The sequence below is a fragment of the Streptomyces xingningensis genome, from assembly GCF_054957865.1.
On the sequence record NZ_JBDJPF010000016.1, the window covers coordinates 1 to 54298 of the forward strand.

Sequence of the window (54298 nt, forward strand, 5' to 3'; positions counted from 1 at the left end):
ACCATGCGGTGCTGTCGCATCTGCACGAGCACCGAGTGCCATGGGCCCCCTGACCATCCGGCGGTACCCCGCGAACCGCCGGACGGAGTCCGGCACGCCGCCGGAGGCGGCCATCAGACACAGCCCGGACGGGTGGGAGGCGCACCATGCGGTGCTGTCGCATCTGCACGAGCACCGAGTGCCATGGGCCCCCTGACCGCCCGGCGGCGACGGCGCACTTGCGCCTCGCGGGAGAATAGATGGCGGTGCAGACGATCCTGGAGGTAAGTACATGTGCGAGCCGAAGCAGGCTCCCGGCGCGCGCGCCGGTGAGACGCGCCGCCTGAAGCCCGCGCCGTTGCTCTTCGAGCCACCCGAGACCGTCGCGGAAGCCGAGCACTTCTTCGACCTCGAGTCGATCGAGGACCCGCGCGAGCTGCTGGCGCGCTCGACGGAGCTGGCGTTGGCGTTTCGCGCGGCGGCCGACCGGGCGACCGAGTTCCAGGCGGTGGCGGCGGCCCAGCTCGCCGACCCCCGGCGCTTCGACCGGCTGCCGGCATCCGTGATCGCGGAGCGCGCCGAGTGGAGCGAGGACTACACCAAGAAGATGGTCGAGTTCGGCCAGGAGCTGCTGCGCGGCAGCGGAAACGGACGGCTCGGCGCCGACTGAGCACCGCACCACCCGGCACGGCCCATGATCCCGATCATGGGCCGTTGGCATATGCGGCGCGTAACCTAGCGCACCCCGCACCCCCCTGTCCCAGATTCCGGAAACTACGGCGAACAGCCGGTGACCGGCCGTCGAACATGGGGGCATGGACTCCAGGCCACGCCACCCGCACCCCGCCCGCTTCGTCTCCGCCCAGGTCAGCGCCGCCGGCGCCGAGTGGCTCGCCGACGCCAGCCCGTTCCCCCGCAGCGTGCGCGCCCTGTGGGCCGACAACCCCGGCGCCCCGATGGTGCTGCCCTGCGGCACCGCGTTCGATGTGATCGGCACCCCGGCCCTGTTCGGGCGCCGGATGCTCGACCGCTTATGGTCGGACGGCCCCGGCTCCGGCCCGGTCGCCGCACAGCACGGCCGGTTGCTGCTGTTCGCCACCCCCGGCACCGCCCAGCGGCTGCCCGCACTGCTGCGCTGGGAGGAGTGGGGCGGCCGCGGACACCCGGTGCCACCGCTGCTCTGCCACGGCACCGGCGATGCCCTGACCGTCCCCCCGCTGTGCCCACCGGACGAGACCGAACCCACCCCGCCCGCGGCCCGCTGGCTGATCGCCCCCGAGGTGCGCCACCCCTGGCTGCCCGGCCCCGAGACACTGCTCTGGGCCTGTGTCCGCACCGCCCGCGGGGGGCGAACGGACCACCGCCCCACCCCCGTGACCAGCACACCCGCCCTTCCCCGGGGCTGAAACATACGGATTTTCTTTCCACCGGACCAGGGTGCTAAAGTCTTCCACGTCAGCAGGCGCCGCTAGCTCAGTTGGTTAGAGCAGCTGACTCTTAATCAGCGGGTCCGGGGTTCGAGTCCCTGGCGGCGCACAGACGACTTTGAGGCCCCTCACCATCGGTGAGGGGCCTCAAGGCATTCCCTGGGGCTCACCCCCGGCTCACCCGCACCTGCCACGCCCCGCCCGCGCTGCGCCCGGCCACGGTCACCCGCACCCGGTCCGGTCCGGTGGACAGGGATTCGCCCACCCCCAGCGGGGCGTCCGCCAGCGGCGGATAGACGGACTCTCCGGAACAGGCCAGGCTGCCCGGATGCCCGTCCAGCACCTGGATGGGCCCACCGCCGGAGGGAGTGTCGCTGTGCACCCGGTAGACCAGTACCCCCTCCGAACAGGTGGTGGCGTCATTGCCGGACGCGACACGGGCCTCGATGGCGATGGCGCTGGTCAGGCCGGTACGGACCACCACCAGACGGGTGCGGGTGTCATGGCCCGGCTGCATGGGGGCCTCGAGCGGCTGGATGGTGTGCAGGCTGCTGCCGCGGCCGCTCACGCAGTCGACCTGGCGCACGGTGATCCAGCCGAGCTTCCACTTGTGCCAGGCGAAGGGGTCCGAGGCCAGTCCGAACTGGCTGCCCATGAGATCCCAGTCGCCCACATGGGTGTCCCAGTCGCCCTTGCCCTCCGTGGGCCGGTGGTAGAGGTCGGGCAGGTCCAGGACGTGGCCCGTCTCATGGGCGAGGACATTGCGGTCGGGCGGATGGTGCTCGAAGACCGTGACCACCCGGCGCAGCTCGGTGCCGTCCACGCTCAGCGGCCGGTCCAGGTTGACGACCTTGGTGGCGTCGGAGTCCACGCCCGGGGCGTCGGGGTCGGCGACCAGGTAGACCAGGCCGTACCGGCTGAAGTCCACCGTGCCATGGGCGGCGGCGATGGCGTCCCGCAGATAGGCGGAGCGCAGCTCCCCGTCCCAGTCGCGCTGTATGTGGTACGCGGTGGAGGGCCGAGGCATCCGGAACCATTGGTTCACCGGATGGGGCCGCACCGAGAACCGACCGTAGGAGGCCCGTTCGAAGAAGCGGGAGGTGCCGGGGAAGTGGTCGGCGACCAGCTGGGCCGGGGTGGTGGCGGGGCGGGAGTCCGGGAACGAGAGGAAGACCAGCACGGCGTCCAGCCGGCCGATGCCCCGGGGGTAGGCGGGGTTCCAGGTGTCCAGACCCTCGGAGTGATGGGCCTGGCTGCGGGGCAGCGCACACGGGCCGCCGGGTCCGACGGCCCGGGCGGGGCCTGCCACGACCGTCGCGGCGATCGCACAGAGGGCGGTGAATACCGCTCCGAAGCGGCGCAATCGCGGCCGGTCCACTCCCATGGGTGTCTGCGGACGCACCACGTCGACCTCCGGGGACGGATTCGGGACACCTCACCCACCCTCTGGTGGTTTGTGGCGGTATGCCCTGTTCCAGTCCCCCAGTCGAGTGACTAGGCCGACTTCTGGGTACATCACACTCAGTCACGGACGGTCAATCAACAAGGTCCAGCAGGCGCAGTCATGCAGCCTCAGGCGTGAGTGTGCATGGACGCACAAAAACGGTCAGACCAAGGACGGCGGCTCCACTGATCGCGGCCAAGCCGCTGGAACGGTCCCCGCGCGAGCTCTATGATCGCCACATTTCCAGCATGGAATTCCCCCTACAGGCGGCCATATGCCGCCATTTCGACCACGCGTATGAAAACCGTGAAAGCCGCACGAACAGTGCGGGACGAATGCCACGCGGGAGCGAGCGGTGAGCGGAACCCTCGACGGCCAGGGCGGCGCGCCGGGTGCGGCGGCGCCAACCGTCACGGAACGTAACGTCAACTCGAATGATTTCCGCGCTGCCTTCCACACCGCGCACCTCGGCATGGCCGTCGTCGGCCGCGACGGCCTGGTGCGCATCGCCAACGACGCCCTCGGCGCGCTGCTGGGCACCGACGCCGCCCGGCTCCAGGACTGCCCGGCGGCCGAGTTCACCGGCCTGCGCGAGGACTCACGGACCTGGAACGCCTACCGGGAGGTGCTACTCGGCCGCCGTGAGCGGCTCAACTGCACCCGTCGGCTGCGGCGTCCGGGCGGGCAGGCGGTATGGGCGGAGATCACGGTCACCCCGCTGCCGGACAGCTGCGACGCGCTGCTGTCCGTGGCGGACATCACCGAACGGCGCGATCTACGGGCGCGGTTGCGGCACTTGCGGATGCACGATCCGGTCACCCGGCTGCCCAATCGCAGCCTGTTCTTCGAGCGGCTGGCCGCGGCGCTGGCCGCGGCCTCCGTGGCCCGGGACGGCAGCGGCCGGATCGGACTGTGCTATCTCGACCTGGACGGCTTCAAGGCCGTCAACGACACCTTGGGCCACCGGGCCGGCGACCGGCTGCTGGGCGCGGTGGCCCGGCGGCTGACGGAGTGTGCGGCTCCCGGCGGGCATCTGGTGGCCCGGCTCGGCGGCGATGAATTCGCCCTGCTGGTCGAGGAGTCCGCGGGCACCGAGCAACTGATCAAGCTCGCCGCGTCCGTACAGGCCACGCTGCAGCGGCCGTTCGAGGTGGCGGGCCAGCGGCTGGCGGTGTCGGCCAGCATCGGCGTGGTCGAGCGCCCGGCCGCCGGGACGCACGCCACCGAGCTGATGCAGGCCGCGGACACCACGCTGTACTGGGCGAAGGCGGACGGCAAGGCCCGCTGGACCCTCTTCGACCCCGAGCGCAACGCCCACCGGATGACCCGGCAGGCCCTTTCCAGCACCTTGCGCCCGGCGGTCGAGCGGGGCGAGTTCGTGCTGCAGTACCAGCCGCTGGTGGGGCTGGGCGACGGGGTGGTACGAGGCGTGGAGGCGCTGGTGCGCTGGCGGCACCCGCAGTTCGGCACCCTGGCGCCGAATCGGTTCATTGGGCTGGCGGAGGAGACGGGCGCCATTGTGCCGCTGGGCCGTTGGGTGCTGGAAACGGCCTGCCGCCAGGCGCGGCGCTGGCAGCTGGACCGCCCGGACGAGCCACTGGTCGTCAGCGTGAATGTGGCGGTGCGTCAGGTCTGGGACTCCGACCTGGTCGCGGACGTGGCCGCGATCCTCGCCGAGACCGGGCTGCCGCCGCGGCTGCTGCAGCTGGAACTCACCGAGTCCGCGGTGATGGGCTCGGCGGGCCGACCGCTCCAACAGCTGCGGCAGCTCAGCGACATGGGCGTGGCCATCGCCATCGACGACTTCGGCACCGGCTACTCCAACCTCGCCTACCTCAGCCGACTGCCCGTCTCCACGCTCAAGCTCGACGGGTCCTTCGTTCACGGCTTCCGCGCGGGCGAACACCCCAACCCCGCCGACGAGATGATCGTCGAGGCCCTGGTCCAGCTCGCCCACCGGCTCGGCCTCACGGTCACGGCGGAGTGCGTGGAGAGCGCGGAACAGGCGGAACGGCTGGGCCGGATCGGCTGCGACACCGGGCAGGGCTGGTTCTACTCCCGGGCGGTGCCGGCCGAGCGGATCTCGGCATTGCTGGTGGAGGGGGTGCGGGCGTAACGACCTGGTCGGCGGTAGGGGGTGGGTGCCGGTGGTCACTCCGCGTCCGGCAGTCCATAGGTGTCCGCGATCAGCTCATAGCTGCGCAGGCGCGCGTCCGCGCCGTGCACATTGGAGGTGAGCATCAGCTCGTCGGCCCCGGTCCGCTCGACCAGTGCACCGAGGCCGTCGCGCACCTCGTCCGGTGTTCCGAACACCACATTGGTCAGCCGGTCGGCGATGAACTCCCGTTCTGCCAAGTTGGCTTCGTAAGCCGCCGCCTCCTCGGGGGTCGGCACCAGTCCCGGGCGCCCCATGCGGAGCCGGAGCATCGCCAAGGTTCCGGTCAGGACCTGCCGACGCGCCTCCTCGGTGCTGTCCGCGGCCAGTGCCTGGACGCCGATCTTGGCGTACGGCCGGTCGAGGACCTCGGACGGCCGGAAGGACTCGCGGTAGAGCTCGAGCGCCGGAACCGTGTTGGCCGCGGAGAAGTGGTGTGCGAAGGAGAAGGGCAGCCCGAGCAGCCCGGCGAGCCGCGCGCTGAAGCCGGAGGAGCCCAGCAGCCAGATCGACGGCCGGTCGGCGCGCTGCACTCCGCCGGGCACCCGCCCCTGAACGGGCCCGGGGACGGCGTGAATGGCGGCGTAGGGGTGGCCGTCGGGGAAGTCGTCGTCCAGGAACCGGGTCAGCTCGGACAGCTGCTGCGGGAAGTCGTCCGCCCCCTGCGCGAGCTCATCCGCGCGGCGCAGGGCCGCGGCGGTCGCGCCGTCCGTACCGGGTGCACGCCCCAGGCCGAGGTCGATGCGCCCCGGCGCGAGCGCCTCCAGGGTGCCGAACTGCTCGGCGATCACCAGCGGTGCATGATTGGGCAGCATCACGCCCCCGGAGCCCAGCCGGATGCGGTCCGTATGGGCGGCCAGGTGGGCGAGGAGCACGGCCGGGGAGGAGCTGGCGATGCCCGGCATCGAATGGTGCTCGGCGACCCAGAACCGGTGGTAGCCGCGCCGCTCGGCGAGACGAGCCAGCTCGGCGGTGGCCTCCAGCGCCTGCCGCGCGGTCCGGCCGCTGCCCACGGTGGCCAGGTCCAGTACGGACAGCGGCACCGGCGCGCTGCCCCGGGGCGTCGCACGAATGGTCTCGTCCTGCACTTCGGTCACGGATGGACCCGCCTCTCTGCTCGACTGCGTCGTGCACAGGCAACCGGAGTCATTCTCCGGTTATTCCCGGTCCTCGTCATTGGCATATGCCCAGGTCAAGAGCGCCTGGACAGAGGTACGGACCAGCCCCGATTCTGGTCAACTCACCCCACGCAAGGCCCTCTTCGCCCCTATCGTGGAGGGCGGGACGCCCGCCCGAGGGGGCGCCCATCGCGACCGCCAGGAGGAACCGTGGCGCTCAGGCCCGAGCCGACCGCACCATACCGCTCGGTGCAGTACGCCCTGCGGGTGCTGGAGACGGTCGCCCGGCACACCGGCGGGGTGAGCGAATCACAGCTCGCCCGCGAAACCGGGCTGCCCGTCGGGCACCTCGCCCACCTGCTGCTGATGCTGGGCCGCGAAGAGTACGTCCGGCGCACCGGCGACGGCGGGTACGTCCTCGGGGACTCCCTGGTGCTGCTGGCCTCGGGCGGCGACCGCGAACAGGCCCTGCGGGCCAAGCTCCAGCGGTCGCTGTCCACGCTGCGCGACCGGATCGGCGCCGCCGTCTACCTCAGCGGCTACATAGACGGTGAGGTCCGGATCACCCAGTACGCGGACGGGCCGCGCACGCCCAAGGTCAACGAATGGGTGGACTTCCGTACCGCCGCCCATGCCAGCGCGGTCGGCAAGTGCCTGCTCACCCAGCTCGATCACGACGATCGGCGCGACCACCTCTCCCGCCACCGGATCGCCCGGTTCACCTCACGGACGATCACCAATGAGAAGGCGCTCTTCCGCACCCTGGACGCCCAGCCCGCCACCGTTCCCGTCCTGGATCTCCAGGAATACGCGGTGGGCACGGTCTGCGCCGCGGTCCCCATAACGGCCGGCGCCGCCGTCGGCTCGCTGGCCCTCTCGCTGCCGCTCGCCCATGCCCACCGGCTGCGCGAGGCCGCCCGAACCCTGAACCGGCATGCGGCACCGATGCTGCTCTCGCTCACCATCTAGCGGGTCCCCTGGGGAGGGTGGTGAGAAGCACCCTTTTGGAGCAGGTAATATTTTCTCCGTCAGCAGGCGCCGCTAGCTCAGTTGGTTAGAGCAGCTGACTCTTAATCAGCGGGTCCGGGGTTCGAGTCCCTGGCGGCGCACCGACAGCCTTGGGGCCCCTCACCACCGGTGAGGGGCCCCAAGGCGTTCCCATCGGCCCGTAGCATGGGGGCGGCCCCGCCACACATACCGGAAGGAGCAGCCCGTGCCCCCGCGCCGTCGTCCGACAACAGCCGCAGCGCTCGTACTGCTGTTCCTCACGGTGGCCTTCGGGCCCATCGCCTCCGGCACCGGCCCGTCCGCCTCCGGGCTCGCGTCGACGGCCTCCGAGGTGCGGGCCCACACCTCGGACGCCCGGTCGGCGGAGGAGGCCCGGCCCCGCACCGACGGCGGCAGCTGCCGTCCGCGGGACCTGCCGCTGAAGGGCACCGAAACCGTGGTGACCCAGGGCCACACCGACCCGCTCACCGGCCCCGGCCCCGCCCGGTCCCCGCTCCCCCAGGCGCCCCCGCCGTCCAACGACTCCTCCAGGGCCCCACCCTCACCGGTCGTCGGCTGCGCCGAACTGCTCCCCGTCCTGCGGCTCTAGACCCGCCCCGCACGGCCCGCGCCGGGCCGTGCTGCGGCATGTCCGGATTTCACATGACTCATGGAGCTCTACTCACTCATGTCCAGCAGTAAGACGAAGATCAGGAAAACTACCAAGGCGTCCCTGTCCTCCCGCCGCCTCGCGGGCATCGGCGCCGTCCTCGCCCTGCTCGTGGCAGTGATCGCCGGGGGCATCGCCATCGCCGGTGGTTCCGGTGACTCCGGCAAGCGCGAGCCGTCCGCCGCCGAGGAGCCTTCCGCCGACCCGCAGCAGTCGACCTACGACCAGCTGGACCGAGCCACCAGCCGCCGCCGGAACGGCGACCCGCTCGCCATCGGCAAGCCGGACGCCCCGGTGGTGCTCGTGGAGTACGCCGACTACCAGTGTTCGTTCTGCGGCCGCTTCACCCGGGAGAACCAGCCCGAACTGATCAAGAAGTATGTCGACACGGGCGTGCTGCGCATCGAGTTCCGTAACTTCCCGATCTTCGGCGATCCCTCCCTGCGGGCCGCCCGCGCCTCCTGGGCGGCCGGACAGCAGGGCAGGTTCTGGCAGTTCCACGACGAGCTGTACGCCAGGACCCGCAAGGGCGACGCGCTCGCCGAGGAGAAGCTCGTCGAGCTGGCGCGCACGGCGGGCATCCGGGACCTCGACCGGTTCCGGGCCGATCTGAAGGACTCCGCCTCCCAGGAGGCCGTCAAGAAGGACCAGGACGAGGGCTACCGCCTCGGCGTCTCGAGCACCCCGTCCTTCCTGGTGGGCGGCCGCCCCATCGCGGGGGCGCAGCCGATGAAGGAGTTCGAGGACGCGATCGTCAAGGCCAAGGCGGCGAAGAGCGGCCGGAAATGACCGACATCGGCTATCTGGCCGCCTTCCTCGGCGGCACCCTCGCCCTGGTCAGCCCGTGCAGCGCACTGCTGCTGCCCGCGTTCTTCGCCTACTCGCTGGCCAGCCCCGGCAAGCTGCTGGCCCGCACCGGCGTCTTCTACCTCGGCCTGGCGACCACGCTGGTGCCGCTCGGCGTCGCCTCCACCGGCGTCAGCAGGCTCTTCAACGGCCACCGCGAGGTGCTCGTCACGGTGGGCGGCTGGCTGGTCATCGTCCTGGGTGCCGCCCAGATCCTCGGCCTCGGCTTCGCCTCCGGAAAGGCCCAGGCCGCCGCCGGGCGCATCACCCCGCGCTCGGCGGCGTCGACCTTCCTGCTGGGCTGTGTCTACGGTCTGGCCGGTTTCTGCGCCGGGCCCATCCTGGGCTCGGTCCTGATGGTGACGGCCGTGCACGGCAGCGCGGTGTACGGCGCGTCGATGCTCGCCGTCTACGCCCTGGGCATGGCGCTGCCGCTGTTTGTGCTCGCCCTGTGCTGGGACCGCTTCAAGCTCGGCACCCGCGGCTGGCTGCGCGGCCGCGAACTGCGGCTGGGCCGGCTGCGGCTGCACACCACCTCCCTGGTCTCCGGACTGTTCTTCATCGGGATCGGGGTGCTCTTCCTCGTCTATGACGGGGCCACCGGCCTGCCCGGGACCCTGGATGCCGACCAGGAGTTCCGGCTGGAGGAGTTCGCCTCCCGGGTGGGCGACGCGGTGCCCGACTACGCCCTGCTGGCCGTGATCGCGCTGGCGGTGGCGGGCGCCCTGGCGCGTCATGCACTGCGGCGCCCGCCGGAGGAGAAGCTGCCCGGGGGTGACGAGCCTCAGAGCTGAACGTCCGAGCAGGCATAGAACGCATTGCCGGTGTCGGCAATGGTCCACACCGCCAGGATCAGCTGCTTGCCGCTCTTCCCGGCCGGTATGACGCCATCGTGGGTGACCGTGGCATCCGGCACCCGCCCGTCGTAGGGGACCGTCAGGAACGGCTCGGGCTCCAGCTCCGAGCGGGTGAGCGGCCGGTTGGGGTCGTAGCCGTCATTGGTGATGTAGTAGCGGAAGTCCGTGGTGGCGTGCCGTGCGGTGAGCCGCCAGCGGAAGGTGTAGCTCTGGCCCGCGGTGACGCCGGTGGTGGGCCACTGGCCGCCGCGCGGGTCGTCGAGCTCGGCGAAGCGGCTGTTGCCGCCCGCACAGAGGGTGCCGTCGGCGGGGCCGGCGTCCGGGAAGCCCTTGGGCCCCTCGACGCTCTGCGGCTCCCACTGGATCTCCCCGCAGTCCTGCACGGTGCCCTTGGCGCAGAACTCCTGGCGGCTGGTGGGGGCGTCGGTGTAGCCGTGGCCGCTCGCGCCGCCGGCCGTGGCCAGTACGGACGCACAGGTGATTCCCAGGCCGACGATCACCGCACTGATCTTTTTGCGCATGCTTCGCTCCTCGAACGTGGGGGGGTTCTGTGAGCTAGGTGGGGGGTGACGGCACACGGACACGACGCCATGCCGAAATGACGTGTGGCGAGAGGCCGCCCATGCGGTCTAGACCAAGTCGGAGGCTAGTACCGTGGAATGGTCATGTCCAGGCCAAAGTGGCCGAGGTTTCGACCGCCGCCCCACCACCGCCCAACCGCCGCCCCACCGGGCGCAGTCAGCAGTCGTCCCCGCCCGTACCGCGGTCGCACTCATCCAGCTCCGCACAGGACTCCGGGCACCGGGCAGGCTCGGGCGGACGAGCGACCCGGCCATAGAGATTCGGACTGTAGTCCGAAAATGTGGAGATGCGGACCTTTGTCCCGGGCCGGGCCGCCTCCAGATAGCGCCCGTCGCCCAGATAGATCGCGACATGGTGAACACCGGACGCCCGGCCATTGCCGGACCAGAAGACCAGGTCACCGCGGCGCAGCTCGCCACGCTTGATGCGGCGGGTGGCCCGGTACTGGTCCGCGGCGATACGGGGCAGGGTGACACCCGCCCGGCGATAGGCCTGCTGGATGAGGCCGGAGCAGTCCCAGCGGTGCGGGCCGTTGCCGCCCAGGGCATAGGGATCGCCGAGGTGGGCGAGGGCATAGCCGACGGCCTGTTCCAGCCCGCGGTCCACGCCGTCGCCCGCCTCGGCCTCGGGAAGCGCCTCGGGCGACGACTCGTCCTGGGACGTCTGCCTCGGTGGCGCATCGGGCGGCTCGGTGGCGGTGGAGACCGGGCTCGAGCCCGCTATGACGGCCGCACCCACGGCCGCCACGATCGCGCCCCGGACCGCACACCGCCGGGCGCCGCCGCCTCCCGCCCGGGATGCGGCACAGGGCCCACAGGGGCAGTCGCCGGGCGTCCCGGGTATCTCCGCGTGATCCGGTATCCGCATCGTTCTGCCGCCTTTCGGCACAGTCCGTATCAAAGCGGTCACCGGCGGGCGTGCCTACGCGACTCCGGCACCGCTCGGCACAGCCTCTCAACCGTCCGGCCGCCCCGCATGCCGCGGCCGCGGCCGTGCGCAGCCCCAGAGCCCCGCCCGGACAGGGCGGGCGGGGCTTTGGCAGGCGGGGCCGCCGAGTACTCCACCAGGGTGGTCAGGTGCACCCTCAGGAGTGAGGTAGAGTTTCTCCGTCAGCAGGCGCCGCTAGCTCAGTTGGTTAGAGCAGCTGACTCTTAATCAGCGGGTCCGGGGTTCGAGTCCCTGGCGGCGCACCGACAATCTTGAGGCCCTTCACCTATCGGTGAGGGGCCTCAAGGCGTTCTCCGGAGACTCGGTCCTGCCGATCAAGCGAATGATCAAACGAATGGCCGGATGAGCGCCGGAGGCGACCATTCACGACCACTTCAGCAACATTCGTACACATCTTCGCTTGGCGTACCACTTTGCCCGGTAAACAGCTTGTTTCACCCTTGCGATCATGATGCCCCGTCAGAGATCCTGAACAGACAGCTCCATCCCAACATCACGGTCATCCCAGTGAGTTGGGCAGTGCCGGAGGGAGCCGGCACTCCAGCGCCCGCGCCCGGCCGAGGGGGCCCGGCAGGGCCATTGCACTGGCACACCACGCAGTTCAGCCTGCGTGCGGGGGGAATGACTCATGACGTCCACGCCTGCCGACGCCCGGCAGCAGACATTCGACCCAGCGGTGACCGCGCGGGTGCGGGTCCCCGTCCCGCCCGGTCCCCCGGACCAACGGCGCGGCAGCACACCCCATCCGGCACGGCCGCCGCATCACCACAAGGCGCGCCCGCGCTATGACTACGAGCACTACAGCCGGCTGGCCGGTCCCCTGACACAGCCTCAGCCCGGCCCCTACCGGGTCCGCTACCGCAGCCTGCTCGCCGACGAACCACACCGGATCAAGGCCGCGCTGCTGCTCGGCGCGGCCCCCGTGGTCTCGCTCACCCTGCTCATCTGGCTGATGCAGCCCGCGCACTGGACCCAGCGGCAGAACGCCACCCCGCTGATGCAGGTACTGGACACCGTGATGCTGGTGTCCATCGGGCTCATCGAACTCTTCCGCACCATGAACGTCACCTCCAACGCCCATGCCACGCTGGTGGCCCGCGACCCGATACCCGTCGTGCCCGAGACCGGCACCAGGGTCGCCTTCCTCACCTCGTTCGTGCCGGGCAAGGAACCGATCGAGATGGTGACCCGCACCCTGGAGGCGGCGGTGCGGGTGCGGCACCGCGGGCCGGTGCACGTCTGGCTGCTCGACGAGGGCGACGACCCCGAGGTGAAGGAGGTCTGCAGAAGGCTCGGAGTGCGCCACTTCACCCGCAAGGGCATCGAGAAGTGGAACCAGCCGAAGGGCCCGCACCGCGCCCGGACCAAACACGGAAACTACAACGCCTGGCTGGCCGCACACGGCGACGACTACGACTACTTCGCCTCCGTCGACACCGACCACGTACCACTGCCCAACTTCCTCGAGCGGATGCTCGGTTACTTCCGTGACCCCGATGTCGCCTTTGTCGTTGGACCGCAGGTGTACGGGAACTACGACGCCGCCGTCACCAAGGCGGCCGAGAGCCAGCAGTTCCTCTTCCACGCCCTCATCCAGCGCGCCGGCAACCGCTATGGCGCGCCCATGTTCGTCGGCACCAACAATGTGGTGCGCATCAGAGCCCTCAAGGGCATCGGCGGCCTCTATGACTCGATCACCGAGGACATGGCCACCGGCTTTGAACTCCACCGGCACCGCAACCCGGCCACCGGCCACAAGTGGCGCTCCGTATACACCCCGGACGTCCTCGCCGTGGGAGAGGGCCCGAACGCCTGGACGGACTTCTTCACCCAGCAGCTGCGCTGGTCCCGGGGCACCTACGAGACGATCCTCAAGCAGTACTGGAAAGGGCCGTTCACCCTGTCGCCGGGCAAGTTCCTCAACTACTCGCTGATGGTCATCTATTACCCGATGACGGCGGTCAACTGGATGCTGGGCGCTATGAGTTGCGCGCTCTTCCTCGGCCTGGGCGCCTCCGGGATCCAGATCGACTCCCAGGTCTGGATGATGCTCTACAGCGACGCCGCCGCCCTGCAGATCGGCCTCTACGTCTGGAACCGCCGGCACAATGTCTCCCCGCACGAACCCGAGGGCTCCGGCGGGCTCGCGGGCATGGCGATGTCCGCCCTCTCCGCACCGATCTACGCACGCTCGCTGATGGACGCCGTGCTGCGCCGCAAGAGCCGCTTCGTGGTGACCCCCAAGGGCGACTCGGCCAGCCCGGACACCCTCTTCGGCACCTTCCGCATCCACCTCTTCTTCCTCGCGGTCTTCGGCGGTTCGCTGCTGGCCTCGCTCTTCCTGGGCCACACCCATGTGGCGATGCGCACCTGGGCGGTGCTCGCCGTGGCGGTCTCGGTCGCGCCGATCGTCGCCTGGTGGTGGACCACGCGTCACAGCAAGCAGCCCGAGGGGACAGCGCCATGAGATTCCGGCCGTATCAGATCAGCCGCCGCACCCGCCGCACCGCCATCGGTGCGGCGGCCGTCCTCGTTCTGGCGGGCATGAACGGGCCGGCGATCTGGGGATACGCCTCCGACCAGTACCACGAATACAAGATCAACCAGACCAAGTACAAGGCCAGGAACGGCCATTGGGCCGAGGTGGACGTCCCCGCGGAGTACCGGATCAACACCATCCACGCCGCACTGCTGCACACCGGCAAGGTGCTGCTCGTCGCGGGCTCCGGCAACAACGCCGCCAACTTCAAGGCCAAGTCCTTCCGTACGGTCCTCTGGGATCCGGCGAAGAACACCTACCAGGACATCCCCACCCCCAAGGACCTCTTCTGCGCCGGGCACACCCAACTGCCCGACGGCAACCTCCTGGTGGCGGGCGGCACCCAGCGCTACGAGAAGCTGGAGGGCGATGTCACCAAGGCCGGCGGCCTGATGATCGTCCACAATGAGAACCCCGACAAGCCGATGACCTTCCCCGCCGGCACCCGCTTCACCGGCAAGCAGACGGGCAAGACCTTCGAGTCCAAGGACGCCCTGCTGGTGCCGCGCGCCAAGAAGGCCCAGGACGGCACCACGGGCAAGGTCACCGTGACCGCTAGCACCGCACGCGTCTATGTCGAGGCGCTCAAAAAGGGCCACGCCCATGAGACCGGGCTCACCGACAACTACCGCATCGAGGGCCTGACGGGCGACGACGCCCGGAACTCCTATGGCATCGCCAACAAGCTGTCCTTCGACAAGAAGGACTTCCAAGGCATCAAGGATTCCTTTGAGTTCGACCCGGTCGCCGAGCGCTACATCACGGTCGACCCGATGAACGAGGCCCGCTGGTATCCGACGCTGACCACCCTCCCCGACGGCAAGGTCCTCTCCGTCTCCGGCCTGGACGAGATCGGCCAGGTCGTCCCCGGCAAGAACGAGGTCTTCGACCCCAAGACCAAGAAGTGGACCTACCTCCCCCAGCAGCGGTTCTTCCCCACCTACCCGGCCCTCTTCCTCGCCGACCGGGGCAGGATCTTCTACACCGGCTCCAACGCCGGTTACGGCCCGGCCGACAAGGGCCGCGACCCGGGGCTCTGGGACCTGCAGAGCAACCGGTTCACCGGGGTGCCCGGCATCAGCGACCCGGACATCCTGGAGACCTCGATGTCCGTGCTGCTGCCACCCGCCCAGAAGCAGCGCTATATGGTGCTCGGCGGTGGCGGCGTGGGCGAGGACAAGAAGTCCACCGCCAGGACCCGCATCGTCGATCTGCACGCCGACCGGCCACGCTTCCGCAATGGGCCCGACCTCTACGCCAAGGCCCGTTACCCCAGCAGCGTCATCCTCCCCGATGACACCGTGCTGACCACCAATGGCTCCGGTGACTACCGCGGCCGCAGCGCCTCCAACGTCCTCAAGGCCGAGCTGTACGACCCCTCCTCGAACAGCTCCCGCCCGGTGGCCGATCCGCTGGTGGGCCGCAACTACCACTCCGGCGCACTGCTGTTGCCCGACGGGCGGGTGATGACCTTCGGCTCCGACTCGCTCTACGGCGACAAGGACAACACCACCGCAGGCACCTTCCAGCAGGAGATCGACCTCTACACCCCGCCCTATGGCTACCGGTCAACCCGCCCCAGGCTCAAGGGCGGCGAGCCACGGACGGTGAAACTGGGCGACAAGACCGGCTACCGGGTGGAGTCCGCGCACCCCGTGGCGAAGGCGCGGCTGATCCGCCCCGGCTCCTTCACCCATGTCACCAACATCGAACAGCGGTCCATCGCCCTGGACTTCACCAAGGCGGCCGACCAGGTGACCGTCACCCTGCCCAAGGACCCGTCCCTGGTGCCGCCCGGCTGGTACATGCTGACCCTGGTCGACGACCAGGGCACCCCGTCGGAGGCGGCGTGGGTCAAGGTGCCGGTGGCCGAAGGGGGCTGATCAGAACCGCGCGTTACGGGCCAGCTCCAGCGCATAGGACTCCCACCACTGCCCGGCGTCCGGCCCCCCCTTGCAGGCCCCGTCCGACTCCCCGGGCCGCTTGATCCAGAGATAGGCGTCCACCAGCTTGTCGCCGGTCCTGGTGGTCGGCGGCTCGCCGAGCGCCCGCCCGGAGGGGTTGCACCAGGCCTTCTCGTGATCCTCGTCGGACAGCGGGCCATTGCCGTTGCGGCTGGTGTCGATGACAAAGTGCTTGTCCCCCAGCAGGGCCGAGAGTGTGCGCCCGTACTCCTTGCTGGCCTTTGTCGTCTGGAAGTTGGAGACATTGAGCGCAAAGCCATCGGCCTGCTCGACGCCGGCCCGCTTCAGCGGCTCGGCCATCCGGTCGGCCGGCGTGACCCAACTGGGGTTGCCCGCATCCAGATACACCTTGGTCCTGGGCAGCGCCTTGAGCTTGGCGACGGCCTCCTTGAGCAGCGCGTACCGCTCCTCGTGGTACCGCTGGGGGGTGCAGCCGTCCTCCATGTGCGGCAGGGCGTCGGGCTCCAGCACCACCGTGGCCCTGCGGTCGCCGATGCCCTTGGCCGCGCTGTCCAGCCAGGCCCGGTAGGAGTCGCCGTCGGAGGCACCGCCCTGGGAGTACTGGCCGCAGTCGCGGTGCGGGATGTTGTAGAGCACCAACACCGCGTCCCGGTCGGCCTTGGCGGCGGCCTCGGTGAAGCCCCGGGTCTGGTGCTCCGGCTCGTCGACACCGATCCACTCGGCGATCGGCTGGTCGGCGATCTTCGCGATCAACGAGGCGTCCTGGCCCTTGCCCGCCTGGCGGAGCTTGACGACCTCCTTGGCCGCGGTACCGTCCGGGTTCACCCAGAAGGGCGACTGCGCCTTGGGCAGTTGGGAAGGGAGCGGTGCGGCCGCGGACTTCTCGGGCGCGGGCTGGGAGGAGGAGTTGTCGAAGGAACAGGCACCGAGGAGGAGCAATGTCCCGGCCGCCGTGCCCGCTCGCGCCAGCGTCGCGCGGATCCGGCGGGTGCGGCCGGTGTGACTGCCGTACATCCACTCCCCCTTGGGTGTACTTCCGGGAGACGCCTTCAGCCCCCTCGGGACATGACCGGTCCCTCCCATGCTGACACAGCCACACCCGCCACCGTGGGCGGTCTTCTCATGACACGGCGTCAAATCGCCCTGTCGGAGCACCGTGCGCGCGCCGTTCGCCTCGGGTTCTCATTGCCTTCCGGCGCCCGTCAGATAGGCCGAGACCACCACGTTCGCGCTGTACGAGCGCCGGGCGTGGTCATAGTCGCCGCCGCAGGTGATCAGGCGCAGTTCGGCCCGGTCCGGCTCGCGCGGACCGTATACCTTCATGGCGTCGAAGCGGTCCTTGGCCACCACGGCGACGTCCTCGACGGTGAACTCGGCGGTGGAGCCGTCGGCCCGGGTGACGCCGATCGTCTCGCCGCGCCGGAGGCTGCCGAGGTCGTAGAAGACGGCCGGTGCCCGGTCGGTGTCCACATGGCCGACCAGCACGGCCGCGCCGGGGGTGCCGGGCTGTGGACCGCCCTGGTACCAGGCCACCGCGCCCGGGCGGTCGTACGGCGGTGGCTCCACCGCGCCCAGGGGGTCCAGTCCATGGCCCTCGATCGGGGCCCGCAGTCCCATCGCCCTGATGGTGAGCCGCTGCGGCCGGGCGGCGGACAGCGGCCGGCGGGACGGGGGCAGCGGCCGGGCGGGCGGCCGGCCGGCGGCGGCCACATCGCCGGTCGTCGGGGCCGCGGCGGCCGGACCCTCGGTCGCCTCCCGTCCCCACAGCCACAGGGCGAGCAGCAGTATCGCCCAGGCCACGCCGGTCAGCAGGCGGCCATGACCCCCGGTGCGCGGTTCGGACATGACGCGGGATCGCCTTCGCTCAGCGTTTGGCCGCGTTGTTACGGCGGCGGTACCAGATCAGCCCGCCGGCGATCAGCACCCCGGTGCCGCCGACGATGAGGCCGGGCACTCCGGGGGCCGCTGCCGCAGCGTCGGGCGCGCTGCCGCCGCCGCCCGCGTGCACCGGCGCGATGGGCAACCCGTCATGGTGGTCGGCGTCCTGGCCGTTCCGCCCGTCGCGGCCGTCGTCGAGGACGGTGAGCTGTCCCTCCACCGCCCCGTGCCGGCCGTCGCAGTCGACCCTGACCGGATAGCTGCCGGTGGTCATCGTCGAGCGGACGGTCGCGTCGGCGACATACCCGGTCACGTCCTTGGCCAGCCTGGCGTCGGTGACAAAGGCATCGGAGACGGCGGTCGCGCGCGCCGAGGCACAACCGGAGACCCGCAGCTGCACTTCGGCGCCCGGCCGGCTGGTGACCGGGTAGAACTCGACCGTGCCGGGCCGCGCGGCGGGGTCGCCGAGGGCGTGGGCGGGCGCGGCGGTGACGGCGACCGCCGTCAGGGCACCGCACAGGACGGAGCGGACTGAGACCATGGTGAACCTCCTGGTTCAGGTTCACCCGGCGGGCCATGCCCTCGCATCCGCTCCGTGCCGGTGTTACTCCATTCAGCGACCCTGAGTCATCAGACCGGATCGACGACGTCGGTGACCAGACCGACGAGATCGGCGATCGAGTCGACGACCCGGGACGGCCGGAAGGGGAAGCTCTCGACCTGGTGCGGCCGGGTGACCCCGGTCAGCACCAGGAAGGTCTCCATGCCGACCTCGAGACCGGCCAGCACATCGGTGTCCATCCGGTCGCCGATCATGGCGCTGGTCTCCGAGTGGGCGCCGATGAGGTTGAGCCCGTGCCGCATCATCAGCGGGTTGGGCTTGCCGACGAAATAGGGCTCGCGCCCGGTGGCCTTGGTGATCAGCGCGGCCACCGAGCCGGTGGCGGGCAGCGCCCCCTCGGCGGACGGGCCGGTCTCGTCGGGGTTGGTGGCGATGAACCGGGCCCCGCCGTTGATCAGCCGGATCGCCTTGGTGAGCGCCTCGAAGCTATAGGTACGGGTCTCGCCGAGCACCACATAGTCCGGGTCGGCGTCGGTGAGGACATAGCCGATGTCGTGCAGGGCGGTGGTCAGCCCCGCCTCGCCGATGACATAGGCGGTGCCGCCGGGGCGCTGGTCGTCCAGGAACCGGGCGGTGGCCAGCGCGGAGGTCCAGATGTTGCCCACCGGTACGTCGAGCCCGATCCGCTTCAGCCGGGCGTGCAGGTCGCGGGGCGTGTAGATCGAGTTGTTGGTCAGGACCAGAAAGGGCCTGCCGGAGTCGCGGAGCCGCTTGACGAAGGCGTCCGCCCCCGGCACCGGGATCCCCTCGTGCATCAGCACACCGTCCATGTCGGTGAGCCAGGACTCGATCGGCTTGCGCTCTGCCACTGCGGGACTCCTGAGATGCCTTGCCCGGAACTGCGGGGACACGCCGGGACGCCGCCACTCGTGCCGCGCCCCGGCACCTTCAAGGGTAATCAGCTGCCGGTGGCCGCCTTCCACCCGTCGACATAGGAGGAGAGGTTCTTGTCGATGTCCGCCCAGTCGGGGCGGAAGACCTCCACCCCCTTCATGATCTTCTCCAGTGCGGCGGCGTTCCGGTCGGTGGCCTTGATGTCCGTACGGGAGGTGAATCCGCCCGCCACCGTGGAGACCTGCCGCTGGACGTCCTGGGAGAGCAGATAGTCCAGGAACTTCTTGGCGTTGGCGGTGTGCGGGGCGCTCTTCACCAGCCCGGCCGCATAGGGCAGGGCCAGGGTGGTGGGCTTTCCGTCCTGGCCCGCCGGGAAGAAGATGCCCTGATTGGGCATGGACCTCATATCGGCGTAGTTCATCTGGACATCGCCGTTGGCGACCAGGAGTTCGCCCTTGTCGGTCTTGGGGGCGAGCTGGCCCGTCGAGGAGGACGGGCCGACATTGTTCTTCTGGAGCTTCTTCAGATAGTCCAGGGCGGCGTCCTTGCCGCCGAAGTCGTGCATGGCCTTGACCAGTACGGCCGTGCCGTCACCGGCGACACCGGGGGTGGAGTACTGCAGCCTGCCTTTGTACCTGCCGTCCAGCAGGTCGTTCCAGGTCTTCGGCGGAACCGGCTGGTCCTTGGATATGTGGTAGATAAAGCACAGGTAGTTGTTGACCACCGAGGTCCACTTGCCGGACGGATCCTTGTCGCCGGCCGCGACCTTGTCCGCGCCCTGCGGCGTATATGCGGCCAACAGCCCCTTGTCGTCCGCCTGCTGGATGAACGGCGGCAGGGTGACGACCACATCCGCCTTGGTGTTGGACCGCTCCCGGGCCAGGCGCTGCACCATCTCCCCGGATCCGCCTTCCACATACTTCACCTTGACCCCGGTCTCCTTCTCGAAGTCCTTGAAGATCTTGTCGTAGAAGCCTGAGCCGTCCTCGGCCTTGAGGCCGTCGGCGCTGTAGACGGTGATTTCCTTGGCGTCGGCGTCCGTTGCGGATCCGCCGCAGGCGGTCAGCGACGAGCCGAGGGCGAGGGCGCCGAGAGCGGCGGCGAGCGGCTTGCGGGAGCGGGCCATGACGTGTCGAACTCCTTGGTGGATCACGATGGTTCAGCGATAGGTGGCTCTGGTGCGGATACGGGAGACGGCGAGCAGGACGAGCAGCGTGCCGGCCATCAGCAGCACGGCGAGGGCCGCCCCGGCGAACAGCGCGCCCCGGTCGGTGGCGGCGAAGATCTTGACGGGCAGCGGCAGCCAGTCCGGCGGGTAGAGCATCATGGTGGCGCTCAACTCGCCCATGGACAGGGCGAAGCAGAGCCCGCCGGCGGCGGAGAGCGAGGGCAGCAGCAGCGGCAGCTTCACCCGCCGCAGCACATACCACGGGCCGGCGCCCAGGCCGGCGGCGCTCTGCTCGTACGCCGGGTCCAGGCGGGCGAGCGCGGCGGTCACCGACTGGTGGGCAAAGGCGGTGACCAGGACCGCATGCGCGATGATCACGATCTGTGGGGTGCCGTTGAGCAGCAGCGGCCGCTGGGAGAACGCGACCAGCAGCGACAGCCCGACGACCACCGACGGCACGGCCACCGGAAGCAGGAACAGGGCGTCGATCACCCGCCGCCCCCGCCGGCGCAGCGCCTGGGCCGCCAGCGCGGACCAGGTGCCGGTGGCCAGCGCGGCCAGGCTCGCCGCGAGGGCGGTGAGCAGGCTGGTGGTCAGCGCGTCCAGGGCGTCGCCCCGGACGATGTCCCGGTAGTGCGCCAGGGTGGCGCCGGAGGGCAGCGCCCCGCTCCAGTGGGTGGCGAAGGACGCGCCCAGGATCACCAGGAACGGCAGCGCGAAGACGGGCAGGAAGAGCGCGAAGAACACGGCCCACACCGCCCAGCGGGCGCGGCGGCTATGCACGAGCACGGCGGGTGCCTCCTGGGTTGTCACGGGCTGGGTTGTCACGGGCGACGAGCAGCCGGTAGAGGCCGTAGAGCGTCACGGACAGCGCGATGTTGACCACGGCGACCACACAGGCGCCCGGGTAGTCGCCGTCGAGGATCGCCTTGCCGTAGACCAGCATCGGCAGGGTGGTGACCCCCTTGGCCCCGGTGAAGAGCACGATCCCGAACTCGTTGAGGCACATCACCAGCACCAGGGAGCCGCCCGCCGCGAGCGAGGGCAGCGCCTCGGGCAGGATCACCTGCCGCACGATCCTCGGCGCCCTGGCCCCGAGCGAGGCGGCGGCCTCCAGTTGGGCGGTCTCCAGCTGGGAGAAGGCGGCGAGCAGCGGGCGCATCACAAAGGGCGTGAAGTAGGTGATTTCCGCGAGGAGTACGCCCCAGCGCGTGTGCAGGAAGTCAAACGGTCCGCCGGCCGCGCCGGTGACGTCCGTCCACAGGCCGTTGGCCATGCCGACGGTGCCATAGATGAACAGCAGGGCAAGGGTGATGAGGAAGGAGGGGAAGGAGAGGAACACATCGATGAACCGGCCCAGCGCCTTGCCGCCCGGGAACGGGACGAAGCCGATGACCAGCGCGAGGACAAAGCCGAGCAGCAGCGCGCCGGCGGTGGCGCCGACGGCGATCAGCACGGTGTTCCACAGGGCGTCGCGGAAGGCGGCCTGGGCGAAGACCTCGCGATAGGCGGAGAAGGCGGATCCGCCGGACTCCGGCGTGAGCGACTGCCTGACGACCAGCGCGAGCGGATAGAGGAAGACCAGCCCCAGGGCGGCGACCGGCGGCAAGGCCCACAGCCAGGAAGCCCGTTGGCGGACCGTCTCACCGGTCACCGGCGACACCCCCCGTCCCCGCGGGCAGCAACACCGCGTCCTGGGCGGCGAAGTGCAGGGTGATCTCGTCGCCCAGGGCGGGCGTCTCGCGCAGCTCCCGCAGGTCCGCCATCAGTCGATGCCCGTCGACGTCCACATACAGCCGATGGGTGGCCCCACGCCACTGCACCTCGGCGACCCTGCCGCGCAGCGCGTTCGTCCCGGCACCCAGCCCGACCAGGTGCGGACGTACGCACAGCACGGCCGAGACCCCCGGCGAGACACCGCCGACCGGCACCTCCAACTCCCGCCCGGCGAAGCGGACCCCGCCCTCGGCGACCTTCACCGGCAGCAGGTTCGCCTGGCCCACGAACGACGCCGTGAACTCCGTGCGCGGCCGCCGGTAGAGCTCTCGCGGCGTGTCGCAGTCCTGCAGCCGGGCCCGGTCCATGACCGCGATCCGGTCGGCCAGGGTGAGCGCCTCGACCTGGTCATGGGTGACGTACAGCATGGACACCTCGGGCAACTCCCGGTGCAGCCTGGCCAGTTCGGCCAGCATCCCGGACCGCAGCCGGGCGTCCAGCGCGGACAGCGGCTCGTCCAGCAGCAGCACGCCCGGCCGGATGGCCAGCGCCCGGGCGATGGCCACCCGCTGCTGCTGGCCGCCGGACAGCTCGCGCGGGTAGCGCCTGGCGTAGGCCGCCATGCCGGTCATCTCCAGCACCTCGGCGACCCGGGTGGCGATCTCGCCGCGCGGCGCCTTCCGCGCCTTGAGGCCGAAGGCGACATTGGCGTCCACCCGCATATGCGGGAAGAGCGCGTACTGCTGGACGACCATGCCCACCCCACGCCGGTGCGGGGCGAGCCCGGTGACGTCCCGGCCGCCGATCAGCACCCGCCCGGCGGTGGGCCGGACGAATCCGGCCAGGGCGCGCAGGGCGGTGGTCTTGCCGGACCCGGAGGGGCCGAGCAGGGCCATCACCTCGCCGGGTGCCACGGTGAGGTCGAGCGAGTCGAGCACGACATGGTCGCCATAGGCGACGCTCACACCGTCGAAGCGGATGCCGCCGCGCGGCGGCCCGGCGGGTACCGAGCCGCCGCCGGCCCGCGAGGCGGGCGCCAGGGCACCGCGCCGGGTCACGAGCCCGCCTCGTACTCCGCGATGGCGTCCGGGAGTTGGGCGATCGAGGGCAGCACCCGGGTGGCACCCGCCGCGCGCAGTGCGTCCGCGTCATGCGCCCCGGTGAGCACACCGGCGACCACCGCCGCGCCCGCGCGACGGCCGCTGAGCATGTCGTACGAGGTGTCGCCGGTGACCGCGATCTGTGCCACCGAGTCGGCGGCCTTGGTGCGCAGCAGTGCCGTGAGCACCAGGTCGGGGTACGGCCGGCCGCGTCCGCCCGCGTCGGCCGGGCAGAGGGTCAGCTCGGCCAGCCCCTGCCAGCCGAGCGCGGAGAGGATCGCGTCCTGGGTGACCCGGGCGAAGCCCGTGGTCAGGACGACCGTCCGGCCTTCCGCCCGCAGCCTCTCGATCGCCTCCCGGGCGCCGGGCACGGGCGCGCAGTGGCCCGCGTCCACCAACCGCCCGTAGGCGGCCTCGAATTCGGCGTTGGCGAGCCGGGCCCGTTGTTCGTCGCCGAAGAGGTGGCGGAAGACGGAGATCTTCGATTCGCCCATGGTGGCGCGGACGTAGGCGAGCTGCTCGGCGTGTGCGGCCGAGCCCGGTGCCACGCCGAGTCTGCGCGCCGCCGCCTCGAAGGCCCGCTCGACCAGGCCGTCGTCGGCGACGGTGGTACCGGCCATGTCCAGCACCACCAGCGTGATCTTCTCGGTCAACTCACTCACCAGCCCAGGGTGTTCGCGGTGGTCTCGGCGATCGCCGGGGAGCAGGTCATGCCGCGCCCGCCGGGCCCGGTCACCAGCCAGACCCCGTCGCGCACCTGCTGCCGGTGCACCACCCGGGTGGTGTCCGCGCACTGCGCGTACACCCCGGCCCAGCGGCGCCGGATGCCGGGCAGCGGGCGGCCGAGGAGGGATTCGGCGACGGTCGTCAGGTGCCGGTAGGGGTCCTCGTCGACATCGAAGGCGAAGGGCGTCTCATATTCATGGGTGTCGCCGATGGTCAGCGAGCCGTCGGCGCGCTGGACCAGCAGGAGCTGCATCTTGTGCCCGGCGGCCACCGGCGGCTGGGCCTGGGCGGCGGCCAGCGCGGCCAGCGCTTCGCCGCCGTAGGCGGGGTAGTAGCGGAAGCTGTCGGCGTCGGCCACCGAGGTGGTCAGCCGCTCATCCAGCGGGGCGGTCTGCATCATCTGCAGGCGCACCCGGCGCACCGGCAGGCCGGGGACCAGCTCCTTGACCAGGCCGCCCAGCCAGGCGCCGGTGCACAGCACGACCGCGTCGCCGGTGTGCGTCTCGCCGTGGTCGTCCCGGACCGCGCGCTCACCGGTCACCTCGCGGACCTCCCGGCCGCCGAGGAAGGTGTAGCGGCCGGACTTCAGCAGCTCGGCGCGGAGCGCGCGCTGGGCGGTGCGCGGCTCGACGGTGGCGTCCCGCTCGCACCACAGGGCGCCGAGCAGCTCGCCGCGCAGGGCGGGGTTGCGAGCGCGCGTCTCGTCGGGGTCGAGCAGCGCAAAGCCACGGGCGGAGGCATCGGGGCGGGCCACGGCGGCCCGGGCGACGGCCAGTTCGGCCTCATTGGTGACGACCGTCAGCGAACCGTTGGGCCGGAAGCCGAGGCCGGGCACCTCGCCGCCGATCTCCTCCCATAGCTCGCGCGCCCGCAGGGCGGTGTCCAGCTCCTCACCGGCGGCCCGTCCGCCGACCCAGACCAGGCCGAAGTTGCGGACCGAGGCGCCCCTGGCCTCGGCCTCGCGCTCGATGTGCACGACCTCGTGGCCGCGTTGTACTGCCTGGCGGGCGTGCATGGTTCCCATGACCCCGGCTCCGACGACTATGACTCGCATGTCCCGAACGCTCGCCGGGGCGGGTGACATGGATCAGTCGCCATGACGACGCACCGGTGAACTGAGCGTCAAACCTGGCCTAGACCCGTTACCTCTCCGTGACCAAAACCCCCTCCCCTCAACCCGGCACATCACCCTGAATCGCCCAGGTGAGCGGTAAACGAAAAGCGATCCCCCCGGTACAGCGACCGCACCCGCTCCAGTGGCCGCCCGTCCGCGTCCCGCGACACCCGGTGGATCAGCAACATCGGCAACGCGGGCGGCGTCCCGATGAGCAGTGCCTCGCGCGGCGTGGCCAGCACCGTCTCCAGGCGCTCGTCCGCATCGCCGAAAACGATGCCGAGCCGCTCGCGCAGATAGCCGTAGAAGGACGAGTCCGGTTCGAAGTCGCTGTCCAGCCGGGGCACCCGGGCCACCGCGACATAGGTGCTCTCCAGGCCGACCCGCTCGTCGTCCGCGAGCAGCACCCGCTCCAAGTGCCAGACGGGCGCGCCCCGTTCGACGCCCAGGTCCGGCGCGAGGGCCTCGGGGCAGGCGAAGCGCTCCAGCCCGATGAGGGTCCGGCCGGGGCGGCGGCCCTGGCGGCGCACCCCCTCGGTGTAGCTGGCCAGGGACAGCGGCTGCTCCAGCTTGGGCCCGGCGACGACCGTACCGCGCCCCATCCGCCGCAGCCGCCCCTCCAGCAGCAGCTCGCGCAGGGCCTGCCGTACGGTCTCCCGCGACACCTCGAAGCGCACGGCCAGTTCGCGCTCGGTGGGCAGCAGACCCCCCTCGCCCAACTCGTCGATCAGCCCGGCCACTTCCGTCTTGACCGCGTAGTACTTGGGGATCCGGCCGTGCTCCGGGATGCCCGCGCGGATGGGTGCGCCGGGGGCCGTCCGGCCTGTGCAGTGCGTGTAGTCCACGCCGCGATCTTCGCACCGCGGGGAGCTCAGCGGCGCAGCCGCCGGGCCACCAGCGCCAGCACTGCCCCACTCGCGACCAGTACGCATCCGGCGACCCCGACCCCGAACACGGCGCGGGAGTTGCCCGTGTCGGCGAGTACGGGCTGCTGCTCGTCCCCCTCGCCGCCCGGCGGGCTCTCACCGGGGCGGGGGGTGAGGCCGGGCTGCGGGGGGTCGGTGTGGTGGCCGACCGTGAAGGTGTAGTCATCGCTCTCCCCCACCCAGGCGCCATCGCCGCCGCGCCGCTGCACCGCCGTGACACTGGCGGTCACCGCCCCCTCGGGGGCCCGGTCGGTGAAGCCCAGCCGCAGCGGCACGACGACCGTCCGGTGGGCGGGGACCGTAAAGCCGGGGAAGTCGGGCGAACGGCCGTCCAGGACACCGACGTTCTCCGCCTCATCGGTCCGCTCGAAGTGGACGGGCCGCCAGCGGGCGGCGCCCGGGTCGTAGAAGTCCAGGTGGATCTGGCCCGGTTGGAGCGCCCGGCCCTGATCCGCGAGGACCACCACGGGGTGCACGGCCCGGCAGCCGGCCTGGGTGCCATTGCGCAGTTCCAGCCGCCAGGTCTGCGCGGTGGCACCACGCTCATAGCTGTCGGGGCCACCGGTCAGCCGGGAGCCGATCGGGAACTCGGAGCCGCCCGGCTCGCCACAGCGCGGCCGGTCGCCCGCGGCGGCGGGGACGGACGGCACCGCGGCGACGAGGATGCCGACGAGTGCGCCGGTCAGGGCTGGGCGAAGCATCGCGGGACCTTCCGGGTGGGGACTCCCCTTCGCCGGGAACATCCCCGGTGGACGGTACGACGGGGCCGAAAGACACCCGGGTGGCCGTCACCTGCCGCCCGATCTACTGACCCCGGCGTGGGCCGGAAGGCGGAGTGCCCCGGGCGCCCCGCTCCACCCGTGTGCGAGAGTGACCGGCATGGACGGCACCACCCGCACCCCCCTCCGCGTCGGCCTCATCGGCTATGGCACCGCAGGCTCCTTCTTCCACGCCCCGCTGATCGCCGCCGCCGAGGACCTCACCCTCGACACGGTGGTCACCGCCAACCCCGAGCGCCGGCGCCAGGCCCTCGCCGAGCACCCGCAGGCCCGCACCGCCGACAGCGCGGACCAGCTCTTCGCCCGCGCCGGGGAGCTCGACCTGATCGTCATCGCCTCCCCCAACCGCACCCATGTCCCGCTGGCCCGGCAGGCCCTGGAGAGCGGGCTGCCGGTCGTCGTCGACAAGCCGCTGGCCGCGACCGCCACCGAGGCCGAACAGCTGGCCGCACTGGCCGGGGAACGCGGCCTGCTGCTGAGCGCCTTCCAGAACCGCCGCTGGGACTCCGACTTCCTGACCCTGCGGAAGCTCCTCGCCGACGGCACCCTGGGCTGCGTCCTGCGTTTCGAGTCGCGCTTCGAGCGCTGGCGGCCCAACCCCAAGGGCGGCTGGCGCGAGTCCGGCGACCCGGCGGAGCTGGGCGGCCTGCTCTACGACCTCGGCAGCCACCTGGTGGACCAGGCCCTCACCCTCTTCGGCCCGGCGGTCTCCGTCTACACCGAGGCCGATGTGCGCCGCCCCGGTGCCGAGGCCGACGACGACACCTTCATCGCCCTCACCCACGCCAGTGGCGTCCGCTCCCACCTGTGGATGAGCGCCACCACCGCCCAACTCGGGCCGCGCTTCCGGGTGCTGGGCAGCGAGAGCGGCTATGTGAAGTACGGCCTGGATCCCCAGGAGGCCGCCCTGCGCGAAGGTCTGCGGCCGGGCGACGAGGGGCGTACGGCCTGGGGCGCGGAGCCCGAGTCCGCCTGGGGCCGCCTGGGCGCGGGCGAGTCACCCCTGACGGGCGGCGGCGAACCGGTGCCGTCCCTCCCCGGCGACTACCCGGCCTACTACCCGGCGATCGCCCGGGCCCTGCGCACCGGCGGCGCACCCCCGGTGACCGCCGTGGAGGCCGCGGCGGCGCTGCGGGTCCTGGAGGCCGCACGGGCCTCGGCGGTGGAGGGACGCACGGTGCGGCTGTGAGGCGGCGGATTCCCGGCCCCGGCCCCGGTCACGGTCACGGCCCCGGTCACGGCCGTGAGCCGACCCCCGGCTCCGCCAGCAGGTCGTCGAACACCTCGCACCTGATCTCGGGGAACCCCTCCGCGACCGCCTCGCGCATCATGGCCAGGGCCTCGGGATCGGCCCCCTGGCACCGCTCCCGCGCCTCCGCGTCGGGCCAGCGCGCATAGGCCAGCCAGGTGCCGTCGTCGACCCGGTGCAGCCTCGATCCATAGCTGCCACAGCGGTCATGGATCGAGGCTGTCATCCGATGCCAGCCCTCCGCGAAGAGCTGCTCTTTGCCCTCGTGCAAGCGCCACCGATAGATCACAGCGAACATGCGTTCACCCTAGCCGCTACACCATCGCCACCGGCCGGGTGCCCCTGCCCTCCGAGCATGGACATGGGCATGGCATCGTCGATGCATCCGGTGTCAGACGGCCAGCCACAGCGCCGAGTCGTTCAGCCCCCAGCGACTGAGATGGCGGACGGTACGCGCGATCACGGTGGCGGCGGCCCGGTCGGCGCGGACGGCATCCTCATCCGACGGCCGAGTGGCGGAAGGCAGTCCGGGCGGGCGGAGCGCGCCGTACCCGGTGAAGCGGCGGGTGCCGCAGGCTTTGCATCGCTCCTCGCCATTGCCGGAGGTCCAGCCGTGCTGGTGTGGGCAGTTGGCGTCGGTCACGAGTCGGCCCGTGGTGCGCATCAGTTCCCCCTCGGTGCGGAGTGCGCCACGATCCAGTGCGTGTGCGCCGCGGCTTTGGCGTTGCCGTACGCGGTTCCGTCCTCGCTCGCGGATGCGGTCCGCTTCGCCGCTTCCAGCTGGGCGCACTCGGCACAGCCGGTCTGGTAGGGGCGGAGGCCCGCCGCATCGCGCTCCTCGCGGGTGGCGAGGCGCAGGGCGGTGGCGGGGACCTCCCACTCCAAGCCGCCGGTGAGTCGGCGCACTTGGACGCGATCGCCGGTCACGCCGGCCACTTGCACGAGCCGGTTCTCGCGTACGTCGACGACGTAGGTGCCGGTCCTGTACGTCACCTTTCGCATACCTCCCTCACGCACGCCTTGCCTCAACAGGCAGGCATGCCACTCCCCTTGTTGCGCAGACGCCAAAGTCGCGCCCCGCCTTCAGTGAGCCAAGTCTGAGGCAGATCTCAAACCCAAAGACTCCAAATTGGAAACCGTCACCCTTCTGAGTGTCTTTTGCAGCGGCAGTTGGCCAGCCCCCATACACATGCACCAGGCTTGGGCGACTGCCAGCAGGAGGGGACGGCATGGGACATCCAGCACGCCGCACAGCGCGCCGCCGGAGGTTGGGGACCGCGCTCAAGGAGGCCAGGGAGGCTGCAGGAGTCACCGCCCTTGAGGCAGCGCAGGCGATCCACACCGACAACACAAAGATCAGCCGGATCGAGACCGGCCGTCATCGGGTGTCCCGCCTGGAGCTGGAGACGCTGTTCACGCTCTACAAGGTCAAGGACGAAAAGCTCCGTGAATGGCTGATCGCCCTGGCTGCGGAGGGAAACAAACGGAGTTGGTGGCGGCAACATAGCGAGAAAATCCCGCCCGACCTCAAGGAGTTGCTCACGCTGGAGTCCGATGCGGCGCGCATCACGGCATTTCAGTCACAGGTCGTTCCCGGTCTTCTTCAGACCCGGGACTATGCCACTGCGCTCATCGGCCATGACTCCGCGCGGCTGTCAGCTGAACGGATCCAGTTCTACGTCGATCTTCGCATGCAGCGTCAGGACATCTTTCAACGAGAGAACCCGCCTCATTACTTGGCCATCATCCAAGAAGGCGCGCTCCGCCAACAGATCGGTGGTCCCAAAGTACTGGCGGACCAACTCCACCACCTGATCTCCCTGAGCCGACCGCCCGAAATGACCATCCAGGTCGTCCCCTTCTCCCAGGGGGTATTCGCAGACACCGGCGGCTCCTTCGTCCTCTTCTCCTACCCTGACCCTCTGGATTTGGACGTTGCACAAGTCGAGTATCTCGACGGTGCCCTGTACCTGGAGGAGGATGAGGTCGTTGAGAAGTTCCGAAGGGCGACCGATGCACTACGGGCTCAAGCACTGTCGTCCAAGCAATCCATCCAACTACTCACATCGATCGCACGGGAACTCGCACAAGAGTGAGGTATGTACCGTGATACGCCATAACCTCCCGAAACGCACGTGGCACAAGTCCTCTTACAGCCCCGGCGGGAACACAGCTGGAGATTGTCTCGAGACCCAGCCAACTCCCGACAACCTCATAGCCATAGGCGACAGCAAAGCCCGCGCCCGAGGCGCGTTCGTCTTCACCCCCGGCACCTGGACCGCCTTCCTCCGCGCCGTCCGGCACGACAAGTTCGGCGAGCCCCGTACCTGAGACCCACGGACTCAGGTACGGGGCTCGCGGCGACGACCCACCGTCCGGGACAAGGGCGGCCGAGCCCAACTCAGATGAGATGGCCGAACCGGACCCTGTGTCACTGGGGTTGAGGCAGTGCCGACTCAGAGGTCGCTCAGATATGCGTGCCCTCATGGGTGGCGGGTCGGCCGCTGCCGTACGTTGTTCCCGTCACCGGCCCGCCAGGTGCCACGACGGAAAACCGTGTGCGTTCGGGCGTACCGAGGCATAACGATATGGGTATGTCACGTCCCTTTGAAGAGCTTGTCGCCGAGGCCGAGTCTGTGTCCGTGGAGGGTTGGGATTTCTCCTGGCTGGATGGTCGGGCGACCGAGGAACGCCCGTCGTGGGGCTATCAGCAGGCAATGAGTCGGCGGCTGGCGGTGGTTTCGGCGGCGCTTGATATTCAGACCGGTGGTGGTGAGGTCCTGGCCGGGGCGGAGAAGCTGCCTCCCACGATGGCCGCGACGGAGTCCTGGCCACCGAACGTGGCCAAGGCGACCAGGCTGCTGCACCCGCGCGGGGTGGTCGTTGTCGCCGACCCGGACGAGCCTCCGCTGCCATTCGCCGATGAGGCGTTCGACCTGGTGACCAGCCGACATCCCGCGACGGTGTGGTGGTCGGAGATCGCCCGTGTACTGCGGCCCGGTGGGACGTACTTCGCCCAGCACGTCGGGCCCGCCAGCGTGTGGGAGCTGGTGGAGTACTTCCTGGGGCCCCAGCCCGAGGCGCGCAGGAAGCGGCACCCCGAGGACGAGAGCGCGGCGGCGAAGGCCGCCGGCCTGGAGATCGCCAACATGCGCACGGAACGGCTGCGGATGGAGTTCTTCGACGTCGGCGCCGTGATCTACTTCCTCCGCAAGGTGATCTGGACGGTGCCCGGCTTCACCGTCGAGCAGTACCGCAGCCGCCTGTGCGAGCTGCACGAGAAGATCGAGGCCGAGGGACCGTTCATCGCCCATTCCTCCAGGACCCTCATCGAGGCCCGCAGGCCCGAGCGCGCGTAGGAGCTCGTGAAGACAGACGTGCCCTCGTGGGCGGCGGTTCGGCCGACTGTCCCAGCAGTGGGCGTCGACGACAGCGGTGCGGCGGCCGGTCCCCCACACCGCCTGTCTGCACGAGCTCTCAATCGCGGTCGGCGACAACGGTCTCGTCCCAGTCGATGTGGTGACGGTGAACGGGCGCGAACATCTGCTCAGGGGTGGGCATGGCGGGCTTGTCGCCGGCCTGACCGGCCTTGGCCTTGTTCTTGGCGGCGGCCCCGGCACCGATCATCTCCACCCGCGCCCTGCGCAGCTGCTCATAGGTCGCGAACGCGGCACCGGGGGTGGGCAAGTCGCGCAGACAGCGGGCCAGTTCAATGGCGCTCTCGATGGCCAGCGAGGCGCCTTGCCCGGAGCTGGAGGACGGGGCATGGGCCGAGTCGCCGACCAGGACCATGCGTCCCCGGTGCCAGCGCGGCACCGAGGGCATGCGCTCCATCGGGCCGGTGGCCATCAGCTCGCGGGGGTCGGAATGGGCCAGCAGGGCCTCGCCGGGCACATGGCCGGCATACCGGTCGCGCAGCTCCGCCAGCCAGTCAGCAGCAGGGATCTGGCTCACCTCGGCATGGCTGAGCGGCTCGGTGCGGGGAAGGCTGGCGAACCAGCAGATGCGGTCGTCGGGCAGCCGCCAGTAGCCGATGAAAGTGCGGCCGAAGGCGAAGTACATGACGCCCGGCTCGGCCGACACCCCACTGCCGACCGCATAGCCGCCGAAGCTGAGGACACCGCCGTACTCGGGGCCCGGCGCATCGGGGTCGATGAGGGTACGGACGGTGGAACGGATGCCGTCGGCGCCTATCAGCACATCGGCGGTGGCCGTGGTGCCGTCGTCGAAGGTGGCGGTGACACCGCCGGGAGTCTCGTCAACGGCCATCAGCCGCTTGCCGTACTCGATCCGCACACCGCCCGCCACCGCATGGTCGGCCAGCGCCCGGAACAGATCCGCCCGGGCCAGCCCCAGGGTGGCGGGCAGGCCGGGAAATCCACCGAACTCGGCAAGCCGGTTGCTGCCGCCGTCGGCCATCACCACACCCGGGACCGGCTGGCCGACGGCCTCGACGGCCTTGTCCGCCCCGATGATCCGCAGCGCGTCCAGACCGTTGGGCGCCAGGCTCAGCATCGACCCGACACCATCGGCGGCTGCCTGGTGCGACTCATAGACGGTCGCCTGGATGCCCGCCTTGGCCAGCGCCAATGCCGTCACCGGCCCGGTGATGCCGCCGCCGATGATCAGTGCCGTGCTCACCTTGCTGCTCATGCCCGCTCCTCAATCTCCGTGCCCTGATTCCGACCCCCGAATAGTTGCACCGAAACTAGTCTCAAGTCAACTAGTTCTTTCGTGGCTAGTATCAAGGCCATGAGCACCCACCTACGCAGCTCCCCCCTCGCCCTGACCGTGCTGGCTCTACTGCACCACAAGCCGCTGCACCCCTACGGTGTGCAGCGGCTGATCAAGCAGTGGGGCAAGGACCAGGTCGTCAATGTGAGCCAGCGCGCCAGCCTCTACCGCACCATCGAGCGCCTGCACGCCGAGGGCCTGATCACGGTCCGCGAAACCGGGCGCGATCTCGCCTACCCCGAGCGGACCGTGTACGAGCTCACCGACGCCGGACGCGAAGTCGCCCGCGAATGGCTGGACCAGATGCTGGCCGCACCCAAACAGGAGTACCCCCAGTTCCCGGCAGCCCTGTCACACCTGCTGATGTTCACGCCACAGGAAGCACTGCGGGCACTGGAGAGGCGGGCAAACGCACTGACCCGGACCCGCGCCGACCTGGAGGCCGGCTTGGCCGCCCAATCCGGCGAACTCCAACTCCCCAGGGTCTCCGCCCTGGAGACCGAATACCTGCTCGCCGTCACGGCAACCGAGGAACACTGGGTGCGCTCGGTCATCGACGACCTGCGCTCCGGCCAACTCACCTGGCCGGCACCGGAATCGGATGCAGACCCAAAAACCCTCCCCCCGCCAGCCAGTTGAGGGAAGTTTTTCGATACCCCGAGCCCGGGGCGGCCCCGAGACCCCAAGCCACCAAGCCCGCAAGGCCATTGATGCCGTGACCCGGCAACCGGTCTTGCTCCGGGCCCCCCTCGCCCGTAGCTGCCGCCTTGCGCCGGAGGCGCGAAACGCGCCCGCCGGCCGCACAAGCACCATGCCGCCCCACCCGGCAAGGGCCCTGGCCATATCCCTGAACCGCAACCAACTACACCTTGCGGGCCAGCAGATATGCCTGCCGCCCCTGGTGCGACCGCTCCCGCTCGTCCGGCTCGCGGGTGAGCCGGGCGTCCACGGCCAGCCCGGCCAGGGCCAACTGCTCGGCGACAAGGCCAGGGGACCGGCGTCGGGCGCCGCCCGCACCAGTTCGGCGAATGCGGCAAGCATGGCCCTGTCCAGTGGCTTGACCGCCGGCTCATCGCGGAGGAGCTTCTCGTAGTCGACGGCGAAGGTGTCGTACGCCGCCCGAGTGGCACGCAGGTGGGTCGGTTCGGTCACGGACAGGACAGTAGCCCTTGCCGGGAACCGGGAACCGGGAACCGGGAACCGGACCCTCACACCTCCACCGTCCGCGTCCGGTAGAGGACTGCCAGCGCGATCCCCGACCCCACCGCGACCAGCACCGCCCCCACCGCCATGTCCCTGCTCATCGGGGGTCCGGCGCGGGCCGGTTCATGGCCGTCTCCGGAGACCGGGGCGACGGTGATCGGTCGGTGGGCGCGGGCGGGGCCGTCCGGCAGGCCGTCGGGCGAGCCGTCCGAAAAGGGCGCCGTGGATACACCGCTGCCCGCCCGCCCGTCGTCCGCGACGGGCCTCGCTCCGGCGGGCGACGCGAACGGCCGCATGGTGAACAGGCAGAACAGCAGGGCACCGCCCAGGGCCGTGGCCGCGACGGCGGCCGTCGCGGCGACGACCACCCGGCCGATCGCCATCACCCTGCCCTTGGGACGGGGCCCGCGATGTCGCCCCCGTCGCCCCTGCCGTCTGTGCCGCATATCCGACAATAGGCATACAAATATCGATCCTTGGGGTCAGCACACGCGCCCATTCACCCAAACGCAGGCGCTGAAAATGTCGACGAGGCGGCAAAGCGTTAAAGCCGTATCGCGTGCCCTAGCCGCATCACGTGCCCCAGCCGTACCGTGCGCCTCACGCGCGCTACGCGTCCTTCAGCTGCTGCCGCTGGCGTCCGAGCCCGTCGATCTCGATCTCGACGACATCCCCGGCCCGCAGATACGGCTTGGGGTCCGGCCGTCCCAGAGCCACACCCGCCGGGGTGCCGGTGTTGATCACGTCGCCGGGGTGGAGGGTCATGAACCGGCTGATGTAGCGCACCACATGGGCGACCGGGAAGATCTGGTCGGCCGTGCTGCCGTCCTGCATCAGGCGGCCGTTGACCCAGGTGCGCACGCGCAGGGCCTGGGGGTCCGGGATCTCGTCGGGGGTCACCAGCCAGGGACCGAGGGGGTTGAAGGTCTCGCAGTTCTTGCCCTTGTCCCACTGGCCGCCGTGCTCCAGCTGGAAGGCGCGCTCGGAGACGTCGTTCGCCACCGCATACCCGGCCACCGCCGCCAGCGCCTCCTCGTCCGTCCGCAGGCGACGGGCGGTGCGGCCGATGACGACGGCCAGCTCGGCCTCCCAGTCGGTCTTCAGGCTGCCGGGCGGCACCAGGACGGTGTCATCGGGGCCCACGACGGTGTCCGGCGCCTTGAGGAAGAGGACGGGTTCGGCGGGGGTCCGGGCACCGATCTCGGCCACATGACCGTGGTAGTTCAGGCCCACGCACACGATCTTGCCCAGCCGGGCGACCGGCGGGCCGATCCGCAGACCGGTGGGATCGAGAGCCGCCAGGACCCGGGCCCCAACGGCCGCCCGGACGTAGGCCAGGGCCGCCTCGTCGCCCAGCAGGGACCCGTCGATGTCGGTGACGATGGCCGACAGGTCGCGCAGGATCCCGTCCTCGTCGAGCAGCGCCGGGCGCTCCGCCCCCGCCGGGCCGACACGCAGCAGCTTCATCGGTATGGACTCCCGTGGCATCGGCGGATCGGTGAGCGTCGCGGTGCGCTCCGCAACCGATCGATCGTCCAAGATCCGGAGTGGTCCGGCAAGTGCCCTTTCGGACTTTGGACGCTGAGGGCTTTGCACGCGCAGGGCTTCGGACGCTCAGCACCTTGGACGCTCAGGACTCGCGCCGGGCAGCCGACTTGTCGAGCTTGTCGGGGTTCCGGTGCCCCACACCACCCGGGCGCTGGAGGTACGCACGTTCCACCGCCGACCACATCGTGGTCGTCACCACATAGAGCGCGGCCGCGAGCGGCACCACCACGACGGTTATCAGGGTGGCGAAGGAGAACAGTGGTGCGATCTTGGCCATCGCCCCCACCGCCCCCACCGCCCCCATCGCCGCCATCCCGGGCATGGGCTCGGCCGGGGCGGGCAGCTCGGCGGCCGCCTTGCGGGTGCGGGTGTAGTTCCAGGTGGCGACCACCGCGACGATCAGGAACAGGACCAGATAGACCGCCCAGTGGGCACTCGCCCAGCGGCCGCCGAGCGGGGCACCCAGCAGGGTGTGGTCCAGCAGGTCGCCCGCGCCGGAACCGGTGGAGAACAGGTGGTACATGACGTAGAAGACCGGCAGTTGGGCGAGCATCGGCAGGCAGCCCGCCAGCGGTGAGACGCCCGCCTCCGCATAGAGCTCGGTCATCGCGCGCTGCAGGCGCTCGGGGTTCTTGCCGTGCTTGCGCCGCAGCTCGGCCAGCCTGGGCGCCAGTTCGGCCTTCGCCCGCTCGCCCCGGGCGGCGGACCGGGCGAGCGGGTGGAGTGCGAGCCGTACGCACAGGGTGAACGCCACGATCGCGGCGGCCGTCGCCGAGGCGCCGAAGAGTGGGTGCAGGGCATCGGTCAGGTGGGAGAGAAGTGCGCCAAGGGGTGCGAAAAGGGACATGGTTGAGCCCTCCACGGGGTCTCGTCGTGCCGGATGTCAAGCGGATGCATCGGCGTGACGAGCCACGCAGGCCCGGTGCGGAGCGCTACGCGGCCGTCGGAAGGAGACGGCCGGGCGCTCGGGGCCGTCGACGGCCCCGGGCATCGGGATCGCGCTGGGCGAGGAAGGCCGTGCGCAGCTCCCGGTCCCTTATCGCGGTGCGTATTCGGGTGGGGGTGAGCGGGCCGCCGGAGCCGGCGGCCGCGACCACCACGGCGCACAGCAGCAGTGCGGCGGAGACGGTGGCGGTCGCGGCGATGGCGACCGCGCTCAGCAAGCCGCTCTGGAAGAGCAGCAGTTCGGAGAGCAGGAGCAGGAGCAGGCTCAGGTGTGTCCGGAAGACGACATTCATCGCGCGCCCCTCCCCTGGGTCCACGTACGACTCCACGTATCGTTCAAGCGATTGCTTCGATTCAAGCGATCGCCTCGATACTAAGCGGCACCACTGACAACGGGCTCCTCCGGGTGCGGATCCCTGGCCAATACCTCGGCGTCGGGCCGGGGGTCGGCCGTCTTCGGCCCCAGCCAGGACACCGCCAGCGCCACCACCAGATTGACGCCCAGCGCCAGGGCACCCGCATTCACCCCCCACAGCGGATCGTGGTCGGTGAAGACCAGCCAGCACACCAGCGCACCGCCGGTCACCAGCCCGCTCAGCGCACCCCAGAGCGTCAGCTTCCGCCACACCAGGCCCAGTAGGACCATGGGCACAAGCTGGGCCATGCCCTCATAGGAGATCAGTGACAGCCGCACCAGGGTATTGGGCGCCGCATAGGTCAGGATCAGGGCCAGCGTTCCGGCGGCCACCACCACCAGCTGGGCCGCGAGCCGCTGCCGCTCCGGGCGCCGGGCCAGCGCGGGCACCGCACCCAGCACGCTCCTGCCCCACATCGTCCCGATCACCAGCATGAAGACCGCCATCGGCACGATCGAGGACAGCGCCCCGGCCACCCCGATCACCCCGACCGCCCAGGCCGGCAGCGAGTCCACGACCAGCTTGAAGAGGGCCAGGTTCGACCCGGCCCCGGTCAGCCCCGGGACGACGAAGATCGCGGCCATGCCGAGCAGCATCGGTACGTACAACAGCACGTTGTAGAAGGGCAGCAGTATGGCGTTGCGCCGCAGGGCGTTGGCGCTGCGCGCGCCCAGATAGCCCGCCACGGTGGTCGGGAAGATGACCACGGTGAGGGAGTTGAGGAAGCTGGTGGTGACGAACCAGGTCCCGCCCAGTCCGCTGCCGCCGTGCCCGCTGAACGTCAGCCACTGCGGCTTCTCGGCCACCAGCCGGTCCAGGAAGGGGCCGTAGCCGTCGAAGTAGTGCAGGGGGACGTAGACCGCGAGGAAGCCGAGCGTGCCGATCACCAGGACGTCCTTGAGGACGGACACCCAGGCGCTGCCGCGCAGCCCGCTCACCACCACAAAGGCCGTGGTGACGGCGAAGGCGATGAAATAGGCCCAGTTGAGGCTGATGGCCCCATAGGAAATGGTGGAGACCACCACGCCCATGCCGGTGATCTGCAGCTGGATGTACGGCAACAGGCACACCGTCGCCAGGATCGCCACCAGGGCGCCGAGCCAGGGCCGGCCGTACCGGTGGGCGACCATGTCGGTGATGGAGACCAGGTCGTGTTCACGGGCGTACGACCAGAGGGTCGGGCCCACCAGGTAGCCGATGGCATAGCCGCAGGACAGATAGGCGACCACATAGAGGACCGGGGAGCCGTAGTGGTAACCCCAGCCCGCGGCGCCCAGATAGCTGAAGCTGGTGTAACCCTCACCGGCCATCAGCACCCAGATGAAGACCGTGCCCAGGCTGCGGCCGCCCACCGACCATTCGGCCAGCCCGCCGCCCCTGCCGTGACCGCGCACGGCGAACAGGCCCAGGGCGACGGTCAGCAGCATGAAGACGCCGAACACGGAGGTGGCGACGGTGGCGTTCATGCGCGGCCCCGCTTGCGGTCGGAACGCCAGAGGAGACAGACCGCGGCCGGGGTCAGCAGGGTGGCCAGCAGCAGCCAGAAGTACAGGAAGGGCAGGCCGAGCACGGTGGGGTGGACGCGGTCCACCAGGGGGAGCGCACCCAGGTAGAGCACATAGGGGGCCAGCAGCCAGAGCAGCGCGGGACGTTTCTTCAGCACGTGCCCGACCTTAGGGGGTGTCCGATGGGTCCGTGCGTGCCTCACTTTCCCAAGTTCGCTAACCGACAGACCGCTAAACGACCAGCTGCGAGGCCGTATAGATCAGCAGGCCCGCCAACGCGCCCACCACCGTGCCGTTGATCCGGATGAACTGCAGGTCACGGCCGATGTGGGCCTCCACCTTGCGAGAGGTCTGCTCGGCGTCCCAGCCCGCTACCGTCTCCGTGATCAGCGAGGTGATCTCGTCCCGATAGGTGGTCACCACATGGACGGCCGCGTCCTCCAGCCAGCCGTCGACCTTCGCCCGCAGCCGCTCGTCGGTGGTCATCCGCGCGCCGAGCGAGAGGATCGAGGCGCGGGCCCGCAGCCGCAGCTCGCTGCGCTCGTCCTCCGCCGCGGCCACCACCATCGCCCGTACCGAGCTCCAGGCCGAGGCGATCAGGTCCTGGACCTCGCTCCGGCCCAGCACCTCGGACTTCAGCCGCTCCACCCGTGCCCGGGTGTCCGGGTCGGACTGCAGGTCATGGGCGAAGTCGGCCAGGAAACGGTCGACCGCGCCCCGGGCCGGATGCTCCGGCATGTCCCGCATCTCCGTCACAAAGCGCAGCAGTTCCTTGTAGACGCGCTCGCCGACCTTCCGGTCCACAAAGCGCGGCGTCCACCCCGGTGCGCCGCCGGTGACCGCCTGCATCACCGAATCGCCGTGCACCACCAGCCAGTCATGGGCCCGCACGCACACCAGGTCCACCACCTTGCGGTGGCCGCCATCGGTGACGATCTTCTCCAGCATGGTGCCGATGCCCGGCGCGATCTCCTGGGCGTCGGCCCGCCGGGTGATGGCCTCGCCGACCACCGCCTGCACATCGGAGTCGCGCAGTACGGTCAGCGCCCCGCGCAGCGCGGTGGCCAGCTCGGCGGTGACCCGGTCCGCGTGTTCCGGTTCGGCGAGCCAGGCGCCCAGCCGGGAGCCGATGCCGACCGCGCGCAGCCGGCGGCGCACCACATCGCCGGAGAGGAAGTTCTCGCCGACGAACTCGCCCAGGCTCTGGCCCAGTTGGTCCTTCTTCGTCGGGATGATCGCGGTATGCGGAATGGGCAGTCCCATGGGGCGCTTGAAGAGCGCGGTGACCGCGAACCAGTCGGCCAGCGCGCCGACCATGCCCGCCTCGGCGGCGGCGGCCACAAAGCCCGTCCAGCCGCCCAGCCCGGCGGACTGCCCCCATTTGGCGAGGGCGTAGACCAGGGCGACCGCGAGCAGCAGGCCGGTGGCGAACGTCTTCATCCGGCGCACGCCGCGCCTGCGCTCCTCGTCCGCCGCGTTGTAGGTGAAACCGCCCGCCGCGGCGGGCATCACCTCTTCGGCGGCCGTCGGCTCGCCACTATTGGACTGTTTCATCCGCCTCACCCGTTCAGGCTGTCCTCACCTGCATTGTCCCTATCGGACGACTCCGGGAACGAGTGAGGAGTTCCCGGCGTCTGACAAGTCGGCCGACCGGCTCCATGACGGCCCCGGCCGCCGGGCCCGCCCCAGGACCCCGTGGGATCATGGAACGCCGATCGGCCCCAGGGGGTGTCACCCCCTTGCCCTCGGGGTGGCCTCCAGGTCCCCGATCGGCCGTCCCGCCTCCGGTTGCCCACGCTCCGCCGTCCCAGGAGACTCCGCGATGACCAGGCCTCCACAGTCCCGCGGCACCGCCTATGCCCTGCTCGCGGCACTGGCGGCCGTGGTGACGGTCGTCTCGACCGCGATATTCTTCGGCACCGCCGACCGCACCCGCCGCTCCGAGGCGGACGCGCACCGGGCCCGGAACACCGCCGTGCCGGTCACCGGTGACTGGGTCGGTTCCTGGGCCGCCGCCCCCGCCGCGGCGGAGCCGCGGGGGTTCGCCGGGTTCTCCATCCGCAATGTGGTGCACACCAGCGTCGGTGGCAGCGCCGCCCGCATCCAGTTCTCCAACCTCTACGGCACCCGGCCGCTGACCATCAGCCGTGCCTCGCTCGCCGTGGCCGCCGCCCGGGGCACGGCCGCGGCGGCCCCCGGCACCCTGCGCGGGCTGGCCTTCGGCGGGCGGCCCGTGGTGACCATCCCGGCCGGGCGGTCGACGGTCAGCGACCCGGTCCAGCTCGCCGTCGGCCCCGCCACGGACCTGCTGGTCAGCCTCTACTCGCCGACCCCCGCGGGCCCGGCGACCCTGCATCCGTACGCCCGCCAGACCTCCTACCTCGCGCGCGGCGAGCACACCGGCAACACGGACGGTGCCCCCTACACCCACCGGACCCCGTACTGGCGCTATGTGACCGCCGTCGACGTATGGAGCACCGAGGCACGCGGCTCCGTCGTCGCCCTCGGCGACTCCATCACCGATGGCGTCACCGCCACCCCGGGTGCCGACCACCGCTGGACCGACCGGCTCGCCGCCCGGCTGCGCGGCGAGCCGGACGCGCCCCGCTATGGCGTGCTCAACGAGGGCATCAGCGGCAACCGCGTGCTGCTGGGCAACCGGGGCAGGGCGCCGCAGAACAACCCCAGTGCGCTCGACCGCTTCGACCGGGATGTCCTCGACCGTACGGGCGTACGGGCGGTGGTCGTGGAGCTCGGCGTCAATGACATCCTGCGGCTGCCGCAGCAGCTGGACCCGCGTCGGATCACGGGCGGGCTGCGGCAGCTGGTGGAGCGGGCGCATGAGCGGGGGGTGCGGGTGGTGGGGGCGACTCTGATGCCCTTCGGCGGGCATCTGGGGGTGGTGCCGCGGCAGGAGCCGGTGCGGCTGGCGGTCAATGCCGAGATCCGGGCGGGTCAGGTCTTCGACGCGGTGGTGGATTTCGACCGGGCGCTGCGCGATCCGTCCAACCCGCAGCGGCTGCTGCCCGCCTATGACAGCGGGGACCATCTGCACCCCAACGACGCGGGGTACCGGTTGATGGCCCGGACGCTGGACCTGGAGGAACTCGGCGGGCAGGGGGCAGCCGCGCTGTAGCCGCGCGGATCAGGCAGTCGCGCGGATCGGGCCCGCTCACTCCAGCGGCTTGCGGCGCTCCTCGCGGGCGAGCCGCCGCTCTTCGCGCGCCTCCTCGCGCAGCTGCCTGCGTTCGTCGCGCCGCTGCTTGCGCTGGACGCCGACGCCGCCCCAGAAGGCGAAGCCGTCGATCCGCACCCGGGGCGAGCCCGCGGTGCCCGGGCCGCTGCCGGTGGTGTCGAACCCGCCCATCACACCGATGCCGTTGACCTGCACATCGAGGTCCGGCGGGGCGATGATCTCCACTCCGCCCATGATCGCGATGCAGCGGATGGTCACCTCGCGGTCCTCGAAGCGGGCGTCGCGCAGGTCGATCTGGCCGCCGCCCCAGAAGGCGAAGGCGGTGAGGCGGCGGGGCACCGTCCAGGTGCCATGCCGCTGGAAACCGCCCATGACACCGATGGCCACGGTGGAGTCCGCCGGGCCGCCGATCCGCCCGGACCAGTCGTTCTCCTCGCCGGCGGGCTTCGGCGCCGCGCTCGCGGTGGGTGCCGGAAGGTCGCGTACCAGCGGCTCCAGGTCGGCGTGGGTACGGGCCCGGTAGGCGGCGTCCAGGCGTTCGCCGAACTCCTCCATGTCCAGCCGCCCCTCGGCGACGGCCACGCGCAGCACCTCGGCGACGCGTTCGCGCTCCGCGTCGGAGGCCCGCATCTCAGGAAGTTCGCTTGTCATGGCCACCAGGGTAGTGGCCCTTCACTGCCCCGCACGATCCCCATACATATGGGCGATGACATCCTCGATATCCGGTTCCCGCACCGACAGATCCACCAGCGGATAGCGCTCGGCGACACAGGCCACGATCGGTGCCGCGCTCTGCGTGGCGGCGAACGCCAGCCACTGCCGCGGCCCTTCGACCTTGACCGTGCGCGCGCCGGGTACCCCCTCTATCGGCGGAAGTTCCCGCTCCAGATCCACCACCAGCATCCGCTCGCTCTCGCCCACCGCATGCAGCCCGCTCAGACCGCCGTCGTACACCAGCCGGCCGTGATCGATGACCATCACCCGCTTGCACAGCTGCTCGATGTCGGTCAGATCGTGGGTGGTCAGCAGCACGGTGGTGCCGCGCTCGGCATTGATGTCCCGCAGGAACTCCCGCACCTTGGCCTTGCTCACCACGTCCAGACCGATGGTCGGCTCGTCGAGGTAGAGCACCTCGGGGTCGTGCAGCAGGGCGGCCGCGATGTCCCCGCGCATCCGCTGGCCGAGCGAGAGCTGGCGGACCGGCACCTCCAACAGGGCGGCCAGGTCGAGGAGTTCCACACAGCGCTCGAGGTTCACCCGGTAACGGTCGTCAGGGATGCGGTACATGCGGCGCACCAGGTTGTAGGAATCGCGCAGCGGCAGGTCCCACCAGAGCGTGGTGCGCTGGCCGAAGACCACCCCGATCCGGTGCGCCAGTTTCGTCCGGTCCCGGGACGGGTCGATGCCCGCCACCCGCAGCCGGCCGCCGCTGGGCACCAGAATTCCGGTGAGCATCTTGATGGTGGTGGACTTTCCGGCGCCATTGGGTCCGATGTAGCCGACCATCTCGCCGCGCGGCACCCGGAAGCTGATCCCGTCCACGGCCCGCACCCGGTGCCGCTCGCGGCGCAGCAGGCCCGCCCTGCGGCGGACGTCGAACACCTTCTCCACGCCGTCGAGTTCGATGAATGCCTCGGTGTCCATGCTCAACTCCCCGTGCTCCGATAGCTCCTCAGCCCCGCCCGCCACGCCAGTCCCGCCACCATGAGCGTCACCACCGCGACCAGCGGCCCGCAGAAGGACACCCAGCCCGGCAGGTGCAGGGGGTCCTCCCGGCCCAACAGGCGCAGCGTCGGGATCCAGTTGACGAATGCCAGGGGGACGAGGAACGTCACCCCGCGCACCAGCTCCTTGGCGAAGACCGTCGGCGGATACTGCAGCATGGTGACACCGCCGTAGGTGAATGAGTTGGAGACCTCGGAGGCGTCTGCGGCCCAGAACTGGAAGGCCGCGCCCGCGATGAACACCGAGCAGAAGATGCCCGCCCCGCTGACCACCGTCAGCACCACGAACAGGGCCTTGGGCAGCGTCCAGTCGACGTCCACCCGGGCCATCCCCCAGCCCAGCACCACCGCGCCCTGGCCGACCCGGCCGAGACGGCGCAGCGCGAACCGGTCCGCGGCCACCTGGGCGAGCACCGGCACCGGGCGGACCAGCAGGGTGTCGAACGTACCGTCGCGCACCCGCTGCCCGATGCGGTCGGCGTTGCCGAGGAGGAGGTCGGCCAGGCCGAACGAGGTGCAGCCGGCGCCATAGAGCAGCGCGATCTCGGGCAGGGTGAAACCGCCCAGCGCGTCGATGCGCGAGAACATCAGCAGGATGGCGACGAAGTCCAGCCCGCTGATCAGGAAGTTGGCGACCGTCATCATCACGAAGGACGCCCGGTAGGCCATGGTCGCCCGCACCCACATCATGACGATCAGGCCGTAGCCCCGCAGTCCCTGGGCCCACCGCTCAACCACCCTGGACCACCACCTTCCCAGTGGCCCAGGACTGCACCAACCGCCCCATCCCCAACAGCACTACCATCCAACCCACTTGGAACGCCAGCACCCCGGCCAGCCCGGCGCCGGTGTGCCTGCCGAGCAGCACATCGACCGGCACCTGGAGCACCGATGCCCAGGGCAACAGCCGGGCCACCACCCCGAATCCGCCCGGGAAGACGGTCAACGGCAGCAGCATCCCGGAGAAGAACATGGACAGCACATGACTGGCCATGTTGACACCCGTCCCGTCCAGCAGCCAGAAGGCGCACAGCGCCACCAGATAACGCAGCGCGAACCCCACCGCAAAGCCCAGCAGCACCGACAGCAGGAAAGCCAGCCACCTCAAGGGATCGGTGGGCAGCGCCAGTTCGAAGAACAGCGCACCGACGGCCAGCGGCACCACCCCCCGGCCCAGCAGCTGGAACCCCGCCCGCCCCAGATCGGCGGCCAGCCACCACAGCTGGAGATCGACCGGCCGGTAGAGGTCGATCGCGATGTCACCGTTGCGGATGCGCTCCTGGACCTCCTCCTGGAAGCCACCGCCCAGGAAGGCCATCACCGCCAGCAGCCCCTGGCTGACCCAGACGAAGGTCAGCGCCTGCGCCTGGTCGTAACCGCCCAGCCGCGGACGCTCGTCCCACAGGGCGGCAAAGGTGTAGGCCAGGATGAATCCGAAGACCGTATTGGTGAAGACACCGGCGGCGGTGGCGAGCCGATAGGTCGCATGCCGCCTAAAGCCGCTCACCGCGACGGCGGCGTACAGCCGCATCCCGTGCCCCTCCTCATCGTTGAACGTTTTTAGTCCGCCGACTGGTCGGGCCGAACCGAAGCGCAGGAGCATAGCCGTACGTGTCAGCCATCGGCCACGGAATTTTCACCCCGTGGAGTGAGGAGCCTGACCCGAACGGTCCCTCCGGGCCGGCAAAGGTGCGCTACGCCCCATCAGCCGGAACCCATGGTGCGACAGTGTTTCGCGGGGCGTACGGCACAGCTTCGGAAGCCTGACACGACACCGCCCAGCCGTGGCCGAGCCCCCGGCGGCGGCCGAGGAGTCCCAGGAGACATGAGCGACGAGCAGTCACAACAGCGACCCGGCGGCCGTGGTGGCGGCCCGCCCGGCTGGGCACCGAGAGACGGGACCGGCAGCCGCAAGCGCACCGGATGGCGTCGGCTGCTGCCCACCTGGCGGATGGTGCTCGGCGGGTTCGTGCTGATCGTCCTGCTCATCGCGGGCGGGCTGATCGCCGGTTACACGCTGGTGAACATCCCCCCGGCCAACAAGGCGGCCACCGCGGAAAGCAATGTCTTCCTCTACGCCGATGGCACCCAACTGGCCCGCGACGGCGAGGTGAACCGGGAGAGCGTACCGCTGAGCAAGGTCCCCAAAACCGTCCAGCACGCGGTACTGGCCGCCGAGGACCGCGGCTTCTACTCCGAATCGGCCGTCAACCCCGAGGCCATGGTCCGGGCGGCCTGGAACACCGTCACCGGCAAGGGCAAGCAATCCGGCTCCACCATCACCCAGCAGTACGTCAAGAACTACTACCTCGGCCAGGAACAGACCATCAGCCGCAAGGTGAAGGAGTTCTTCATCGCGATCAAGCTGGACCGGGAGTCCAGCAAGGACGACATCCTCGAGGGCTACCTCAACACCAGCTACTTCGGGCGCAACGCCTATGGCATCCAGGCCGCCGCCCAGGCCTACTACGGCAAGGACTCCGACAAGCTCAACACCGCCGAGGGCGCCTACCTGGCCACCCTCCTCAACGCCCCCAGCGCCTATGACGTCGGAGCGCACCCCGAGAACAAGCAGCGCGCCATCGGCCGCTGGAGCTATGTGCTCGACGGCATGGTCAAGAAGAACTGGCTGAGCTCAGCAGACCGCGCCGCGATCAAGTTCCCGCTGCCCGGCAAGGCCAGGCCCCGGACCGGCCTCTCCGGCCAGCGCGGCTACCTCGTCGAGGCGGTCAAGGACTACCTCACCAGCAACAAGATCATCGATGAGACCACGCTGGCCGCCGGCGGCTACCGCATCACCACCACCATCGACCGCAAGAAACAGGACGCCTTCGTCAACGCGGTACGCACCCAGCTGATGGCCGAACTCAGCGACTCCCGCAAGGTCGACTCCTATGTACGGGCCGGGGGCGCGTCCATCGACCCCAGGACCGGCAAGGTCGTCGCCCTCTACGGCGGCATCGACTACACCAAGCAGTACGTCAACAACGCCACCCGCCGCGACTACCAGGTCGGCTCCACCTTCAAGCCCTTCGTCTTCACCTCGGCCGTACAGAACGGCTCCACCACCCAGCAGGGCCGCACCATCACCCCCAACACCATCTACGACGGCACCAACAAGCGCCCCGTACAAGGACCCAACGGACCGGTCGGCTACGCCCCCGAGAACGAGGACAACAAGACCTACGGCCCGATCACCGTCACCAAGGCCACCGACCTGTCGGTCAATGCCGTCTACGCCCAGATGGCCCAGGACGTCGGCCCCGGCAAGGTCAAGAACACCGCCGTCGCGCTGGGCATCCCCGAGAAGACTCCCGACCTCACCGCCACCCCCTCGATCGCACTCGGCCCCGCCACCGCCAGCGTCCTGGACATGGCCCAGGCCTACGCCACCCTCGCCAACCACGGCAGGCACGGCCCGTACACCCTGGTCGAGAAGGCCGGCAAGGGCGGCGAAGAGGTCCAGCTCCCCGACAAGAACGACCGGAAACAGGCCGTCACCCGGGAGGCCGCCGACACCACCACCTCGATCCTGCAGAGCGTGGTCGACAGCCCCGCCGGCACCGGCGCCGCCGCCCGCGCCTCCGGCCGCCCCTCGGCCGGCAAGACCGGCACCGGAGAATTCGACAAGTCCGCCTGGTTCGCGGGCTACACACCCGACCTGGCCACCGTCGTCGCGGTCATGGGCCAGGACTCCGACAGCGGCGAGCAGAAGTCGCTCTACGGGGCCACCGGACTGGCCCGCGTCAACGGCGGCGGCTACCCGGCACAGATCTGGGCCACATACACCGCGGATGCGCTCGAGGGCACCGAGCCCAAGGACTTCGACCTCGAGCTGGAGAACGGCGTCGGCACACCACCGCCGGAGGCACCCGCCTCCTCCGCACCACCGGCCACCACCAGCGCCCCACCGGTCACCTCCGCGCCACCACGCGTCCCGGCACCCGTCTCCTCCGGACCGCCGCGGCTGCCGACCCGGCCCCCCGGACCGCCCACCCCGTCCCTGCCGCCCTCGGGGCCGATCATCAGCCTCGGGCCCAACCCCGGCAAGGAGGGGACCCGGTCCGGGGATCACCACGATCTGCTGGGCTATGACTACTGAGCCGACGCGGCCGACAGCCCGGCGCGGGGCCTATCGGAAGGCGGCGATCTCGCGTCGGACCCAATCGGCGAAGGTACCGGGCGCCCGGCCGAGGACCCGCTCGGCATCGGGGCTGATCCGCCGCTCGGCGGCGTTGGGCTCGCCGATGGCGTCGAGGGTGGTGTCGACCACGGCACCGGGCAGGAACCGCAGCATCTGCGCGCGGGCCTCCTCGCGGGTCTGCTCGATGAACCGGACCGGTTCGCCGAGCGCCTCGCCGAGCGCCCCGGCCCTTTGCCGGGGTGTGGTGAGGGCCGGCCCGGTCAGCTCGTAGACCCGTCCGGCGTGGCCGTCCCCGCGCAGGGCCGCGGCGGCGACTTCCGCGATGTCGGCCGGGTCGATGGTCGGCAGGCCGACGTCACCGAACGGCGCGGCGACCGTCCGATGCGCACGGACCGTCTCCGCCCAGGCGTACGCATTGGAGTTGAAGGCACCGGGCCGCAGGATGGTCCACTCCATGCCCGACTGCCGGACGGCGTCCTCGAAGGCACGCATCATGCCTCCGTGGGACGCCGACTGCGGTCGGGTGGCGACCCCTATGGAGGACAGCAGCACCACGCGTCCGACTCCACCGGCTCTCGCGATGTCGAGGATGTCCCGCGGGCTCAACAGGTGGGCACCGGCACCACCGTCGTGCAGGAACAGCGCGTCAGCGCCGTCAAGAACGGGCCGAAGGCTCTCCGGGGCGGTCAGGTCGGCCTGCCGGTGTCGCACGCCGTCCGGCACGGCCGCGGCCGAGACGCCTCGGGACACCGCCGTCAGGTGTTCGCCTGCTGCGGCGAGTGCCCGCACGAGCGGCCGGCCCACATTGCCGGTCGCTCCCGTCACTACGATCACGAATAACTCCCCTGTCGCTTCATCCTGTTGATGCCCGCCCGAGCGGACGAGAACGTCGCGGGCGCAATGACCTCGGCGCGACCAGGTGAAGCTAACACCGGTGGCATAGTAGGTACCTACAGGAAAGCGACTACCCATAAGGGGTCCATATGACCGGCGACCCGACCTGGACGGCTCCCGCATCGACAGACCCTCAACTGGCCTGTCCCATAGGCCCGGTCGTGGACATCGTGTTCAGCCGGTGGACAACGCCGATCCTGTGGACCCTCAACACGCACGGTCGGCAACGGTTCGTCGAGCTGGAACGCCGGATCACCGCGATCACACCGAAGGTGCTGACCCAGCGGCTGCGACAGCTCGAACGCGACGGTCTGATCGTGCGCACCTACCACCCGGAGGTCCCCCCTCGGGTCGAGTACGAGATCAGCGAGCTCGGCCAAAGCCTCGCCCCGCTCTTCGCCCACCTCGCCGAATGGTCCGCCGGCAACCTCGGCAAAGTCGAGCTGGCCCGGCACGACTACGACACCAGGCCCTGACGCTCCAGTCGGCCCTAGCCGGACGCCATCAGCCGGAGGTCATCTTCAATCCGACCACGGCCACCAGCAGCAGTACCACGAAGAACACCCGCGCCGCGGTCACCGGCTCCCCCAGCACGACCATCCCCAGCACCGCCGCGCCCGCGGCCCCGATGCCGACCCACACCCCGTACGCGGTACCGATGGGAAGCGTCCGCGCCGCCTGGGCCAGCAACAGCATGCTGGCCACGATGCCGAGGACCGTGAACACACTCGGCCACAAGCGGGTGAAACCCTCGGCGTACTTCATACCGATCGACCAGCCGACCTCGAGCAGGCCGGCGACAGCGAGCAGGATCCATGCCATGACGGCACCTCCGGAAGGGAAATCGCTTCTCAGGGGTGCGTCGTCTTGTCCTTACCCGGTACGGCGCGTCTCGTCGGGTTACCCCCGACCGTAGCAAACCGGACGAACTATAGGTAGAGCCCCGTGGAGTCCTCCGACCCCTCCAGCCGCTCCGCCGCCACCGCGTGCAGATCCCGCTCGCGCATCAGCACATAGGCGACGCCCCGGACCTCCACCTCCGCACGGTCCTCCGGGTCGTAGAGCACCCGGTCACCGGGCTCCACCGTGCGCACGTTCTGCCCGACCGCCACGACCTCGGCCCAGGCCAGCCGACGGCCCACCGCCGCCGTCGCCGGAATGACGATGCCGCCGGTGGACCGGCGCTCGCCCTCGGGAATGTCCGTCCGAACCAGCACCCGGTCATGGAGCATCCGGATGGGCAGCTTGTCGTGGGTCGTATGCGTGCTCACGCCATGACCGTACCTGCCGACGCCGGGCTCCGGCGCCACAGGGTTCGATCCGGCTACGCCCGGCGCCGGCGGGAGGACACCGTCAGCAGACCCAGCACGCCCACGGCCAGCATCGCCGCCGGGATGATCCGCTCCAGCCGCGGCACACCCTCGTCCGTCACAAACCGGGACCGCACATCCGCCACCACCCGGTCCGCCAGCGCACCGGCCCGCCCCGCGGTGTGATCCACCTTCGAGGCCACCTTCGCCCTGGCATCCCCGATGATCGTGCTCGGATGCAACCGCACTCCGATCTCGTCGAGCGTCACGGCGAGCTCACCACGCCTGCGGGCGATGTCCGCCTCGATCTGCGCAGGGGTCCTGGCTTCCGGCACCGCGCTGCCTCCGTCGTCTCATAGGAGTGATTAAGAGTGATGACCACAGTCTGTCAGCTCACCGGCCACCGCGCCCCATGGCACCCCCGACGGACGGCCTGGCCAAGCCCTGTGCCGACCCACCGGACACCCCCTAGGCTCGGGGAGCAACAGACGGCAGCAGCCATTTCGACCAGCGAACCCCGAGGAACCGTATGAGCGAGCGACTCCAGCCTGGCGACACCGCCCCCGCCTTCGCCCTTCCCGACGCGGACGGCAAGCAGATCTCGCTCGCCGACCACCAGGGCCGCAAGGTCATCGTCTACTTCTACCCCGCCGCCCTGACCCCCGGCTGCACCAAGCAGGCCTGCGACTTCACCGACAACCTCGACTTCCTCGCCGGACACGGCTACGACGTCATCGGCATCTCCCCCGACAAGCCCGAGAAGCTCGCCAAGTTCCGCGCGCAGGAAGACCTCAAGGTCACCCTCGTCGGCGACCCCGACAAAAAGGTCCTGGAGGCCTATGGCGCCTTCGGCGAGAAGAAGCTCTACGGCAAGACCGTCACCGGAGTCATCCGCTCCACGGTGATCGTCGACGAGCAGGGCAAGGTCGAGCGCGCCCTCTACAACGTCAAGGCCACCGGCCATGTCGCCAAGATCATCAAGGACCTGGGGCTCTGACAACCCCGTCCTGTGGGCCATCGCCCGCCGGCTCGTCCTCGGCCTCCGGCAGGTCGAGGACGGCCTGCGCCCCACCGCCCTCCGCCGTACCGAACTCCAGCCGCGCCCCCAGCACCGCCGCCTGCCCCACCGCGATCGTCAGCCCCAGGCCATGCCCCGTACCCCGCTCCGGCGCGGCCGTACGGAACCGCCGCGGCCCCTGGCTCACCAGCTCCGGCGGATAGCCGCTGCCGTGATCCCGCACCACGATCCGGGTGCCCTCCACCCGGACCTCGATCGGCGGCTTACCGTGCTTCGCCGAATTGGCCAGGACATTCACCAGGATCCGCTCCACCCGACGCGCGTCCGTGGCCACGATCCGGCCCTCGCCGACCACCTCGACCGCCACCTCGTCCACCCCACGCTGACCACGCGCCCGCTTCACAACCCCACGCACCAGCGACGGCAACTCCACCGCGTCCAGCTGCGCGCTCTCCACCCCGGCATCCAGCCGGGACACCTCCAGCAGGTCCTCCACCAGCGACCGCAGCGCCTGCGCCCGGTCCTGCACCATCTCCACCGCCCGCGGATGCGGCAACAGCTCCGCCGAGGCCACCAGCCCCGCCACCGGCGTCCGCAGCTCATGCGCCACATCGGCGGTGAACTCCCGCTCCGCCAGCACCCGGTCCGCCAGCGACGCCGCCATCGCCTGCACCGACCGCTCCAACTCCGCCACCTCGTCCCGGCCACGACCGACCGGCGCACCCACATCCGGCGCCTCACCCGCCGCGATCCGCCGCGCCGTCGCGGCGCTGTGCCGCAGCCGCCGGGACAGGCTCTGCGCCACAAACCACGCCACCACCGCCGACAGCACCACCGTCCCGCCCCCGGCTATCACCAACGCCTTGTCCAGCGCCTCCTGATAGGAGTCACGCTTCGAGTAGGAGGTGGAGATCGACAGCACCCCCCGGCCCTCGACCCGCACCGCCGCCCACACCCGCGGGTCCGCTCCGCCACTGATGTAGGTACGCGGCCCCCTCGCCAGCGCCTTGGCCAGCGGAGCCGGCAGCGCCGAGTCGTCCAGCTGCGCGCCCAGGGACAGCTTCCCGTTCTGCTTGTACAGCTGGAGCGCCGAGCTCAGCAGATGGTCCTGCTGGGACATCGCCTTCTTGTCCCGCTCCAGGCCGGAGATGTGATGCACGGCAACACCGAGCAGCACCACGGCGAGGGCGGTGACGGAGGAGATCGCGAGCGCGATCCGGCCACGGATACCCATCAAATCGAGTACGTCTCCGTGGCCTTGCCGGCAGGCGTCATGCCGGTGTACCGGACCTCGAGGGAGGTGAACGCCAGCTGACCGTTGACGTTCTTCGGGCTGTGCAGGACGAAGCGCGCCGGGAACGAGGTCCGCGCCGCGCCGCTCGCCCCACCCGACACCTGGACGACACCGCTGCCCTCGGCCTGCTCCGCCTCGTACTCCTCCCATTTGATGCCGCTGGCCACGGTCCCTTCATTGGCACAGGCGAGCGTGATGATCTCCGGCTCCAACTCCGGCTCCCCCAGCCCGCAGTCCCGCACCCCCGGCAGCACGCCCGACCCCGAGGCGTCGATCTCCGCCTGCACCTCGCGACTCGCCTCCTGGTGCTGCACCGCCGCCGTCTTCGGCGCGGCGGCCACCGCCCGCGACCGCTCGGTGGCCCGGTCCAGACACAGCCCGCCGAGCGCCAGCACCGTCACCACCGAGAACACCGCCACAACGGTGCGCAGGCCGACCCGGCGGGGCGGTCGGGGCACGACGCGATCGGTCATCGGGCTCTCTTCCTCGGTACCTCGGGGGTTCGCGGGCCCTGGGGCTCACGGGCCCTCCCCCGGCCTTCGATCTCCGGCCTTCGATCCTTCGATGTGAGGGACGGAGAAATCGGGCCACGCGTTCCGTTCGGCCGATATGAGGTTTCTGCGAGGGGACGGCGCCCGGCCGCCTTCCCCCGGATGGCGTAACCGATCGCGGGTGCGGTCGTTGGAGGAGGCGAGGCCGCTTGCTCTGAGTGGCCGTACCCAGCGAACGCAACCGCCGCAGCACCGGGCGGGAGCGGGGTACGGCCCGCGCGGCCGTGCCCTGGTTCCGCCCTTGGGGAGTGTGGCGGGAGAGGGGAATCGTGTCCGTCAGCCCGTACACCCGAGAACGTCTCAGCGAAGCCGCGCGCTCGTCGCGGACCTTGTCGGAGGCGTTGGTCAAGCTTGGTGTGGATCCTAAGAGTTCGACTCGTCGCTACATCCACGACCGCATGAGGTCGATGGGAGTCGACACTGCCCACTTCGAGCGCGAGGGCGCACGCTGGACAAAGGAGATCCTCGAATCAGCGGTGGCGAAGTCGTCAAACGTGAGCGAAGTCCTGTGGCATCTAGGCCTCGAGGTCGTCGGCGGTCACCACACGCACATCAGTCGCCGGATCCGTGCCTTCGGCATCGACACCTCGCACTTCACCGCTCAAGCCCGTGCTTCGAAGGCAGCGGGTCGACGTCACCGCACACCGACGGAGTTGCTCATCGAGCAGACGACCAACGCCCGTCGCGTGCAGAGCGGCAGACTCAAAAAAGCCATGCTGGAACTCGGCGTCGCCGATCGTTGCGCACTCTGCGGTGCCGAACCCACTTGGCAGGGGCGCCCACTGCCCCATGAGGTGGACCACATCGACGGTAACTGGCGCAACAACCGCATCGAGAATCTGCGGTTCCTCTGTCCCAACTGCCACTCGACGACCGACACCTACCGCGGTCGCGGCAAGGCCAGGCGGTGACGGACGGTGAACAGCGGCATCCTCTACACAAAGGAACGCCTAGCCGAAGCCGCCGAGAAGTGTGCGGACATCAACGAGGTCATCGCGTTCTTCGGAACTCGGCCCTACAGCTATCTCACTCGGTACCTCTACCGGCGCTTCGCACACTTCGAGATCGACATCTCGCACTTCCGCCGCCCCAAGTACCGCAAGAACGGGCCACGGCCATCGACAGATGTCCTCCGTGAAGCCGTTTCCCAATCCTTCTCCATTGCCGAAACGCTGCGGCGACTGGGCCAGCCGGAAACGACCAGTCAACGCAACCTGCTGCACCGGTGGATAGCGGACGACGGCCTCACGACATCGCACTTTCTGGGACAGGCGCATCAGCGGGGCAAACCCGGTACAACCCCCAAGAAGACTGCGGAGGAGCTGCTCGTGAAACACGGTGGTCAGCGCCGCACCCGGACAGCGCATCTCCGCCGGGCACTCCGCGAGATCGGCATCCCGGAAAGGTGCGTGTGCTGTGGCACAGACCCCATGTGGCGGGGCAAGCCCATGACTCTGGAGATCGACCACATCAACGGCGACTGGGCCGATGACCGGCCGGAGAATCTTCGCTTGCTGTGCCCCAACTGCCATGCGATCACCAGCACCTGGTGCCGGGGTGGCAGAAGCCGGAAGGAGTCCCTGGGTACCAGATAACACGAACCGGTATGCCGCAACGCCTACCAGACCGATAGGATGGTGGGCGCCTGCGGCCGTGTCGTAACAGGCAGCCGAGCAGCGCTTAGAACGCTGTGGGAGAAATCCCGTGTGGGTTCGAATCCCACCGGCCGCACCGTCTGAGGGGCCGCCCCGCCCAGGGCGGCCCCTCCTCGTTTGTTCACCCCAACAACTCCCGCACCACCCCCGCCAGCCCCCGGAACGCCCGCCCCCGGTGGCTGATCGCGTTCTTCTCCTCCGCCGTCAGCTCCGCGCACGTCCGCGTCTCCCCCGCCGGCTGCAGGATCGGGTCGTAGCCAAAGCCCCCCGACCCCGCCGGCGCATGCCGCAGCGTGCCCTCCAGGCGGCCCTCGACCACCCGCTCGGTGCCGTCCGGCAGGGCCAGGGCCGCGGCGCAGGCGAAGTGGGCGCCGCGGTGCTCGTCGGGGATGTCGGAGAGTTGGGCGAGGAGCAGGTCGAGGTTGGCCTTGTCGTCGCCGTGGCGGCCGGACCAGCGGGCGGAGAAGATGCCGGGGGCGCCGTTCAGGACGTCCACGCAGAGGCCGGAGTCGTCGGCGACGGCGGGGTGGCCGGTGGCCCGGGCCAGGGCGTGGGCCTTGAGGAGGGCGTTC

At 70.3% G+C, this 54298-nt stretch carries 58 protein-coding genes, 4 tRNA genes and 1 riboswitch (1 of these 63 cut by a window edge); of the genes, 24 read left to right on the forward strand and 38 right to left on the reverse strand.

All coding sequences use genetic code 11. The features are described from left to right. The first annotated feature begins 271 nt into the window (after positions 1-271). The 3 genes from ABCR83_RS10920 to ABCR83_RS10930 all read left to right on the forward strand — a co-directional run bounded on the left by ABCR83_RS10920 (position 272) and on the right by ABCR83_RS10930 (position 1515). Entirely contained in the window at positions 272-649 is a 378-nt protein-coding gene (locus ABCR83_RS10920) for a hypothetical protein (RefSeq protein WP_462694700.1), read from the forward strand. Positions 650-794: 145 nt separating this feature from the next. After that, positions 795-1385 (forward strand): bifunctional DNA primase/polymerase, encoded by a 591-nt coding sequence (locus ABCR83_RS10925; RefSeq protein WP_462694701.1) that lies wholly within the window; start codon positions 795-797, stop codon positions 1383-1385. A gap of 56 nt (positions 1386-1441) precedes the next feature. Then, positions 1442-1515, forward strand: a tRNA-Lys gene (locus tag ABCR83_RS10930). 57 nt (positions 1516-1572) lie between these two features. On the opposite strand, the gene ABCR83_RS10935 is transcribed toward ABCR83_RS10930, so the two are convergent. Beyond that, positions 1573-2790, reverse strand: a complete 1218-nt coding sequence (locus ABCR83_RS10935; RefSeq protein ID WP_462694801.1) for a M6 family metalloprotease domain-containing protein — start codon at positions 2788-2790, stop codon at positions 1573-1575. 415 nt (positions 2791-3205) lie between these two features. Between ABCR83_RS10935 and ABCR83_RS10940 the strand changes: the two genes are divergently transcribed. Next, positions 3206-4966, forward strand: coding sequence for a putative bifunctional diguanylate cyclase/phosphodiesterase (locus ABCR83_RS10940; protein ID WP_462694702.1), 1761 nt, complete (start codon positions 3206-3208; stop codon positions 4964-4966). A gap of 35 nt (positions 4967-5001) precedes the next feature. Here the strand turns inward: ABCR83_RS10940 and ABCR83_RS10945 are convergent, their stop codons facing one another. Beyond that, entirely contained in the window at positions 5002-6102 is a 1101-nt protein-coding gene (locus tag ABCR83_RS10945; RefSeq protein ID WP_462694703.1) for an LLM class flavin-dependent oxidoreductase, read from the reverse strand. A gap of 231 nt (positions 6103-6333) precedes the next feature. Here ABCR83_RS10945 and ABCR83_RS10950 point away from each other — a divergent pair, with 231 nt between their 5' ends. The 5 genes from ABCR83_RS10950 (at position 6334) to ABCR83_RS10970 (ending at position 9420) form a co-directional block, all read left to right on the forward strand. Further along, positions 6334-7092: an IclR family transcriptional regulator gene (locus ABCR83_RS10950; RefSeq protein ID WP_462694704.1), complete on the forward strand. Its 759-nt coding sequence runs from the start codon at positions 6334-6336 to the stop codon at positions 7090-7092. A gap of 66 nt (positions 7093-7158) precedes the next feature. Next, positions 7159-7232 (forward strand) — tRNA-Lys (locus ABCR83_RS10955). A 104-nt stretch (positions 7233-7336) separates the two neighbouring features. Then, positions 7337-7720 carry a hypothetical protein gene (locus tag ABCR83_RS10960; RefSeq protein ID WP_462694705.1) on the forward strand — a complete coding sequence of 128 codons (384 nt, stop codon included), beginning with the start codon at positions 7337-7339 and terminating at the stop codon, positions 7718-7720. Positions 7721-7798: 78 nt separating this feature from the next. Continuing rightward, entirely contained in the window at positions 7799-8569 is a 771-nt protein-coding gene (locus ABCR83_RS10965; RefSeq protein WP_462694706.1) for a DsbA family protein, read from the forward strand. Then, a complete protein-coding gene (locus ABCR83_RS10970) occupies positions 8566-9420 on the forward strand; it encodes a cytochrome c biogenesis CcdA family protein (protein WP_462694707.1) in 855 nt (284 codons plus the stop codon). The genes ABCR83_RS10965 and ABCR83_RS10970 overlap by 4 nt, the downstream gene beginning before the upstream one ends. Here ABCR83_RS10970 and ABCR83_RS10975 read toward each other — a convergent pair. Together ABCR83_RS10975 and ABCR83_RS10980 are read right to left on the reverse strand one after the other, a co-directional pair. After that, on the reverse strand, positions 9411-10004 hold the full coding sequence (locus ABCR83_RS10975) for a lytic polysaccharide monooxygenase auxiliary activity family 9 protein (RefSeq protein ID WP_462694708.1): 594 nt from the start codon (positions 10002-10004) through the stop codon (positions 9411-9413). The two genes, ABCR83_RS10970 and ABCR83_RS10975, sit on opposite strands and share 10 nt — an antisense overlap. 217 nt (positions 10005-10221) lie before the next feature. Then, the gene (locus tag ABCR83_RS10980; protein ID WP_462694709.1) at positions 10222-10932 is read right to left on the reverse strand and encodes a C40 family peptidase; all 711 of its coding nucleotides are present in this window, start codon (positions 10930-10932) and stop codon (positions 10222-10224) included. A gap of 249 nt (positions 10933-11181) precedes the next feature. Here ABCR83_RS10980 and ABCR83_RS10985 point away from each other — a divergent pair. The 3 genes from ABCR83_RS10985 to glxA all read left to right on the forward strand — a co-directional run bounded on the left by ABCR83_RS10985 (position 11182) and on the right by glxA (position 15435). After that, positions 11182-11255 (forward strand) — tRNA-Lys (locus ABCR83_RS10985). A gap of 386 nt (positions 11256-11641) precedes the next feature. Then, entirely contained in the window at positions 11642-13480 is a 1839-nt protein-coding gene (locus ABCR83_RS10990; protein ID WP_462694710.1) for a glycosyltransferase family 2 protein, read from the forward strand. Continuing rightward, positions 13477-15435, forward strand: coding sequence for a radical copper oxidase GlxA (glxA, locus tag ABCR83_RS10995; protein WP_462694711.1), 1959 nt, complete (start codon positions 13477-13479; stop codon positions 15433-15435). The genes ABCR83_RS10990 and glxA overlap by 4 nt, the downstream gene beginning before the upstream one ends. Here glxA and ABCR83_RS11000 read toward each other — a convergent pair whose 3' ends face one another. The 12 genes from ABCR83_RS11000 to ABCR83_RS11055 all read right to left on the reverse strand — a co-directional run bounded on the left by ABCR83_RS11000 (position 15436) and on the right by ABCR83_RS11055 (position 26262). Next, positions 15436-16491, reverse strand: coding sequence for a glycoside hydrolase family 6 protein (locus ABCR83_RS11000; RefSeq protein WP_462694712.1), 1056 nt, complete (start codon positions 16489-16491; stop codon positions 15436-15438). It abuts the gene before it with no gap. 168 nt (positions 16492-16659) lie between these two features. Continuing rightward, on the reverse strand, positions 16660-17322 hold the full coding sequence (locus ABCR83_RS11005; protein ID WP_462694713.1) for a class F sortase: 663 nt from the start codon (positions 17320-17322) through the stop codon (positions 16660-16662). A 19-nt stretch (positions 17323-17341) separates the two neighbouring features. Then, the gene (locus ABCR83_RS11010) at positions 17342-17896 is read right to left on the reverse strand and encodes a hypothetical protein (RefSeq protein ID WP_462694714.1); all 555 of its coding nucleotides are present in this window, start codon (positions 17894-17896) and stop codon (positions 17342-17344) included. An 89-nt stretch (positions 17897-17985) separates the two neighbouring features. Beyond that, complete coding sequence (locus tag ABCR83_RS11015; protein WP_462694715.1) at positions 17986-18786, reverse strand: HAD-IIA family hydrolase; 801 nt, start codon at positions 18784-18786, stop codon at positions 17986-17988. Positions 18787-18875: 89 nt separating this feature from the next. Continuing rightward, complete coding sequence (locus ABCR83_RS11020) at positions 18876-19937, reverse strand: 2-aminoethylphosphonate ABC transporter substrate-binding protein (protein ID WP_462694716.1); 1062 nt, start codon at positions 19935-19937, stop codon at positions 18876-18878. A 33-nt stretch (positions 19938-19970) separates the two neighbouring features. Then, positions 19971-20768, reverse strand: a complete 798-nt coding sequence (locus ABCR83_RS11025) for an ABC transporter permease subunit (protein ID WP_462694717.1) — start codon at positions 20766-20768, stop codon at positions 19971-19973. Next, on the reverse strand, positions 20755-21642 hold the full coding sequence (locus ABCR83_RS11030) for a 2-aminoethylphosphonate ABC transporter permease subunit (RefSeq protein ID WP_462694719.1): 888 nt from the start codon (positions 21640-21642) through the stop codon (positions 20755-20757). The genes ABCR83_RS11025 and ABCR83_RS11030 overlap by 14 nt, the downstream gene beginning before the upstream one ends. Further along, positions 21623-22735 carry an ABC transporter ATP-binding protein gene (locus ABCR83_RS11035; protein WP_462694802.1) on the reverse strand — a complete coding sequence of 371 codons (1113 nt, stop codon included), beginning with the start codon at positions 22733-22735 and terminating at the stop codon, positions 21623-21625. The genes ABCR83_RS11030 and ABCR83_RS11035 overlap by 20 nt, the downstream gene beginning before the upstream one ends. 14 nt (positions 22736-22749) lie before the next feature. Continuing rightward, on the reverse strand, positions 22750-23448 hold the full coding sequence (locus tag ABCR83_RS11040; RefSeq protein WP_462694803.1) for a phosphonatase-like hydrolase: 699 nt from the start codon (positions 23446-23448) through the stop codon (positions 22750-22752). 5 nt (positions 23449-23453) lie between these two features. Beyond that, entirely contained in the window at positions 23454-24575 is a 1122-nt protein-coding gene (locus ABCR83_RS11045) for a TIGR03364 family FAD-dependent oxidoreductase (protein ID WP_462694720.1), read from the reverse strand. A gap of 131 nt (positions 24576-24706) precedes the next feature. Further along, a complete protein-coding gene (locus ABCR83_RS11050) occupies positions 24707-25480 on the reverse strand; it encodes a GntR family transcriptional regulator (RefSeq protein WP_462694721.1) in 774 nt (257 codons plus the stop codon). 26 nt (positions 25481-25506) lie between these two features. Beyond that, positions 25507-26262: a hypothetical protein gene (locus ABCR83_RS11055; RefSeq protein ID WP_462694723.1), complete on the reverse strand. Its 756-nt coding sequence runs from the start codon at positions 26260-26262 to the stop codon at positions 25507-25509. A 178-nt stretch (positions 26263-26440) separates the two neighbouring features. Here ABCR83_RS11055 and ABCR83_RS11060 point away from each other — a divergent pair, with 178 nt between their 5' ends. Beyond that, on the forward strand, positions 26441-27529 hold the full coding sequence (locus ABCR83_RS11060; protein WP_462694724.1) for a Gfo/Idh/MocA family oxidoreductase: 1089 nt from the start codon (positions 26441-26443) through the stop codon (positions 27527-27529). A 46-nt stretch (positions 27530-27575) separates the two neighbouring features. Here ABCR83_RS11060 and ABCR83_RS11065 read toward each other — a convergent pair whose 3' ends face one another. From ABCR83_RS11065 to ABCR83_RS11075, 3 genes are all read right to left on the reverse strand, one after another. After that, positions 27576-27887, reverse strand: a complete 312-nt coding sequence (locus ABCR83_RS11065; RefSeq protein WP_462694725.1) for a hypothetical protein — start codon at positions 27885-27887, stop codon at positions 27576-27578. Between the two features lie 93 nt (positions 27888-27980). Next, positions 27981-28253, reverse strand: a complete 273-nt coding sequence (locus ABCR83_RS11070) for a DUF6255 family natural product biosynthesis protein (RefSeq protein ID WP_462694726.1) — start codon at positions 28251-28253, stop codon at positions 27981-27983. After that, entirely contained in the window at positions 28253-28582 is a 330-nt protein-coding gene (locus ABCR83_RS11075) for a hypothetical protein (RefSeq protein ID WP_462694727.1), read from the reverse strand. The genes ABCR83_RS11070 and ABCR83_RS11075 overlap by 1 nt, the downstream gene beginning before the upstream one ends. Positions 28583-28818: 236 nt before the next feature. Here ABCR83_RS11075 and ABCR83_RS11080 point away from each other — a divergent pair, with 236 nt between their 5' ends. From ABCR83_RS11080 to ABCR83_RS11090, 3 genes are all read left to right on the forward strand, one after another. Next, positions 28819-29685: a helix-turn-helix domain-containing protein gene (locus ABCR83_RS11080; RefSeq protein WP_462694728.1), complete on the forward strand. Its 867-nt coding sequence runs from the start codon at positions 28819-28821 to the stop codon at positions 29683-29685. After that, on the forward strand, positions 29603-29920 hold the full coding sequence (locus tag ABCR83_RS11085) for a DUF397 domain-containing protein (RefSeq protein WP_462694729.1): 318 nt from the start codon (positions 29603-29605) through the stop codon (positions 29918-29920). The genes ABCR83_RS11080 and ABCR83_RS11085 overlap by 83 nt, the downstream gene beginning before the upstream one ends. Positions 29921-30183: 263 nt before the next feature. Beyond that, a complete protein-coding gene (locus ABCR83_RS11090) occupies positions 30184-30948 on the forward strand; it encodes a class I SAM-dependent methyltransferase (RefSeq protein ID WP_462694730.1) in 765 nt (254 codons plus the stop codon). Positions 30949-31066: 118 nt separating this feature from the next. On the opposite strand, the gene ABCR83_RS11095 is transcribed toward ABCR83_RS11090, so the two are convergent. Further along, entirely contained in the window at positions 31067-32242 is a 1176-nt protein-coding gene (locus ABCR83_RS11095) for an FAD-dependent monooxygenase (protein WP_462694731.1), read from the reverse strand. Between the two features lie 99 nt (positions 32243-32341). On the opposite strand from ABCR83_RS11095, the gene ABCR83_RS11100 reads away from it, so the two are divergent. Further along, positions 32342-32962 (forward strand): PadR family transcriptional regulator, encoded by a 621-nt coding sequence (locus tag ABCR83_RS11100; RefSeq protein ID WP_462694732.1) that lies wholly within the window; start codon positions 32342-32344, stop codon positions 32960-32962. A 569-nt stretch (positions 32963-33531) separates the two neighbouring features. Here the strand turns inward: ABCR83_RS11100 and ABCR83_RS11105 are convergent. The 7 genes from ABCR83_RS11105 to ABCR83_RS11135 all read right to left on the reverse strand — a co-directional run bounded on the left by ABCR83_RS11105 (position 33532) and on the right by ABCR83_RS11135 (position 39494). Further along, positions 33532-33909: a hypothetical protein gene (locus tag ABCR83_RS11105; protein ID WP_462694733.1), complete on the reverse strand. Its 378-nt coding sequence runs from the start codon at positions 33907-33909 to the stop codon at positions 33532-33534. Between the two features lie 226 nt (positions 33910-34135). Next, on the reverse strand, positions 34136-34993 hold the full coding sequence (locus tag ABCR83_RS11110) for a fumarylacetoacetate hydrolase family protein (RefSeq protein WP_462694804.1): 858 nt from the start codon (positions 34991-34993) through the stop codon (positions 34136-34138). 163 nt (positions 34994-35156) lie between these two features. Then, the gene (locus ABCR83_RS11115; protein WP_462694734.1) at positions 35157-35921 is read right to left on the reverse strand and encodes a YidC/Oxa1 family membrane protein insertase; all 765 of its coding nucleotides are present in this window, start codon (positions 35919-35921) and stop codon (positions 35157-35159) included. Between the two features lie 85 nt (positions 35922-36006). Continuing rightward, positions 36007-36312, reverse strand: a complete 306-nt coding sequence (locus ABCR83_RS11120) for a DUF6412 domain-containing protein (protein ID WP_462694735.1) — start codon at positions 36310-36312, stop codon at positions 36007-36009. Between the two features lie 80 nt (positions 36313-36392). Beyond that, positions 36393-37901 (reverse strand): sodium:solute symporter family protein, encoded by a 1509-nt coding sequence (locus ABCR83_RS11125; protein WP_462694736.1) that lies wholly within the window; start codon positions 37899-37901, stop codon positions 36393-36395. Next, positions 37898-38098 (reverse strand): DUF3311 domain-containing protein, encoded by a 201-nt coding sequence (locus tag ABCR83_RS11130; protein ID WP_462694737.1) that lies wholly within the window; start codon positions 38096-38098, stop codon positions 37898-37900. Before ABCR83_RS11130 ends, ABCR83_RS11125 begins: the two co-directional genes overlap by 4 nt. A 73-nt stretch (positions 38099-38171) precedes the next feature. Further along, a complete protein-coding gene (locus ABCR83_RS11135; RefSeq protein WP_462694738.1) occupies positions 38172-39494 on the reverse strand; it encodes a DUF445 domain-containing protein in 1323 nt (440 codons plus the stop codon). A gap of 268 nt (positions 39495-39762) precedes the next feature. Between ABCR83_RS11135 and ABCR83_RS11140 the strand changes: the two genes are divergently transcribed. Continuing rightward, positions 39763-41076 (forward strand): SGNH/GDSL hydrolase family protein, encoded by a 1314-nt coding sequence (locus ABCR83_RS11140; protein ID WP_462694739.1) that lies wholly within the window; start codon positions 39763-39765, stop codon positions 41074-41076. A gap of 36 nt (positions 41077-41112) precedes the next feature. On the opposite strand, the gene ABCR83_RS11145 is transcribed toward ABCR83_RS11140, so the two are convergent. Genes ABCR83_RS11145 through ABCR83_RS11160 form a run of 4 tightly spaced genes read right to left on the reverse strand, consistent with a single transcriptional unit; the run spans position 41113 to position 44391 of the window. Continuing rightward, positions 41113-41787, reverse strand: a complete 675-nt coding sequence (locus ABCR83_RS11145) for a DUF1707 SHOCT-like domain-containing protein (RefSeq protein WP_462694740.1) — start codon at positions 41785-41787, stop codon at positions 41113-41115. 21 nt (positions 41788-41808) lie between these two features. Further along, a complete protein-coding gene (locus ABCR83_RS11150) occupies positions 41809-42780 on the reverse strand; it encodes an ABC transporter ATP-binding protein (RefSeq protein WP_462694741.1) in 972 nt (323 codons plus the stop codon). A gap of 2 nt (positions 42781-42782) precedes the next feature. Further along, entirely contained in the window at positions 42783-43550 is a 768-nt protein-coding gene (locus ABCR83_RS11155) for an ABC transporter permease (RefSeq protein ID WP_462694805.1), read from the reverse strand. Positions 43551-43590: 40 nt separating this feature from the next. Continuing rightward, the gene (locus ABCR83_RS11160) at positions 43591-44391 is read right to left on the reverse strand and encodes an ABC transporter permease (protein WP_462694742.1); all 801 of its coding nucleotides are present in this window, start codon (positions 44389-44391) and stop codon (positions 43591-43593) included. A gap of 294 nt (positions 44392-44685) precedes the next feature. On the opposite strand from ABCR83_RS11160, the gene ABCR83_RS11165 reads away from it, so the two are divergent. Further along, entirely contained in the window at positions 44686-46962 is a 2277-nt protein-coding gene (locus ABCR83_RS11165; protein ID WP_462694743.1) for a transglycosylase domain-containing protein, read from the forward strand. Positions 46963-46992: 30 nt separating this feature from the next. Here ABCR83_RS11165 and ABCR83_RS11170 read toward each other — a convergent pair whose 3' ends face one another. Beyond that, on the reverse strand, positions 46993-47838 hold the full coding sequence (locus tag ABCR83_RS11170; protein ID WP_462694744.1) for an NAD(P)H-binding protein: 846 nt from the start codon (positions 47836-47838) through the stop codon (positions 46993-46995). A 149-nt stretch (positions 47839-47987) separates the two neighbouring features. Between ABCR83_RS11170 and ABCR83_RS11175 the strand changes: the two genes are divergently transcribed. After that, complete coding sequence (locus ABCR83_RS11175) at positions 47988-48374, forward strand: winged helix-turn-helix transcriptional regulator (protein ID WP_462694745.1); 387 nt, start codon at positions 47988-47990, stop codon at positions 48372-48374. Between the two features lie 28 nt (positions 48375-48402). On the opposite strand, the gene ABCR83_RS11180 is transcribed toward ABCR83_RS11175, so the two are convergent. The 3 genes from ABCR83_RS11180 to ABCR83_RS11190 all read right to left on the reverse strand — a co-directional run bounded on the left by ABCR83_RS11180 (position 48403) and on the right by ABCR83_RS11190 (position 49543). Further along, the gene (locus tag ABCR83_RS11180; RefSeq protein WP_462694746.1) at positions 48403-48720 is read right to left on the reverse strand and encodes a DMT family transporter; all 318 of its coding nucleotides are present in this window, start codon (positions 48718-48720) and stop codon (positions 48403-48405) included. 34 nt (positions 48721-48754) lie between these two features. Next, positions 48755-48820: riboswitch (guanidine-III (ykkC-III) riboswitch) on the reverse strand. A 7-nt stretch (positions 48821-48827) separates the two neighbouring features. Continuing rightward, positions 48828-49130: a GroES family chaperonin gene (locus ABCR83_RS11185; protein ID WP_425581558.1), complete on the reverse strand. Its 303-nt coding sequence runs from the start codon at positions 49128-49130 to the stop codon at positions 48828-48830. A 92-nt stretch (positions 49131-49222) separates the two neighbouring features. Beyond that, entirely contained in the window at positions 49223-49543 is a 321-nt protein-coding gene (locus ABCR83_RS11190; RefSeq protein WP_462694747.1) for a DUF3618 domain-containing protein, read from the reverse strand. Positions 49544-49737: 194 nt separating this feature from the next. On the opposite strand from ABCR83_RS11190, the gene bcp reads away from it, so the two are divergent. Continuing rightward, a complete protein-coding gene (gene bcp, locus ABCR83_RS11195; RefSeq protein ID WP_462694748.1) occupies positions 49738-50205 on the forward strand; it encodes a thioredoxin-dependent thiol peroxidase in 468 nt (155 codons plus the stop codon). On the opposite strand, the gene ABCR83_RS11200 is transcribed toward bcp, so the two are convergent. Continuing rightward, positions 50186-51460, reverse strand: a complete 1275-nt coding sequence (locus ABCR83_RS11200) for an ATP-binding protein (protein ID WP_462694749.1) — start codon at positions 51458-51460, stop codon at positions 50186-50188. The two genes, bcp and ABCR83_RS11200, sit on opposite strands and share 20 nt — an antisense overlap. Beyond that, positions 51460-51993 carry a hypothetical protein gene (locus tag ABCR83_RS11205; RefSeq protein WP_462694750.1) on the reverse strand — a complete coding sequence of 178 codons (534 nt, stop codon included), beginning with the start codon at positions 51991-51993 and terminating at the stop codon, positions 51460-51462. Before ABCR83_RS11205 ends, ABCR83_RS11200 begins: the two co-directional genes overlap by 1 nt. Positions 51994-52340: 347 nt before the next feature. Between ABCR83_RS11205 and ABCR83_RS11210 the strand changes: the two genes are divergently transcribed. The 3 genes from ABCR83_RS11210 (at position 52341) to ABCR83_RS11220 (ending at position 53802) form a co-directional block, all read left to right on the forward strand. Further along, positions 52341-52982 (forward strand): HNH endonuclease signature motif containing protein, encoded by a 642-nt coding sequence (locus tag ABCR83_RS11210; RefSeq protein ID WP_462694752.1) that lies wholly within the window; start codon positions 52341-52343, stop codon positions 52980-52982. 6 nt (positions 52983-52988) lie between these two features. Continuing rightward, a complete protein-coding gene (locus ABCR83_RS11215; RefSeq protein WP_462694753.1) occupies positions 52989-53666 on the forward strand; it encodes an HNH endonuclease in 678 nt (225 codons plus the stop codon). 52 nt (positions 53667-53718) lie between these two features. Then, positions 53719-53802, forward strand: a tRNA-Leu gene (locus tag ABCR83_RS11220). A gap of 45 nt (positions 53803-53847) precedes the next feature. Here ABCR83_RS11220 and rdgB read toward each other — a convergent pair. Next, on the reverse strand, positions 53848-54298 hold the 3' portion of the coding sequence (gene rdgB, locus ABCR83_RS11225; RefSeq protein WP_462694754.1) for an RdgB/HAM1 family non-canonical purine NTP pyrophosphatase. 158 nt of this gene lie beyond the right edge of the window; only the last 451 of its 609 coding nucleotides appear in the window; its start codon lies beyond the right edge, outside the window — the gene reads right to left on this strand; it ends in the stop codon at positions 53848-53850.

What these genes read in the sequence shown, in the direction of transcription:
- ABCR83_RS10920 (WP_462694700.1), top strand. Translation starts at nt 272, where the DNA reads ATGTGCGAGCCGAAGCAGGCTCCCGGCGCGCGCGCCGGTGAGACGCGC.
- ABCR83_RS10925 (WP_462694701.1), top strand. Translation starts at nt 795, where the DNA reads ATGGACTCCAGGCCACGCCACCCGCACCCCGCCCGCTTCGTCTCCGCC.
- ABCR83_RS10935 (WP_462694801.1), bottom strand. Translation starts at nt 2,790, where the DNA reads ATGGGAGTGGACCGGCCGCGATTGCGCCGCTTCGGAGCGGTATTCACC.
- ABCR83_RS10965 (WP_462694706.1), top strand. Translation starts at nt 7,799, where the DNA reads ATGTCCAGCAGTAAGACGAAGATCAGGAAAACTACCAAGGCGTCCCTG.
- ABCR83_RS10970 (WP_462694707.1), top strand. Translation starts at nt 8,566, where the DNA reads ATGACCGACATCGGCTATCTGGCCGCCTTCCTCGGCGGCACCCTCGCC.
- ABCR83_RS10975 (WP_462694708.1), bottom strand. Translation starts at nt 10,004, where the DNA reads ATGCGCAAAAAGATCAGTGCGGTGATCGTCGGCCTGGGAATCACCTGT.
- ABCR83_RS10980 (WP_462694709.1), bottom strand. Translation starts at nt 10,932, where the DNA reads ATGCGGATACCGGATCACGCGGAGATACCCGGGACGCCCGGCGACTGC.
- ABCR83_RS10990 (WP_462694710.1), top strand. Translation starts at nt 11,642, where the DNA reads ATGACGTCCACGCCTGCCGACGCCCGGCAGCAGACATTCGACCCAGCG.
- glxA (WP_462694711.1), top strand. Translation starts at nt 13,477, where the DNA reads ATGAGATTCCGGCCGTATCAGATCAGCCGCCGCACCCGCCGCACCGCC.
- ABCR83_RS11000 (WP_462694712.1), bottom strand. Translation starts at nt 16,491, where the DNA reads ATGTACGGCAGTCACACCGGCCGCACCCGCCGGATCCGCGCGACGCTG.
- ABCR83_RS11005 (WP_462694713.1), bottom strand. Translation starts at nt 17,322, where the DNA reads ATGTCCGAACCGCGCACCGGGGGTCATGGCCGCCTGCTGACCGGCGTG.
- ABCR83_RS11010 (WP_462694714.1), bottom strand. Translation starts at nt 17,896, where the DNA reads ATGGTCTCAGTCCGCTCCGTCCTGTGCGGTGCCCTGACGGCGGTCGCC.
- ABCR83_RS11020 (WP_462694716.1), bottom strand. Translation starts at nt 19,937, where the DNA reads ATGGCCCGCTCCCGCAAGCCGCTCGCCGCCGCTCTCGGCGCCCTCGCC.
- ABCR83_RS11045 (WP_462694720.1), bottom strand. Translation starts at nt 24,575, where the DNA reads ATGCGAGTCATAGTCGTCGGAGCCGGGGTCATGGGAACCATGCACGCC.
- ABCR83_RS11055 (WP_462694723.1), bottom strand. Translation starts at nt 26,262, where the DNA reads ATGCTTCGCCCAGCCCTGACCGGCGCACTCGTCGGCATCCTCGTCGCC.
- ABCR83_RS11060 (WP_462694724.1), top strand. Translation starts at nt 26,441, where the DNA reads ATGGACGGCACCACCCGCACCCCCCTCCGCGTCGGCCTCATCGGCTAT.
- ABCR83_RS11065 (WP_462694725.1), bottom strand. Translation starts at nt 27,887, where the DNA reads ATGTTCGCTGTGATCTATCGGTGGCGCTTGCACGAGGGCAAAGAGCAG.
- ABCR83_RS11070 (WP_462694726.1), bottom strand. Translation starts at nt 28,253, where the DNA reads ATGCGCACCACGGGCCGACTCGTGACCGACGCCAACTGCCCACACCAG.
- ABCR83_RS11080 (WP_462694728.1), top strand. Translation starts at nt 28,819, where the DNA reads ATGGGACATCCAGCACGCCGCACAGCGCGCCGCCGGAGGTTGGGGACC.
- ABCR83_RS11085 (WP_462694729.1), top strand. Translation starts at nt 29,603, where the DNA reads ATGCACTACGGGCTCAAGCACTGTCGTCCAAGCAATCCATCCAACTAC.
- ABCR83_RS11090 (WP_462694730.1), top strand. Translation starts at nt 30,184, where the DNA reads ATGTCACGTCCCTTTGAAGAGCTTGTCGCCGAGGCCGAGTCTGTGTCC.
- ABCR83_RS11095 (WP_462694731.1), bottom strand. Translation starts at nt 32,242, where the DNA reads ATGAGCAGCAAGGTGAGCACGGCACTGATCATCGGCGGCGGCATCACC.
- ABCR83_RS11100 (WP_462694732.1), top strand. Translation starts at nt 32,342, where the DNA reads ATGAGCACCCACCTACGCAGCTCCCCCCTCGCCCTGACCGTGCTGGCT.
- ABCR83_RS11105 (WP_462694733.1), bottom strand. Translation starts at nt 33,909, where the DNA reads ATGGCGATCGGCCGGGTGGTCGTCGCCGCGACGGCCGCCGTCGCGGCC.
- ABCR83_RS11110 (WP_462694804.1), bottom strand. Translation starts at nt 34,993, where the DNA reads ATGAAGCTGCTGCGTGTCGGCCCGGCGGGGGCGGAGCGCCCGGCGCTG.
- ABCR83_RS11115 (WP_462694734.1), bottom strand. Translation starts at nt 35,921, where the DNA reads ATGTCCCTTTTCGCACCCCTTGGCGCACTTCTCTCCCACCTGACCGAT.
- ABCR83_RS11120 (WP_462694735.1), bottom strand. Translation starts at nt 36,312, where the DNA reads ATGAATGTCGTCTTCCGGACACACCTGAGCCTGCTCCTGCTCCTGCTC.
- ABCR83_RS11125 (WP_462694736.1), bottom strand. Translation starts at nt 37,901, where the DNA reads ATGAACGCCACCGTCGCCACCTCCGTGTTCGGCGTCTTCATGCTGCTG.
- ABCR83_RS11135 (WP_462694738.1), bottom strand. Translation starts at nt 39,494, where the DNA reads ATGAAACAGTCCAATAGTGGCGAGCCGACGGCCGCCGAAGAGGTGATG.
- ABCR83_RS11140 (WP_462694739.1), top strand. Translation starts at nt 39,763, where the DNA reads ATGACCAGGCCTCCACAGTCCCGCGGCACCGCCTATGCCCTGCTCGCG.
- ABCR83_RS11145 (WP_462694740.1), bottom strand. Translation starts at nt 41,787, where the DNA reads ATGACAAGCGAACTTCCTGAGATGCGGGCCTCCGACGCGGAGCGCGAA.
- ABCR83_RS11150 (WP_462694741.1), bottom strand. Translation starts at nt 42,780, where the DNA reads ATGGACACCGAGGCATTCATCGAACTCGACGGCGTGGAGAAGGTGTTC.
- ABCR83_RS11155 (WP_462694805.1), bottom strand. Translation starts at nt 43,550, where the DNA reads ATGATGTGGGTGCGGGCGACCATGGCCTACCGGGCGTCCTTCGTGATG.
- ABCR83_RS11160 (WP_462694742.1), bottom strand. Translation starts at nt 44,391, where the DNA reads ATGCGGCTGTACGCCGCCGTCGCGGTGAGCGGCTTTAGGCGGCATGCG.
- ABCR83_RS11165 (WP_462694743.1), top strand. Translation starts at nt 44,686, where the DNA reads ATGAGCGACGAGCAGTCACAACAGCGACCCGGCGGCCGTGGTGGCGGC.
- ABCR83_RS11175 (WP_462694745.1), top strand. Translation starts at nt 47,988, where the DNA reads ATGACCGGCGACCCGACCTGGACGGCTCCCGCATCGACAGACCCTCAA.
- ABCR83_RS11180 (WP_462694746.1), bottom strand. Translation starts at nt 48,720, where the DNA reads ATGGCATGGATCCTGCTCGCTGTCGCCGGCCTGCTCGAGGTCGGCTGG.
- ABCR83_RS11185 (WP_425581558.1), bottom strand. Translation starts at nt 49,130, where the DNA reads ATGCTCCATGACCGGGTGCTGGTTCGGACGGACATTCCCGAGGGCGAG.
- bcp (WP_462694748.1), top strand. Translation starts at nt 49,738, where the DNA reads ATGAGCGAGCGACTCCAGCCTGGCGACACCGCCCCCGCCTTCGCCCTT.
- ABCR83_RS11200 (WP_462694749.1), bottom strand. Translation starts at nt 51,460, where the DNA reads ATGGGTATCCGTGGCCGGATCGCGCTCGCGATCTCCTCCGTCACCGCC.
- ABCR83_RS11205 (WP_462694750.1), bottom strand. Translation starts at nt 51,993, where the DNA reads ATGACCGATCGCGTCGTGCCCCGACCGCCCCGCCGGGTCGGCCTGCGC.